The organism is Bhargavaea sp. CC-171006 (assembly GCF_009761675.1).
Classification (GTDB): domain Bacteria; phylum Bacillota; class Bacilli; order Bacillales_A; family Planococcaceae; genus Bhargavaea; species Bhargavaea changchunensis.
Genome location: NZ_QUZH01000007.1, coordinates 57,672 through 115,130, shown reverse-complemented (window position 1 = coordinate 115,130; position 57,459 = coordinate 57,672). Strand labels below are relative to the sequence as shown.

Sequence of the window (57,459 nt, the reverse complement as noted above, 5' to 3'; positions counted from 1 at the left end):
GTCCGAGAAAGGCCGGCCAATCGACATCCCGGCCGGCTACGAGGTCATGCTTGAGTTTGTCCGCATGCTGTTGCCTGAAGTAGCGGACAGGATTGAGGCCTATGAGATTGTCGGTTCCTATTGTCCGGGGTCGTACGACTTGAGCATTGGCGGCAGAAAGTTCGCCGGAATTTCCCAGCGAAGACTCAGGGGAGGCATCGCCGTCCAGATTTATCTTTGTGCGGAAGGCAGCGGCTCTGAGCGTGCACGACTGATCGGGGACATGTACGAGGCCGGTCTGAAGGGGGAAGAGACGAAGTTCGACTATCCGTCCATCCGGCCGGATGTGATGGCTTCTCTCAGCGAATTGCTTGGTCAGCCGGTCACCGTCACCGAACTGAACAGCCGCGTCCGCCGGCTGCTTCACACTCTTTCGGGAGACGTCCGCAACAGCCTTCTTGAAGGGGAGGAGATCGACCTGTACGCGATCTATCTGAAGCGGGTGGTCGAACGGAACGCCAAACTGCTCGAGGGCATCTGAAGCCTGGAAAATCAAAGAAATGGCAAGGACTCCGCCGCCTGATTCCGCAGGCGATGGTATATCCTTGCCATTTCTTTATGCTTGAACCGCGGCATCAGTGCGCCTGCTGCTCTTCGCTGTTCACGAGATTTCCGTTTTGCTCCATCCGGAAGACGGCCGAAGAATTCTCATCCTCCTCGAACGCAACCAGTTTGCGTGCACGGTTCATGATCTGCACGAACTGCTCATAGTCATCACGGATCTCGTCATTTTCCCTGGCGAGGCGTGCAACTTCGTTCTCGAGCTCACCCACGCGGCGTTCGGCCGCTTCGGCAGTATGCTTCCACTTCATCGTCTCCTGGTCCGCGAGATTCGTATGCTGAAGACGCATCAGATAGGCGATCACCACATCCAGCGAGAGATTCGACAGCCGGATCGCCGCCCGTCCTTCTCCTTCCGCCCCGTCCGGCACGACATAGAGTCCCGAATTCTTGCGGCGGAAATCTTTGCCCATCGCCTTCATGGTTGCCTTGCGTTCTTTTTTCGCTTCGGCAAGCTCTTTCTCATATTCTTTCCTGACGACTGCGTTCCATCTGAATCCGCAGGCCGCGGCCGTACGATTCATCGCATCTCCGGCTTCTTCGAACGCATTGAGCTGAGTGCTCCCTTCGCGCACATGCCGCAGCACCGTTTCCGCGAGCAGCCGATCGTTTTCTTCTACCCAGGCATCCTGTCTTACTTTCACCATTTGTGTACCTCCTGCCATCTTCATAGAATGTTTGCCTGGTGTCAGTTTGCACCGTCACTCTGCGTTTTATACCGTTTCGTTTGGAAATGTCGGAGAATGCGCATCTTTTCGGATTTGATTTTAGGAGGAAGAAGGAGGCCGGCGACCGTTCCAAACAAGAGCCGGACAGGGTATACTGGAAGGACCCACTGTTTCGGGGAGGTGCCAGATGATGGACTATGCCAGACAAAAACTTAGTGAAGAAAAAGTGTTTAAAGACCCGGTTCACCGGTATATCCACGTGAGGGACCAGGTGATCTGGGACCTGATCGCAACCAGGGAATTTCAGCGGCTCCGCCGCATCCATCAGCTCGGCACGACCTATCTCGTGTTCCACGGGGCGGAACACAGCCGTTTTAATCATTCTCTCGGCGTCTATGAGATTGTCCGGCGCATCATCGACGACAGTTTCAGCGGGCGGCCGCAATGGAATGATTCCGAGCGGCTTGTGACACTGTGCGCGGCGCTGCTCCATGACCTCGGACACGGTCCGTTTTCCCATGCGTTCGAGAAGGTGTTCGACCTGGATCATGAGCTGTTCACGCAGAAGATCCTGCTCGGGGACACCGAAGTTAATGCGGTCCTCCGGCGGGTCAGCGAGGACTTTCCGCGAAAAGTGGCGGACGTCATCGGGAAGACCTATCCGGACAAGCTGGTCGTGAGCCTGATTTCAAGCCAGATCGATGCCGACCGGATGGATTATCTTCAGCGGGACGCCTACTTCACGGGAGTCAGTTATGGCCATTTCGATATGGAGCGCATCCTTCGGGTCATGCGCCCGTCAGAAGAACAGGCCGTCATCAAGCAAAGCGGCATGCATGCGGTTGAGGACTACATCATGAGCCGGTACCAGATGTACTGGCAGGTTTATTTCCATCCGGTATCCCGCTCGGCGGAAGTAATTCTCGTGAAAATTTTGCAGAGGGCGAAAGTTTTGAGCGAAGAAGGGTATACGTTCAAGCAGGAGCCTGTCCACTTTAAGTCGTTTTTCGACAAAACTTACGATCTTACTGATTATATTGCGCTGGATGAATACATCCTCATGACTTATTTCGAAGCATGGATCCGGGAGGAAGACGAAATCCTCTCCGACCTGTGCGACCGGTTCGTGAACCGCCGGCTGTTCCAATACATCGATTTCAACCCGGCCAAGGAATATCGGAAACTCGGTGAACTGGATGCCCTGTTCCGGAAAGCCGGGATCGACCCGGATTATTATCTGGTCGTCGATTCCTCTTCCGACCTGCCGTACGACTTTTACCGGCCGGGGGAGGAAGAAGAGCGGCTGCCGATTCATCTGCTCATGAGGGACGGCGAACTGCGGGAGCTTTCCCGCGAGTCCGACATCGTCGATGCCATCTCCGGCAAACGGCGGACGGACCATAAACTCTATTTCCCGGAGGACATGCTCAGGGAAGGCAAGAAGAAAAAAGTGCTCAGGCAACAAATCCTAAGCATCTTGAACACATAGAAAATAGGGAGGGCATTTTTGATGCTTCAGGAACATGCAAAACTTGTTCAGTTCATTTCAATGGCTGATGGGGTGACCGGGCGGAAGAAGCTGCAGAAGATGATCTACATCGCCAAAAAGATGGACTTCCCGTTCCAGGAAAAATATGAACTCCATATTTATGGCCCTTACTCGGAAGAGCTGACGCTCCGTATCGAGGAGCTGTGCGAAATGGGCTTCCTGGCGGAAAATTGCGAGGACAAGGGTTCATATGTTCAATACAGCTACCGGGTAACCGGCGAAGGCAGGGATTTCATCGGTGACGCCGACGAAGTCCCGGACACACTAGGTGATTGCATCGGCCGGATGAAGGAAAGGAGTTCCCGTTTCCTGGAATTGGTCTCCACTCTGCTGTATTTTGATCACCTGCCGCGGGAAGAGCAGATTGCGAAAGTACATATCGTCAAGAACAAGCTGAATTACACAGACGCGGAGATGGACGAGGCTTTTGACTTTATCGGGGACCTCTCCGCCTGTATCCGCCAGTGAGCCTCCGCTTCCAACAGTGCGGGTGGATTGGCTATAATGCAGGGAAGGGGGTATGATCATGGCCAACGGAGAAAAACCGAAACCGAAAATGGAGTTCACGATCATCCGCGACAATCCGACTGCCGGCCATAAAGGGTTCGGCATCGGTTCGATCTCGCTTGAAAACGTATCGCCTGTCATCATCGACGTGGAAGAGGAGCTCGCACAGGTGGAAATCGGTGCGCTGCATGCCCGGAGCAAGACGGAGCGGGGCGTCAAGTTCACATCGGACCGCGAGGATTCCGCGGGAGGAAAGCCGTACTGGCTCGTCTGGGTCGCCATCGACTATAAGGAAGAGGGCCCTTACTTCGCCGGTGTCACGGCTGCCGAGATGGTCGTCAACCGCGAGAAGCGGCGTGGCTACAAGAGCCTGCCGGAACATGTGAACCTGCTGGACAAGGCTTTGAAGCGCCATGTCATCGTCGACAAGATGGATGAGCGTTCGAAAAAGGTGCTTGCGGAATTCCTGCAGGAACAGAACCCGGAACTGTGGGAACGGAGCCCTGAACTCCAGGAAGCACTCGGCGTCACCGGCTGATCTGTAATTATGAACGATCTTTGACAGTTTCGCCGGCAGCACTCCAGCCGGTTGAACCGCTCCCGAAAAGGGAGTAAACTTGGATTAACGCTTGCTGAATACAAGCTAGGACAGTGCGCCGTCTAGCTAACGGCGCACATAACCAGCCCCGCCCCCGATTTCCGGGGGGCGGGGCTGGTTTTTGGTTGCCACAAATTAATAGGACAGCAATTTTAGCAGGGTATGTCAACGTCTCACTGCAGTATGTTAACGTCTCAATCCACTATGTTGACGTCTCAACCGACTATGTCAACATCTCATCAGAATTGCCCGAGCTGCGCTTCAGTCAAAGAATGAGAACGGGAACAGCCTGATCGGCCCGCCGTCTTTCGTGTCCTTGGAGCGTTCCTGCCGAAGGGTCGGGTCAGTGCAGAGCTTCCGCGGCACATTCCGTTCTTTTACGTAAACAAGTCGTTGCTTTCCGCACCCATCAACGGCAAGCCCGCCGGTTTCGACATCGACGATGACACCCGTGATGCCTTCCGGCTGGGTGAACGGTTCCGGGGGCAAGCCGGCATGGGCATTTTCCATGAACTCAATCCACATCTTCTTCGCCGCCATCTTGTCGCTATTCTCGGTGAGACGGCGTCCCTCGTCGTAGCCGGCCCATATCCCGGCGGTGAGGGTCGTGGAGAACCCGATCAGATATTGATCAGAAAGTGTCGTTCCGGACTTTGCCGCATACGGGCGTGTTTGGCTCGGCCGCATAGACAGGCCTGTTGCCGGGGTGTAGTCGCTGAAGACAGGGTCGAACATGCCTGTCATCATCTGTGTCAGGACAAAGGCATCTGCCGGATCCAGCACTTCACGCTGTTCCTTGTCCTCTTCACCGCTCAGGTAGACGGTTTCTCCGGCGGAATCGGTGATCGACAGGATGGTCGTCGGAACCACACGCTTGCCGCCTGAGGCAATCCGGTTGTAGGCACCTGTCATCTCATAGAGGGTGACTTCGGTCGTGCCGAGTGCGGTTGCCGGTGCATCAACAAAGTTTCCGGTGATGCCGAGGCGGGCGGCCATATCCTTGAACGGCTTGTAACCGATCTCCTCAAGTGTCTTTACGGCAAAGATATTGTCGGAGATGGCAAGTGCCTGTGCAAGTGAAATCGGCCGTTCGGCAAATTTGCCGTTGACGTTCTTGGGTTCGTATTCCTGGCGACCGTCATCGAAGGTAAAGACCGTCGGCTCGCTTTTCAGGAAAGTGAGCGGTGTAAACCCCTGTTCAAGCGCTGCGGCATACAACACCGGCTTCATTGCTGAGCCGGATTGGCGCTCAGCCTGGGTGACTCGGTTAAATGGACTCGTTGCATAATCCCGACCGCCGATCAGGGAAGTGATCTGTCCACTCTCCGGCTCCATTGTGACAAATCCGAACTGGAGCCCGTTATCGGGCATCCATTTCTCCGCTGCCGATTCCGCCGTCTTTTGGTGGAAAGGGTCGAGCGTGGTCCGGATCGTCCAGCCGCCTTCAGCGATGTCGCGTCCGGCTTCGTCCAAACGTTTTTCAGCTTCCCGCCATACCTCGTCCAAGAAGTATGGGGCAACTTTTTCACCCGCGTCCCACTGGTCATGCTTAAGCGCTATCCGCTGGTTCAGGGCATGGTCCGCCTGCTCACGTGTCACGTACCCTTCGCGCACCATCGAATTGAGGATGATTTTCTGGCGTCCCGCTGCGGCCTCCGGATTAACGACCGGGGAATAGACCGACGGCCCTTTCGGAACAGCCGCAAGCAACGTTGCTTCAGCCAGGGTCAGATCCTTCGCATCCTTACCGAAAAAGAATTTGCTTGCCGCTTCGGCACCGTACATTCCATGGCCGAAATAGACCGTGTTCAGGTAGCCTTCCAGAATCGTGTCCTTGTCGTAGAACGTTTCGATCCTTCTGGCGTATACTGCCTCGTTGATCTTTCGTGTCCAGGTTTTCTGGTGGGTCAGGAACAGGTTGCGGGCATACTGCTGAGTGATTGTGCTCGCGCCTTCCGCTTTGCGGAACGATTTGACATCCTTCAGCACGGCTGATGCAATCCGGGAGTAGTCAAACCCCTTATGTTCATAAAAGTCCTTGTCCTCGACGGCGACGAACGCATCGGCAAGAAACGGGGACATGTCCTCGAGGGAAGCCCAGTAACGGCGCTCGCCCGAATGCCGGTCGCCGATCGGATCGCCATTACGGTCAAGGAACACGGTCGCGTTCGGCACTTTCAGGGAAGGGGGACCGGCCGAATGGATATAGATGAGGAGCGCGCCGTACATGACCAGCCCGGCCACGCCGAGGCTCAGGGATAGAAGCAGCAGCCGCTTCATGAGCATTTGCCGTTTCCGCTTCCGTTTGAGATGTGCCCGTTTCACCGCATTCCCGCCTTTCGTGCGCTTTTCCGCAAGTATGCACAGACAGCGGGCATTTCATCCGGCGGATTTTGGACAAGTTTCGGTTCAGGTCCGGACGATGAGTTCCAAGACGCCATTCTATTAAAAAAATAGTTGCAACGGAGACCGCTGGCCGTATAATGAAGCTTAGTTTCGTGGAGGCCGGGAATACAGGCAGTGCGGGACGTTTCCCTTTAATGAAGGAGGAATGCAGCCCATGGCAGGGTTATGGTATACGGAAAAACAGACCGAAAACTTTGGAATCACAATGAAAATCAAGCAGACGCTTCACGTCGAACAGACGGATTTCCAGCTGCTGGAGATGGCGGAGACTGAGGAGTGGGGGAACATGCTGTTCCTCGACGGAATGGTCATGACCTCGGAGCGTGACGAATTCGTTTACCACGAAATGGTCGCCCATGTGCCGCTGTTCACCCATCCTGACCCGAAGAAAGTGCTGGTCGTAGGCGGCGGTGACGGCGGCGTGATCCGTGAGGTGCTGAAACATCCTCAGGTCGAACAGGCGGTCCTGGTCGACATCGATGGCAAAGTGATCGAGTATTCGAAAAAATACTTGCCTTCAATCGCGGGCAAGCTTGAGGACCCGCGGGTGGAGGTCCGTGTCGGTGACGGATTCATGCATATCGCAGAGTCCGAAAACGAATACGATGTCATCATGGTCGATTCGACAGAGCCCGTCGGCCCTGCGGTCAACCTGTTCACAAAAGGATTCTACGCCGGCATCTCTAAGGCGCTGAAAGAGGACGGCCTGTTTGTCGCTCAAAGCGACAATCCGTGGTTCAAGGCAGATCTGATCCGCCAGGTGCAGAAGGATGTCAGGGAGATTTTCCCGGTCACACGCATGTACACCGCCAACATCCCGACGTATCCAAGCGGACTCTGGTGCTTCACGCTAGGCTCGAAAAAGCATGACCCGCTTGAAGTGAAGGAAGAGCGGTTCCATGACATCGATACGAAGTACTACACGAGCGAACTCCACAGGGCGGCTTTCGTGCTGCCGAAGTTTGTCCGTGACCTGGCGGAGGGAGAAGGCGAATGAAATTCGACGAAGCCTACTCCGGCAATGTGTTCATCAAAAGCGGGACCAGCTACAATGAGGCAGATGCGGTAATCTACGGCATGCCGATGGACTGGACGGTCAGCTGGCGTCCGGGATCCCGGTTCGGACCCGCGCGCATCCGTGAAGCTTCTGTCGGGCTTGAGGAATACAGCCCGTATCTGGATCGGGAACTGGATGACATCCGCTATTATGATGCGGGGGACATCCCGCTCCCGTTCGGCAACGCCGGAAAATCCCTGGAGCTGATCGCCGGATTTGTCCGTCAGCTAATGGCTGACGGCAAAGTGCCTGCGGGGATGGGCGGCGAGCACCTTGTGTCGCTTCCGGTCATGAAGGAAGTGGCTGCCGCGAATGAGGATCTCGCTGTGATCCACATCGACGCGCATACCGACCTCCGGACCGAGTATGAGGGGGAGGAACATTCCCACTCGACGCCGATCCGCAAGATTGCTGATATTATCGGTCCTCACAATGTCTATTCGTTCGGCATCCGATCTGGGATGAAGGAAGAGTTCGAGTGGGCCCGTGAAAACGGCATGCACATCTCGAAATTCGATGTGCTCGAGCCCCTCAAGCAAGTGCTTCCGACGCTTGCCGGGCGGCCGGTCTACGTGACGATCGACATCGATGTCCTGGACCCCGCCCATGCGCCGGGCACGGGCACGGTCGACTGCGGCGGCATCACGTCCCGCGAGCTGCTCGCGTCGATCCATGAAATTGCACAATCCCGTGTCAGGGTCGCCGGCTTCGATCTTGTCGAGGTCGCCCCTGTCTACGACCCGTCCGAACAGACTGTCAACACAGCCAGCAAGCTGTTCCGGGAGATGCTGCTCGGATTTGTAAAATAAACGAAAAGGTGATGGCAGGAAAACCTGCGCATCACCTTTTGTTTTGAGGGCATAACGGGTGCACCTATCATTGAAATCCCATTGACGGGCGGGATATAATAGGGGAATGACTATGAACGGGGGCATCCAGATGAATATACCCGAGGAAGGAAGAGCGGTCAGTATCCGCCTTGTCACGACGGTCCGCCAACCGGGCGAGAAGCCGTTCCGGAACTTCATCCGGGCGGAGGGCCAACTGATCGAGAAAGCGGGAAAAACGTATCTGAGTTTTAAGGAAACAGCAGACGGACAGGAGATCCGCACGATGGTCCGCCTGGGTCACGAAGAAGGTCTCATCATGCGGAACGGCGACGTCTCGATGCGGCTTCCCCTCGTCCCGGGCGAGCGGCGGGAGGGCCGCTACGGCAACGGGAGCATGGACCTTCCGCTGACGGTCAAAACCGATTCGGTCCGTTATGAACCGGGATCCCAAGGGCGGTTTGCGGCCGCTTATGATCTGTTGTCGGGCAGCGAGACTGTCGGCACCTATGATGTGGAATTTATTTATTCGGAGGGAAAAGCATGAGCACAGTGGAACAGATTAAACAGCAGCTAAAGGACGCGCTCGGCAGCGCGGTGGAAAAGGCGGGCTTCGCGGAAGGCGCAGACATGCCTGATGTGATGCTTGAGACGCCGAAAAACAAGGAAAACGGCGACTACGCCACCAATATCGCAATGCAGCTGACGAAACTAGCGAAAAAGCCGCCGCGTGCCATCGCGGAAGCAATCCTCTCCAATCTGGAGACCGACAACACACCGATCAAGTCCGTCGATATCGCAGGCCCGGGCTTCATCAACATCAGCGTGAAGACCGACTATCTCGGAGAAGTCGTGAAAGATGTGCTGGAGAAGGGCGAGAACTTCGGCCGCAGCGATGCAGGCGGCGGTGAGAAAGTTCAGATCGAGTTCGTTTCGGCAAACCCGACCGGCGACTTGCACCTTGGCCACGGCCGGGGCGCATCGATCGGCGATGCGCTCTCCAACGTGCTCGATTTTGCAGGCTATGACGTTTCCCGCGAATACTACATCAATGATGCCGGCAACCAGATCAACAATCTGGCACTTTCCATCGAGGCCCGTTATTTCCAGGCGCTCGGCGAGGAACGCGAAATGCCGGAGGACGGCTACCAGGGCAAGGATGTCATTGAGATCGCCAATGCGCTCGCGCAGGAACACGGCGACAAATTCGCCAAGATGCCGGAACAGGAACGCTTCGACTGGTTCCGCAAACATGGCCTCGGCATCGAGCTGGACAAGATCAAGCAGGACCTTGCCGACTTCCGTGTGAAGTTCGACAACTGGTTTTCCGAATCGACGCTTTATGAGTCCGGGAAGATCGACAAAGCACTCGATAAACTTAAAGAAAACGGCCATGTCTACGAGCAGGACGGCGCCACCTGGTTCCGCTCAACGACCTTCGGCGACGACAAGGACCGTGTCCTCATCAAGCAGGACGGCTCCTATACGTACCTGACGCCGGACATCGCCTACCACGAGGACAAGCTCCAGCGCGGCTTCGACAAGCTGATCAACATCTGGGGTGCCGACCACCATGGCTACATCCCGCGCATGAAGGCGGCAATCGAAGCACTCGGCTACGACAATGATACGCTCGAAGTGATTGTGTCCCAGATGGTCCAGCTGTACAAAGATGGAGAGAAGTTCAAGATGAGCAAGCGGACAGGCAAGGCGGTCACGCTGCGCGAGCTGGTGGAAATGGTCGGCCTGGACGCGGTCCGCTACTTCTTCATCATGCGCTCCGGCGATTCCCAGATGGACTTTGACCTGGACCTCGCAGTGTCCCAGTCCAATGAAAACCCGGTCTACTACGCACAGTACGCACATGCACGCATCTGCTCGATTCTGCGCCAGGCGGACGACGCCGGACTGTTCCGTTCCGAAGAGAATGTCGGACTGCTCCAGGACAGTGAGAAGGCGATTGATCTCATGAAGAAGATCGGCGACTTCCCTCAGGTTGTCGCGGATGCTGCGAAGCTCCGCGCACCGCACCGGATCGCAACCTATATTCAGGAACTTGCATCGGCATTCCATACGTTCTACTCGACAGACAAAGTTGTCGACCCGGACAACAAGGAACTGTCGGAGGCACGCCTTGCGCTTGTCACGGCAACCCGTACGACCGTTGCCAACGCACTGCGCCTGATCGGCGTTGCCGCACCGGAACGGATGTAAAATCATTATGACCGGCCCCTCTCAGCTTCGGCTCACGGGGCCGGTTTTCAGGTTGCGGCGGAAAACTGATGAGACATTGCTATATTTCATTGAGACGTTGCCATATCCAGGTGAGACGTTGCTATACCCCGACAGTCCCGTCTTTCCCGAAGGCTCTCGACAAATCTCGCGCCATCTGATTAAATTGAATAGGAACTGAATATCCGGCATGAGTTAGCGCCGGATAACGCTGAGGTGCCCCGAATGGGGGTAAAAGGGAAGCCGGTGAGAATCCGGCACGGTCCCGCCACTGTGAGCGGCTTGAAAGCCGCAAGTCAGGAAACCTGCCTCAGCGGAAACACCCGAATGCGCCTGCGAGGACAGGCCGGTGTGGAACGGCGCCTGCATATGCCAGGCAGCGGTCGTTTTTTCCGCATGGCCGTCCTGCCGGTATTTCTGCCCCCGCATTGCGCGGGGGTTTTTTCTGTTCCGTACATAAAGATTAGGGGGAATCGGATTTGGACAAGAAATGGTTAAAATGGCTTGCTGCACCCGCTGCTGCCCTAATGCTTGCCGCGTGCGGCAACGGAGAGGAATCGGCAGACAAGCCCGCGAAAGAACAGGAGGAAACACCGTCCCAGGAATCTTCCGAACAGGCGGAATTCCCGGTTACGATGACCGATGCGGCCGGCAATGAGATTACAATTGAGGAAGAACCGGATGCGATCGTCTCGATGATTCCGAGCAATACGGAAATCCTGTTTGCGGTTGGTGCGGGAGATGCGGTAGTCGGTGTCAGTGACTTTGACGACTATCCGGAAGAAGCCCAGGAAGTCGAAAAGATCGGCGGCCAGGAATTTAACGTCGAAAAAATCATTGGCATGCAGCCGGACGTCGTGTTTGCACATGAATCTGCACTCGGCGTCGGAGAAGAAGGACTTCAGCAGCTGCGCGATGCAGGACTTACTGTATTTGTCGTAAAGAACGCTATGGATTTTGATGAAACTTATGGAACGATTGAACAGATCGGCAAGCTGACCGGCCATTCTGCCGAAGCCGAAGAGATCGTCAGCGGTATGCAGTCCAAAGTGGAAGAGATCAAGGAAAAAGCAGCGGAAGTCACAGACAAGAAGAAAGTGTTTGTCGAAACATCTCCGGCACCTGAAATTTATACACCGGGATCCGGTACATTCATGCAGCAGTTCCTCGACATCATCAATGCGGAAAATGTCGCAGGTGACCAGGAAGGCTGGGTCATGATGGATCCGGAAGAGATCGTCAGCCGAAACCCGGATGTGCTCCTGGTCATGTATGACTACATCGATACGGCAGTGGAAGATGTGTATGCACGTGTTGGGTTTGACACCGTAACCGCCATTAAGGATAAGGCCGTGATCCAGCTTGATGAAAACATCACAAGCCGCACGGGTCCGCGTCTCGCCGATGGCCTGGAGACAGTGGCTAAAGCCGTTTATCCGGAAATCTTCGGGGAAGCAGAAGAGAATGAAGAAGATCAGGCAGCGTAAGACGAAACAGCCGGCCGCTGCATACATGGTATCGGCCGCCATGCTCCTGCTGGCACTCTGGCTGGGTGTTTCCGTCGGATCGGTGAAGATTCCGTTCCAAGTGCTCGTGAACCCGGAAGCAGATGAAGTTGCCGCCAACATCCTCTGGAACATCCGAATGCCGAGGGTTGTGCTTGCAGGGCTCGTCGGAGGGTCGCTTGCCTTGGCGGGCGCAGCGTTTCAGGGTCTCCTGAAAAACCCGCTCGCCGATCCTTATACCCTCGGAGTGTCGTCCGGTGCCTCAGTTGGCGCCGTGGCGACACTCTTTTTCGGTATCGGACTGTTCGGCGCCTATACCCTTTCGATCTTCAGCATGGCGGGCGCAATGGCGGTGCTTCTTCTGGTGATCGGCTTTGCGCGGGCGGTCGACCGGTCACTTAAGATGGAAACGATCATCCTGACGGGAGTCATTTTCGGGTCGTTTCTCGGCTCGGTGCTGTCGCTCATGATTGCCCTCACCGGGGAGGAGCTCAGGCAGATCATCAGCTGGCTGCTCGGCAGTGTATCGATGAGAGGCTGGAAGTATGTGTGGATGATCCTCCCGTTCCTTCTGATTGGCGGCCTGTTGCTCTGGCTCTGCCGTCGGGAGCTGAATGCGATGCTGTTCGGGGAGGAGCGGGCCCACCATCTCGGTGTGGACGTAAGGAAGCGCAAATGGATGATCCTCGGCGGCGGCTCAATCCTTACCGGCTCCGCTGTTGCCGTATCGGGGACAATCGGATTTGTCGGGCTTGTCGTCCCCCATATGACACGAATCTTATGGGGAAGCGACCACCGGCATCTGCTGCCGCTTTCATTCATCAATGGCGCTTCGCTTCTCGTGCTGTGCGATCTTGTGGCACGCACCATCATTTCGCCAACAGAATTGCCGGTCGGAGTGATCACATCATTTATCGGGGCACCGGTTTTTGCATTCATCTTCTACAGACAGCGGAGAAAGGGGGCAGCCCGGCATGCTTAGGGTAAAGGAGTTAACAGGCGGATACGGCGCCACGCCGGTTGTCCGGTCAGTTTCGTTTGAGGTGGAAGCCGGTACCATGCTCGGGATACTCGGACCGAACGGGAGCGGCAAGTCGACGCTCCTGAAAATGCTGAGCGGGCTTCTTCCGGCAGATTCCGGGAAGGTCGAAATCGGCGGCAGGTCCATTGCCGAGTATTCACGCAAGGCATTTGCCCGGCAAGTAGCCGTACTCCCGCAGCTCCAGGCGGATACCTTTTCGCAGACTGCATATCAGACGGTTGCGCTCGGCCGTTATCCTCACCAGACCGGCCTGTTTGCCGGATGGTCCGATGCGGATGAGCGTGCGGTTCAGAAAGCCATGGACCGGATGGGGGTCACAAAGTACCGGGATACAGAGATTGAATTCATGTCCGGAGGCGAGCGCCAGCGGGTGTTCGTCGCCCAAGCGCTGGCACAGGAAGCGCCTGTGCTGCTCCTGGATGAGCCGACCAACCATCTGGATATCGCACATCAGCAGCAATTACTGGATACTGTGCGGCGCCAGGCGACTGAAAACGGTTTGACCGTCGTCTCTGTTTTTCACGATGTCAATCTGGCCTCGCTCTACTGTGACCGCCTGCTTCTGATGGACAGAGGAGAAGTGGCTGCGATCGGAACGCCGGATGAAGTGGTGGACGAACGGAAGATGGAGAGGGTATATGCGGCGCGGGTCAGGGCGGGGATGCATCCGGAAGTTCCCAAGCCGCAGATCACGCTTCTTCCCGCCAAGGAACCGGAAGACAGGCAGGAAATCATCCGGAAAGCCAATTTTTCGGTGTCCCGGGAGTATGTCCACCTCAACAGCAGAATCCCTCTGATGGCAGTATCTTCTGCAGTGTTCGGGGCAGGTGCCGGCTGGTACCGCCACTTTGTCAACCGGAAAGTCGATGCCGACTATTCCACGGATGACGCCGGAACGGAGATGAGGGACTGGCTGGATGAAAGCGGGTTTCCTCTCACCCAGACGGTGGCGATGATGACTGCGGCGATGACTGAAGATGCTGTCATCGGTGAATACGGGCCACCGGATGCCCCCATTTTCATTTGTGTCACGGCAGGAGTCGGCAATGCAGTGGATGCCTCACTCGGAACTGATCGTGATGCATATGCAGGAACCATCAATACTTGGGTCATCGTGAACGGGCATCTTCCGGAAGAAGCCCTTATACAGGGAATGATCACTGCAACCGAAGCAAAGGCAAAAGCGATGCAGACTGAGCATGTGCTTGACCCGCTGACCGGGACCGTGGCGACCGGTACTTCGACCGACAGCCTGCTCATTGCGGCCACCCAGAGGGGGATCCGCTATCCGTATGCCGGGACCGTTACCGAACTGGGGAAGGCAATCGGCCGGGGGGTATTTGAGTGCACCGCCGAAGCCATCCGCCGGTACCGGAAGCGGAAGGCGAACTTGGAAAGGGAAAGCCGATGATCCTGAATCATCTGATCGCCTGTGTGACCGGGTTCCTGATTGACAGGTTGATTGGGGATCCGCCCGGATGGCCGCATCCCGTCCGATGGATCGGCCGGCTGATCACATTTCTGGATAACCGGCTGAATTCAGGAAGGAACCGCCGTACAAAAGGGCTGATGGCACTCCTGATCACTGCGGGACTGTCCGCGCTTACAGCGGGGGTCCTCGTCTGGCTGTTCTATAGCGTCCACCGCACGGCAGGCATCGCGGCAGAGTCTCTGCTGATTGCGGCGGGTCTTGCCCGGAAAAGTCTGGCGCAGGCTGCGATGGAGGTGTATCGGCCGCTCGTGGAAGGAAATCTCCCTGAAGCACGGGAAAAACTCGGCTGGATCGTCGGACGGGATACGGAGTCACTGCCTGAGTCCGAAGTTGTGCGCGGGGTCGTGGAGACTGTATCGGAAAATACATCCGATGGTGTGACAGCACCGCTTTTCTGGGCCTTTCTCTTCGGGGCGCCGGGCCTTTGGATCTACAAGGCGGTTAATACGCTTGATTCGATGGTGGGTTACCGGAATGAACGATACGGATCGTTCGGTTATTTCTCGGCCAAGGCCGATGATGTGCTGAATCTGATCCCAGCCAGGCTGACGGGGCTGCTCATCTTGCTCGTCGCCCCGAATCGGAGCGGGCTGCCGCTCCGGGAACGGCTGGACGGATGGCGGCGTGATGCCGGAAAGCATCCGAGTCCGAACAGCGGCTGGCTTGAGGCAGCTACCGCCTGGCAGCTCGGCGCAGAACTTGGCGGGCTCAACACCTATCAGGGGGTGCCGTCCGATCGCGCGAGGATGGGCCGTCCGGACCGTCCGCTTGAGACAGCGGATATTGCTGAGTCAGTGAACGCGATGCACTCCGCATCGTGGGCGTTTGTCATCCTATGGTTATTGATCGGAGGAATTGCTGTTGCAGTTGCCTGAACACGGGGCGAACCCGCTCCGCTTATATGAACGGCTCGGCATGGAAGTGCCGGACCGGGTGAGAGACTTTAGTGAAAATGTCAATCCGATGGGAATTCCTGAAAAGGTCAGAAAAAGTTGGCCGGAACTGCTTTCGGCGTTGCCTCATTATCCGGATCCGGAAGGTGAACCGTTCCGCTCGGCAGCCGCCGCCTATCACGGTGTGCCCGGGAATCGCGTACTGGCAGGAAACGGTGCTGCGGAGCTGTTTTCGGTCATTGCGGACAGGTACCGCGGCCGGACGGCTCTCCTGATTCATCCGACGTTTTCCGAATACAGGACCACACTGCTCTCAAAAGGTGCCAAATGCACTGATCTTGTAACGGACCCGGCCGACCCGGAATTTCCCGAGGAACGGGTTTTGGAGAAAATGTCGGATGCGGATGTGCTGTATATCTGCAACCCGAATAACCCGACCGGTGTGCGGATTCCTAGGGAGACCATACGCCGGCTGGCTGAACATGGGCTCCGGACCGGCTGCGAGCTGGTCATTGATGAAGCATTCATGGATTTTGCAGGTGAGGAACACTCGTTTATCCCTGATCTTGTGGAATTCCCCAATGCGGTCGTCGTCCGTTCAATGACGAAAATGTACGGTATTCCGGGTATCCGGCTCGGATATATGATCGGTGCCGAAGATCGGATCGCCGGCCACCGAAATGCCATTCCTCACTGGAATGTCAATGGGATTGCCGCCAGGATCGGAACGTTCTGCTTTGACGAGGACGAATTCCGCCAACGGACAGTCCGGTACTGCGGAGAACAACGACAGCAACTTGCCGTATTTCTGGAGGAGGCAGGATGCACTGTGACCGACAGCGAAACGAACTACATCAGCTTCCGGCCCGAGAAGTCTGCGGGGCTTTTTGGAGCGATGCTCAGGCAGGGGATCGTCCTCCGCCATTCGGAGAACTTTCACGGCATGGACGGGGCGTGGTTCCGGGTGGGCATCAAGGAACGGGAAAAGATGAAGATTCTGAAGGAGGCGCTTGCCGGATGGTTCGGGGAAGACTCGTATTCATAAGCGGAGGCGTCAGAAGCGGAAAGACCGCATTCGCGGAAAACTGGCTCTGTGCCCATGCAGCCGGCCGTCGCGTTTATGTCGCAACGGGACGTCCGATCGATAGGGAGATGAGAGAGCGGATCAGGCATCACCGGCAGGACCGTGCCGCCAGACCGGAATCATGGGAGACGATTGAGCGTCCTGCAGATTTTTCGGGCATCCTTCCGATGATCCGTGAAGGGGATGGGCTTTTGATTGACTGCATCACGACATGGCTGGCCAATGAAATGTATGAAGGCATTGAAAGCGGCCTGCCTTGCCACCGCCGGCAAGGGTGCCTGGAGGAAAAAGTCGAGGCGTTGCTCTGTGCGCTATCTGAAATGACCGGAAAGGCGTCTGCCGTCGTTGTGGTATCCAATGAAGTGCTGGATGAACCGCTTCCGGCCACGGCGGACATCCGGGCTTATTCAGAAATGCTCGGGCACATCCATCAACGGCTCGTGTCAATGGCGGACCTTGCGTATGAAATGGATGCGGGCATACCGCTCCGGTGGAAACCGGAAAACGGGAAATGAGGGATGGCATGAACGGAATCATGATTCAGGGAACGGCATCCCATGTCGGAAAAAGCATGACATGCACCGCAATCTGCCGGCTGCTCGCTGATGAGGGGGTCCGGACGGCGCCTTTCAAATCACAAAATATGTCGTCTTTCACGACTGAAATTGGTGACGGTCTACAGATCAGCCGGGCACAGGGAGTGCAGGCGGAAGCGGCCAGGGTCCCTCCAATGGCCGAGATGAACCCGATTGTACTAAAACCCAAGAATGACAATACTGCCGAAATCCTGCTTCTCGGCCGTCCGTCCGGCAAGATGAACGGAATGGAATACCGGGAACGCTTTTTCCGGACCGGTATGGAAGCGATCCGGACGTCGCTCCGGGCCCTGGGTGAAAGTTATGATGCCATCGTCATAGAAGGAGCGGGCAGCCCGGCAGAAGTCAATCTGAACGACCGAGAAATGGTGAACATGCGGGTCGCCAGGGAGGCAGATGTTCCGGTCTTGCTCGTCGCAGACATTGAGCGGGGCGGGGTGTTCGCCTCGGTCATCGGCACGCTTGCACTGCTGGACAGGCAGGATCGGGATCGGGTCAAGGGAATTCTCATCAACAAGTTCCGGGGCGATATCGGGCTGTTTCAGAGCGGCATCGATTTCCTGGAGACACGGACCGGTCTTCCGGTCCTGGGCGTGGTGCCCTATATGGATGGCCACGGAATTGAAGAAGAAGATACCCTTGGCAGAGCAGGAGGACCCGATCGGCCCCTGTATGACGAGTGGGCAGCACATTTCCGAAACTATGCGGACTGGCCGCGCATCCGGCAGCTGATTTTCGGAGAAGACGGCCGATGATCCGGGGATTTCTTCTTGCAGTCCAGTTTTTTACGGCGGTGCCTGTGCGCAAAAACCTGCCGATCGGCAGGAAAGAGGCAATCTGGATGTTTACACTCAATCCGGTTGTCGGCGCACTGATCGGGGCGGTGTCTTGGTCAGCAGCGGCACTGGTTGCCGGCCCCGGAGGAACGGGGCCATTCCTTACGGCTTTTGTTTTGGTATTGGTGCTTGCAGTCATGTCAGGCGGGCTCCATCTGGACGGCTGGGCGGATATGGGGGATGCGTACTTTTCTTACCGAGACCCCCAAAAGCGTCTGGAAATATTGGGGGATCCGCGGATCGGAGCGTTCGGCACAATGGCGCTGCTTTTTCTTCTACTCGGGAAGCTCGCGGTCCTGACAGAATTGATTGGCCGGGCAGGACTGATGCCTGCTTTTGCAGTATTCGTGCCGTTCGCTGCACGGGCAGGACTTGCCATCTATCTGTCGATTACTGCACAGGCAAAACGTTCGGGTGTGCTTGTGTTTTTCATCGGGAAACTGGAAGGGTTCCGTATTGGCATCCCCGCCGCGGCCATGCTCGTTCTGGGTGGAGCCGCTGTCGCTGCTTGGTCGGAGAGCCTGTTGTTTCCGGCAGTGGGGACCGCGGCGGTTCTCGCGGCGGTGCTGTTCTTCAGAAACTGGACCGCCCGAAATTTTGGGGGTGCCACCGGTGATCTGGCCGGTGCATTTGTCGAAGGATGTGAGCTGTTTTTATGGACGATTCTTTTGTTCTGTATGTAATCAGGCATCTTGAAACAGCAGCGAACCGGGAGCGCCGGTATGTCGGGTGGAGCGAAGTGCCTGTATGCACAGATGCCGGCCCGGCCGGATTCGTGCCGGATTATCTGGCAGGTAGTGATCTTCTTCGCTGCAGACAGACTGCAGAATTTTTATTTCCGGCCATACCGTACGAGCCCCTCCCTGAATTCAGGGAGGCGGACTTCGGCGCCTGGGAAATGAAAACGTATGATGACCTGAAAGCGGATGTCCGCTACCGCAGCTGGATTAATGACCCGGCTGTCGAGCATCCGCCCGGAGGTGAGCGGTTTGCCTGCCTGGAGGACCGTGTGCTTCTGGGGATTGACCAACTCAGGAAACAGAAGGTCCGATCGGCGGCCATCGTCACGCATGGAGGCCCGGCGAGGATCCTGCTGAGTCATCTTGCGCCGGAGCCCCGGCCTTTTTTCGGCTGGAGTGTCCCGCCGGGAGGTTTGTACAGGCTGGAATGGTCCAGCCGCAGGTCATGGGAGGAGGGAAACCGGTGCACGTTTATATCGGAGGTGCCCATAACGGGAAGCGCGAGTACGTAAGAACAGCGCTTGCCGATGAAAAAGTGCAATGGGTCGAGGCGGGAGATCTTTCCCGGCTGCCGAAACCTGAGTCCGGCCGGGTGGTGCTGGCCGGACTGGAAGCGTACCTGTCATCCAACCATCGTGACGAGGAGTCCGCTTTGAAAGACGTGTTCCGATTTATTGAAGCTGCGGACCAAGACCGGCTGGTCGTCATCGTGACGGACATCGGCAGGGGGATCGTACCCGCCGATCCGCACAGCCGCTGGCTTCGGGACACATGCGGCCGTCTGAATCAGCGGCTGTTCAGGGAAGCCGGCCGTGTCACGCGGATCTGGTACGGACTTGCGAAAGAACTGAAGTGAAACTGCAGATAGGAGGAAGAAGGATGGGGATCTACACACGAACGGGAGACAAAGGGATGACAGGGCTCATCGGTGCGAGAGTATCCAAGGACCATCTCCGTGTTGAAGCTTACGGCACGACGGATGAACTCAATTCATTTATCGGCAAGGCGATGTCTGAGCTCCCGGCAGAATTATTTGGTGACTTGCTTGAAGACCTTGAGGAAATTCAGCATGAGTTGTTTGACTGCGGGGGAGATCTGGCAAATGTAACCGAAAAACGCGAGAACAAGCTCAGCCCGATTTCCATAGAACGGCTCGAAAAGAGGATTGATGAACTGACGGAAGAAGCACCTGAACTTGAACGGTTCATCCTTCCTGGCGGGACGGATCCTGCCGCGACGCTTCAAATTGCCCGGACAGTGGCAAGAAGGGCGGAGCGTCAGGTGGTCCGGCTGATGAATGCGGGGGAGGAGGTTCCGGAGACCGCACTTCAATACATCAACCGGCTTTCGGACTATCTGTTTGCTGCCGCAAGGATCGCCAATTTCCGGCTGGGACGGACGGATGTCGAATATGCAAGGAGCGCCAAGGTGTTCCGGAATACCAAGAGAAAAAAACAGAAGGATGAAACCGATTGAACAGAACGCGTCTTCTTGTGATGACGGCGCTGGTCTCGGCAATGTGCGCGATCGGAGCACTGGTGAAGATTCCGATGGGCATCGGGTCGGCGGCACTTGATTCGGCACCGGCACTATTATCGGCCGCTTTTCTTCCCCCCGCAGCGGCAGGAACGGCAGCGATGATCGGACACCTGCTATCGGCCATCACTGGAGGAAGCCCGCTCGGACCGCTTCATCTGCTGATCGCTGCTGAAATGTTTGTTGTGGTCGGCGGCTTTGCCTGGCTGCACCATCGGGGAAGGAACCTTCTCAAATGGGGATTCTTCCTGGTCGGCAACGGTGTGGTTGCTGTCCTGCCTTTTTATTGGCTCGTTTCACCTGCGTTCTTTTGGACGGCGATCATCGCAGTTCCGGCAGCTTCCATCGTTAATGCTATGGTAGCGGGGGCGACCATGCCCATTGTACGAAAAGTCGCGGTCCGGAAAGAGGTGGCCCGGTGAGAAATGCACTGGACCTGGGCGGAGGATTGGTCATTACAACTGATAACTCGGGCGGTATCGGCAAGAAAGCGGCGGATGCCGTTCAGGTGCCGGATGAACTTGTAGGCTATTTCTCTGCACGGGTCACTCTTCTTGAGCAGTGGGCGGCAGGAGCAGAGCCGATCGCCGTCCTCCTCCACAACTTCAGCGGGAATACCAGTTGGGATGAGTACACTTACGGAATCCGGCGGGCATTCAAGGAAAGTTCACTAATGCCTCCGCCGATTTCAGGAAGCACCGAGACGAACATGGACATGCTCCAGTCCGCAATGAGTATGACGATGATCGGGAGAAGGTCACATGATATTACGGAATCAGGTGGTAAATGGTTCCTTTATGGCCGTCCGCTTGTCGGCGAAGCCGTCATCCGGGAGGCGGAAAAGTGCGCGGAACTCGGAAAGGTGAGGACCGGTCTTGATGAAGGGATCATCGATACCGTTTGGCCGGCGGGCTCAGGCGGAATTGGTGCGGAATGGGAGCGGCTTACCGGACAGCCGCCTGCATGGCTGCCATCCGAAGTGGATCCTGCAGCTTCCGCCGGTCCGGCCACTGCTATCTTTGTCCGCACTATACCGGGGAAAGAATCGGATGCCCAGTTGCACTTCGGGGAATTCTTCCATGAAATGGGCTGAAACAGAAACCGGCACGGCGACCGCCGGGCCACTCACAGAGTTCAGTGGCTCAGTCGTGAGTGAGCGGAAGAAGCAGCAGGTACAGGACATACCGGGGAATATAACAGAAATCGTTCGTAATACCAATAAAAAATCACATTGCAGAGGCATCCGTGTTCCCGTAAAATCGGGAACACGGATGCCTCACTTTTGTCATTCGGGACAAAATTCAAAAATATTGTTGACTGAATGCTCATTCATTATTAAACTGGAGTCATAAAGAGATGCCGGAGCCGGATTGAACTGCACGAAGTGAAAGCGGATTCAACGCCGGCCGGTACCGGAAAGGGAGGGACCAATGTGAACCCATTGCTTATTGCCAACTGGATTCTGTTCCTGGCCGTCACTGCGTACGCGCTCGGATTGTTCACATACGTGGTCAAAACACGCATTGATTTTATCAGACTCGGAAAGAAAGAGGAGTTTGACGCAAAGATCGATGAACGGCTGCGTGCAATCTGGACAAACGTCTTCGGACAGAAAAAACTGCTGAAGGATAAGAAGAGCGGGACAATCCACGTCATGTTCTTCTACGGATTCCTGCTTGTCCAGTTCGGGGCGATCGATCTGATCTGGAAAGGGCTGAAACCGGATTCCCACCTGCCGTTCGGGCCGGTCTATCCGTTCTTCACGTTCTTCCAGGAGATTGTCGTCTTCACGATCCTGGTCGCGGTCGTCTGGGCATTTTATCGCCGCTACGTGGAAAAGCTCGTCCGGCTCCGCCGAGGTTGGAAAGCCGGCCTCGTCCTCATTTTCATCGGGACACTGATGCTGTCGACACTTGTCGCTAACGGCATGAATATGATCTGGCATGGACACGGGACGACCTGGACGGAGCCGATGGCATCGGCGATTGCGTCCGCATTCAGCTGGATGCCGCCGACCGCAGCGGCCGCAGTGTTCTTTGTTGCCTGGTGGGTGCATCTGCTGACGCTTCTCGCTTTCCTCGTGTATGTGCCTCAGTCGAAGCACGCCCACCTGATCGCGGGTCCAGCCAACACGTACCTGATGCGATTTGACCGTCGAGGCAAACTCGCGCCGATCGACTTCACCGCACTTGAGGAAGACGATGCGGAAGAAGATTGCGGCGAAGAAGAGATGCCGTCGATCGGAGTCGGCAAGATACAGGACTTCACGCAGCTCCAGATGCTCGATTTCTATGCGTGTGTGGAGTGCGGCCGATGCACGAACATGTGCCCGGCAACCGGCACGGGCAAGATGCTGTCGCCGATGGACCTGATCACGAAACTGCGCGACCATCTGACCAACACGGGTGCTGTTACTACCAAGCAGAAGCCTTGGGTGCCGCCGTTCATGTTCAACGACACGCGCGGCAACCAGCTCGCGATGGCGGCAGGCGCTGAAGGCGCGGTCATCGGTGATATCTACAGCCCTTCCCTGATCGGGGACGTCATCACGGAAGAAGAGATCTGGGCGTGCACGACCTGCCGGAACTGTGAAGACCAGTGCCCGGTCATGAACGAACACGTCGACAAGATCATCGACCTCCGCCGCTACCTCGTCATGACGGAAGGCCGCATGGATGCGGATGCACAGCGCGCGATGACGAACATCGAGCGTCAGGGCAACCCTTGGGGCCTCAACCGGAAGGAAAAGGAAAACTGGCGCGAAGCGCGTCCGGACCTCCATATTCCGACGGTCAAAGAAGCCAAGAAATCGGGTGAAGACTTCGAGTATCTGCTCTGGGTCGGCTCGATGGGCGCATTCGACAACCGCTCCCAGAAAATTGCGCTGTCGTTTGCTCATCTCCTGAACGAAGCCGGCGTCAAATTCGCCATTCTTGGAAACAAAGAAAAGAACTCCGGTGACACGCCTCGCCGTCTCGGAAACGAGTTCCTGTTCCAGGAGCTTGCCGAAGCGAACATCAAGGAGTTTGAAAAGAACGGTGTAAGGAAGATCATCACGATTGACCCGCATGCCTACAACATTTTCAAAAACGAGTATCCGGACTTCGGCTATCAGGCCATCGTCTACCACCATACCGAGTTCCTGTATAAACTTCTGATGGAGGGCAAGCTGAAACCTAAGTATGCGGTGAACGAAAAGATCACCTTCCATGACTCTTGCTACCTCGGACGGTACAACGACGTGTATGATGCACCGCGTGAGATCTTGAAGTCCATCCCGGGCGTAGAACTTGTCGAGATGGTCCGGAACCGCCAGGATGCCATGTGCTGCGGCGCGGGCGGAGGACTCATGTGGATGGAGGAAGACAAGGGCCACCGAATCAACGTCGCTCGGACCGAACAAGCGCTGGAAGTCAATCCGTCCGTCATTTCGTCCGCCTGCCCTTACTGCCTGACGATGATTTCGGACGGCACAAAAGCGGTGGAAGTGGAAGACAAGGTCGGCACCTACGACGTTGCGGAACTTCTTGAGCTCTCCATCTTCGGGGACAATATGGAGCCGGCAGTCGAGGAAGAGGAAGAACCGATTCTTCAGTAAGCCGTTGCGGATTCTTTGAAAATTCGATACAATGAAACAAATGGAAGAGGGAGTGCCTGTCACTCCCTTTTTCTCGGGATTTTTGCCGAGCGAGCGTTCAGTCAATCAATTGAAAAAGCGCCGCCCGGCATTTACTGAATTCAATATGAAAACGCTCTCACATTCAAAAGGGGGAAATCGATCATGGCAAGAACGGCGATTCTTGGCGGGGCACGCACACCATTCGGCAAATTCGGCGGGCTGCTTGCATCTCAGACGGCAAGCGATCTCGGAGGGGTGGCGATCCGCGCGGCTTTGGAACGGACCGGAACATCCCCGGAAGAAGTGGATGAAGTGATCATGGGGACTGTCCTGCAGGGTGGACAGGGTCAGATTCCTTCCCGGCAGGCTGCGAACAAAGCGGGCATTCCATGGAAAGTGAAAACCGAGACGATCAATAAAGTATGCGCATCCGGCATGCGCGCGGTGACGCTCGGCGATCAGCTGATCCGCCTCGGTGAGGAGCAGGTGATTGTGGCTGGGGGCATGGAGTCGATGTCGAACGCACCGTATTACATGCCAAAGGGCCGCTTCGGCCTGAAGATGGGGGATGCCCCGCTGATTGACGGCATGATCCATGACGGGCTTTCCTGCTCGTTCCACCCGGATCGGGTTCATATGGGCACGTACGGAAACAGCACCGCGGAAAAGATGGAGCTTACACGCGTTGCCCAGGACGAATGGGCGCTCCGCAGCCATGAGCGCGCCGTGAAGGCGATCGATGAAGCGCTGTTTGTCGAAGAGATCGTGCCGGTCGAAGTGCCTGCACGAAAAGGTCAGACAATCCATGTCGGGGAAGACGAGGCGCCGCGCCGCGACACCTCTTCCGAATCGCTCGCGAAACTGAAGCCGGCATTCGGCAAAGAAGGCACGATCACGGCCGGCAACGCACCGGGAGTGAACGACGGGGCCTGCGCCCTTGTTCTCATGGATGCGGACCGTGCCAAGCAGGAAGGAAAAGACGTCCTGGCAGAAATCATCGCCCACGCGGAAGTCGCAGTAGAGCCGGAAAACTTCCCTCAGACACCGGGGCTTGTCATCAACGAGATCCTTGAAAAGACAGGCAAGCCGCTTGAGGAGATCGACCTGTTCGAGATCAATGAAGCGTTCGCTGCCGTCTCGCTCGCCAGCGCGAAAATCGCCGGCCTTGATCCCGAGAAAGTAAACGTCAACGGAGGGGCGGTCGCACTCGGCCACCCGATCGGCGCAAGCGGCGCACGGATCATCCTGACACTCGCACATGAACTCAAACGCCGCGGCGGCGGTGTCGGCATCGCGGCAATCTGCTCGGGCGGCGGCCAGGGGGATGCCGTCATGATCGAAGTACCGAAGCAGGGACAGGGGGAGTAAGCATGGACATCAAACACGTGATGGTCATCGGAGCCGGACAGATGGGCGGCGGCATTGCACAGGTGTGCGCCCAGGCCGGATTCGACGTGACCCTGAACGATATCAGTGAAGAATCCTATGAAAAAGGACTAGGCGTCATCAAGAAAAACCTTTCCCGAGGAGTGGAGAAGGGCCGGATCACAGAAGAAGAAAAAAATGCGGCGCTCGGACGCATCAGGAAATCGACGGACCTTTCCGATGCAAAGGATGCCGACCTGATCATCGAGGCGGCAGTCGAGAAAATGGAAATCAAGCAGTCCATCTTCAGGCAGCTTGACGAGCATGCGAAAGAGCACGCGATTTTGTCGACGAACACCTCCGCGCTGCCGATCACGGAAATCGCAGCGGTAACCAAGCGTCCGGGGCAAGTGATCGGGATGCACTTCATGAACCCGGTACCGGTCATGAAGCTTGTTGAGATCATCCGCGGGCTTGCGACCACCGACGAGACCTACCAGGCGGTCGAGGACATGACGAGGAAGCTGTCCAAGACACCGGTCGAGGTCAATGACTACCCCGGATTCGTCTCGAACCGTGTGCTCATGCCGATGATCAACGAAGCGATTTTCACATTGTATGAAGGCGTCGCATCGAAAGAAGCGATCGACGACGTCATGAAACTTGGCATGAACCACCCGATGGGACCACTCCAGCTTGCGGACTTCATCGGTCTGGATACCTGCCTGTACATCATGGAAGTGCTGCATGAAGGTTTCGGCGATCCGAAATACCGTCCGTGCCCGCTTCTCCGCAAATATGTAAACGCCGGCTGGCTCGGGAAAAAGTCCGGCCGCGGATTTTATGTCTATGAATAAACCTGTCCTAAACGGCTTTTATTAAATGGGGTGCACACCATGAATTTCACATTCAACGAAGAACAGAATATGATGCGCCGGATGGTGCGCGACTTTGCGAAAAACGAGGTGGAGCCGTTCACTCCGAGGATGGAGGCGGGCGAGTTCCCCCGTCCTTTGCTCGAAAAGATGGGTGATCTCGGCCTCATGGGCATTATGGTGCCCGAAGAGTACGGCGGCTCCGGGATGGATTACACGAGCTACATCATCGCCATCCATGAACTGTCGAAAGCTAGCGCCGTCATGGGGGTCATCCTGAGCGTCCATACATCGGTCGGCATCAACCCGATCCTGAAGTTCGGAACGGAAGACCAGAAGCAGAAGTACATTCCGAAGATGGCTTCGGGTGAATACCTCGGCGCATTTTGCCTTACCGAGCCGTCCTCCGGATCCGATGCCGGCGCGATGAAGACCCGGGGTGTAAAAAAAGATGGCCATTACGTCCTGAACGGTTCAAAAGTGTTCATTACAAATGGCGGTGAGGCGGATGTTTACATTGTTTTCGCGAACACCAATCCGGAAGCGGGAAGCCGCGGTGTCACAGCATTCATCGTCGAAAAGGGCACGCCGGGACTTGTCATCGGCAAAGACGAGGAGAAGATGGGTCTCCACGGCTCACGCACGGTCCAGTTGACATTCGAAGACATGGAAGTGCCGGTGGAAAATATGCTCGGCCAGGAAGGCGAAGGATTCAAGATTGCCCTAGCCAACCTTGATGCCGGCCGGATCGGCATCGCCGCCCAGTCGCTCGGCATTGCCGAGGCTGCAACTGAAGCGGCTGTCAGCTATGCCAAGGAGCGGGTTCAATTCGGCAAGCCGATCGCGGCAAATCAGGGAATCGGATTCAAACTGGCCGACATGGCGACATCCGTAGAAGCGGCACGTCTCCTCGTTTACCAGGCAGCCGATCTTTACGGCCGCGGCCTGCCAGCCGGCAAGGAAGCCTCGATGGCGAAACTGTTCGCCTCCCAGGCGGCCATGGACTGCGCAATCGAAGCCGTCCAGGTGTTCGGCGGCTACGGCTACACCGAGGACTACCCGGTCGAGCGCTACTTCCGCGACGCGAAAGTGACCCAGATCTATGAAGGCACAAGCGAGATCCAGAGGATTGTCATCGGCAAACACCTCACAAAGTGAGGTGTTCTGCGCCCAAAAGCGCAGCGTTGGGTGCAAACTCCTCAAAAAGGGATGGCGGGGAACTGCAAGATTACACATATCAGCTTTGAGATTGCACGATCACTGAACGAGATTGCACGTTCGCCGAACGAGACTGCACATTCGAGTACACAAACGCCCCAAAATGCTATGCACAAATGACGGCCCGGCCGATTACTGAAAGGTGGAAGACAAAGTGAACTTTAAACTGTCCGAAGAACATGAAATGATCCGAAAGATGGTACATGATTTTGCTGAGAAGGAAGTTGCACCGACTGCGGCAGAGCGCGATGAGGAAGAGCGCTTCGACGTGGAGCTTTTCCACAAGATGGCCGAACTCGGCCTCACAGGCATTCCGTGGCCGGAAGAGTACGGCGGCATCGGTTCGGATTTCCTTGCGTATGTCATCGCGGTAGAGGAGCTTTCCCGCGTGGATGCATCCGCGGGCGTCGTCCTTTCCGCGCACACATCGCTGGCCGGCTGGCCGGTCTACAAATATGGAACGGAAGAACAGAAGCAGAAGTACCTCCGCCCGATGGCGGAAGGCTCGAAAATCGGCGCTTACTGCCTGACTGAAGCAGGGTCCGGGTCCGATGCGGGCGGCATGAAGACGACCGCCAAAAAGGACGGCGACCACTACATCCTGAACGGCTCGAAGATGTTCATCACGAACGGCGGCATCGCCGATACCTACATCGTGTTCGCGGTCACCGATCCGTCGTCCAAGCACAAGGGCACGAGCGCGTTCATCGTGGAAAAGGACTTCGAGGGCTTCTCCGTAGGCAAGAAAGAGAAAAAACTAGGAATCCGTTCGTCTCCGACAACGGAAGTCATCTTCGACAACTGCAAAGTCCCAGCCGAAAACCTCCTCGGTGAAGAGGGGCAGGGCTTCATCATCGCGATGAAGACGCTGGATGGCGGCCGCAATGGCATCGCGGCACAGGCGGTCGGCATCGCGCAGGGCGCGCTTGACCACTCTGTTTCTTACGCAAAAGAGCGTGAGCAGTTCGGCAAGCCGATCGCTGCAAACCAGGGCATCGGCTTCAAACTCGCCGACATGGCGACTTCGATCGAGGCTTCCCGTCTCCTCACATATCAGGCGGCATGGCTGGAGTCGAACGGTCTTCCGTACGGCAAGGAGTCCGCGATGGCGAAACTGATGGCCGGCGATACGGCGATGAAGGTCACGGTTGAGGCGGTTCAGGTATACGGCGGATACGGCTACACCAAGGATTATCCGGTCGAGCGATTTATGCGTGATGCGAAGATCACTCAGATCTACGAGGGCACGCAGGAGATCCAGCGGCTCGTCATCTCCCGCATGCTGACGAAATGACCGAAAAGAAAACGTCGGTGCGCCATGAGGTGAAGTCGTCGGTCAAGGACGAGTCACTGATCGAAAAGCGCCGCGACCAGATGATCCGCGGAGCGGTGAAACTGTTCAGGGAGAAAGGGTTCCACCGCACAACCACACGGGAAATCGCAAAGGAAGCGGGCTTCAGTATCGGCACGCTCTATGAATATATCCGGACAAAGGAAGATGTCCTGTACTTGGTATGCGACAGGATCTATGAGGAAGTGCATGACCGCCTGGCACCGCTTGCGGAACAGCAGGGGACAGTCGGCGGCCTGAAAAACGCCATCCGGCTTTACATCGAAACGATCGATGCTATGGATGACGAATTCACGGTCATGTACCAGGAGACGAAGTCGCTCCCGAAGACGGCACTCAGCTACGTATTGGAGAAGGAACTCGAAATGGCCGGTCTTTTCGAACGGATGCTGGCAGGGTGCTCGGAAGCGGGCGAGATCAAGCTTTCTGCCAAGGAAGCCAAGCTCGGCGCACACCATATCATCGTCCAGGGTCAGATGTGGGCGTTCCGCCGCTGGACACTCCAAAAACAGTTCGCATTAGGGGAATTCATCGATATGCTGACAGACCAGCTGCTCTACGGGGTGGCCGGCCTTCAGCGGAAGGGGGAAGCAAAATGACAACGGCACCAGTCGAAGTCTACAAGCCGGTCAACCATGTCCGGTTCGTAACGGCATCGAGCCTGTTCGACGGCCACGATGCCTCGATCAACATCATGCGCCGCATCCTGCAGTCTAGCGGGGCGGAAGTGATCCATCTCGGCCATAACCGTTCGGTCGAGGAAGTCGTCAATGCGGCTATCCAGGAAGACGTGCAGGGGATTGCGATTTCTTCCTACCAGGGCGGCCACGTCGAATATTTCAAGTACATGCATGATCTTCTAAAGGAAAAGGGCGCGCCGCATATCCGCATCTACGGCGGCGGGGGAGGCGTCATCATCCCGAAGGAAATCAAGGAGCTGCATGACTACGGCATCTCGGGCATCTTTTCACCGGAAGACGGGCGCCGGCTCGGCCTCCAGGGCATGATCAACGAAATGCTGAAGCAGTGCGATTTCAAGACATCCGAGAAAAAGGACCTCGGCCACCCGGAAGAACTGACCACGGACAATGTGCCGCTCTTGTCAGGGCTGATCACACTGGCTGAAGACGCCTATCAGAACCAGACTGAAGAGGCGCAGAAGATGCTGGAAGCCGTTCGGCAGAAGTCGAAGAACACACCGGTCTTTGGCATCACGGGCACGGGCGGCGCGGGGAAAAGCTCACTCACCGACGAATTGATCCGCCGGTTCCTTCACGAGCTGCCGGATAAGAAGGTTGCCATCCTGTCGATCGATCCGACCAAGCAGAAAACGGGCGGTGCGCTTCTAGGCGACCGGATCCGCATGAACGCAATCTTCAGCGACCGTGTCTATATGCGGAGCCTCGCGACACGCGGCTCCCGTTCCGAATTGTCCGGAGCCATCCGGGACGTGCTGGATGTGACCCGCGCGGCGGGCTTTGACCTGGTCATCGTCGAGACGAGCGGGATCGGGCAGGGGGACGCCGAAGTCGCGGAGATCGCAGACGCCTCGATGTACGTGATGACGAGTGAATTCGGTGCGCCTACTCAGCTTGAGAAGATCGACATGATCGATTTTGCAGACCTGATCGCGATCAACAAGTTCGAACGCAAAGGGTCCGAGGACGCATTGCGCCAGGTGCAGAAGCAGTACCAGCGGAGCCGCCAGTTGTGGGACCGCCAGCTTGACGAAATGCCGGTGTACGGCACGATCGCAAGCCAGTTCAATGACAAGGGCACAAACTCGCTGTTTGCGGCAATCGTCGATGTCCTGAATGACAAGTTCAGTCTCGGATGGGAAACGTCCTATAAGCATTCTGTGAAAACACAGAAACAGAATGTCATCATCCCGAATGACCGCCGCTATTACCTTCGGGAAATCACGGATACGGTCCGCGACTACCACAAACGTGCGGAACAGCAGGCAGAACTTGGCCGCCGCCTGTTCCAGCTGGAAGGAGCGCTTGCGATCATACGCGAAAAGGGCGGGGATGAGGCGCTTGAAGCATCCCTTCAGTCGCTGATCGACGGGGTGAACACTGAGCTGTCGACCGAGTCAAAGCGTATCCTCGAAAACTGGGAAAGCCTTAAGGAAGCCTACTCCGGCGAAGAATTTGTCACGAAGATCCGGGATAAGGAAATCCGCACGATTCTGCGGACAGAAAGCCTGTCCGGCCTGAAAATCCCGAAAGTTTCTCTCCCGAAGTTCAAGGATTACGGCGAAATCCTGCGCTGGGTATATGCGGAAAATGTGCCGGGGTCGTTCCCCTACACGGCTGGAGTATTCCCGTTCAAACGCCAGGGCGAAGACCCGAAACGCCAGTTTGCCGGAGAAGGGACGCCGGAGCGGACCAACCGCCGTTTCCACTATCTTTCGAAGGATGACGATGCAAAACGGCTGTCCACGGCATTCGACTCGGTGACGCTCTACGGTGAAGACCCGGCATACCGCCCGGACATCTACGGCAAGGTCGGCGAGTCCGGCGTATCGGTCTGCACGCTCGATGACATGAAGAAGCTTTACGACGGCTTTGATCTTTGTGCGCCGTCTACCTCGGTCTCCATGACGATCAACGGCCCGGCACCGATCATCCTCGCGATGTTCATGAACACCGCGATCGACCAGCAGGTAAAGGCGAAAGAAGAAGAACTCGGCCGCACGCTGAACGTGGAGGAGTTCACGGAAGTTCGTGAGAAGACGCTCCAAACGGTCCGCGGAACGGTACAGGCCGACATCCTGAAGGAAGATCAGGGACAGAACACGTGCATCTTCTCGACCGAGTTCGCGCTCCGTATGATGGGGGATATCCAGCAGTACTTTATCGACCATCAGGTCCGCAACTACTACTCGGTATCGATTTCCGGTTATCATATTGCGGAGGCGGGGGCCAACCCGATTTCCCAGCTTGCGTTCACGCTGGCGAACGGCTTCACGTACGTCGAGTACTACCTGAGCCGCGGCATGAACATTGATGACTTTGCGCCGAATCTATCATTCTTCTTCTCTAACGGCCTCGATCCGGAATACACGGTCATCGGCCGGGTTGCCCGACGTATCTGGGCGGTCGCGATGCGCGAGAAGTACGGTGCGAACGACCGCAGCCAGAAGCTGAAGTACCACGTCCAGACATCAGGCCGGAGCCTGCATGCACAGGAAATCGACTTCAATGACATCCGGACGACGCTCCAGGCGCTCATGGCGCTGCAGGACAACTGCAACTCGCTTCATACGAACGCCTATGATGAAGCGATCACGACACCGACGGAGGAATCGGTCCGCCGCGCGATGGCGATCCAGATGATCATCACGAAAGAGCACGGGCTCTCGAAAAACGAAAATCCGCTCCAGGGCTCGTTCATCATCGAAGAACTGACCGACCTCGTCGAGCAGGCCGTCCTTGCCGAATTCGACCGGCTGAATGACCGCGGCGGCGTACTGGGTGCGATGGAGACCCAGTATCAGCGGGGGAAAATCCAGGAAGAGTCGATGTATTATGAACACCTCAAGCATTCGGGTGAACTGCCGATTGTCGGCGTGAATACGTATCTGAACCCGAATCCGCCGTCCGAGGAAGACATCGACAACATGGAGCTTGCCCGTGCGACGAAGGAAGAAAAAGAGACCCAGATCCACAACCTGAAGGCGTTCCAGACACATCACGGCGACCGTACGCAGGAAGCGCTTGACCGCCTGAAGCAAGCGGCCGTCTCAGGAGGCAACATCTTCGAGGCACTCATGGATACGGTCAGGGTGGCGAGCCTCGGCCAGATTACGGCAGCCCTCTATGAAGTCGGCGGACAATACCGCAGGAACATGTAAACAAAAGGACCGCTTTGCAAGAAAAAAATTTCCGATGTCCCGCCCTCTGCGGGACATCTATTTTTTCTTCTGTTGTATAATGTAGGAAGAAGCGCAGAGGAGGGCCTCCCGTTGAAAACGTCCCATCACGTAATCATAATGGTGATCCTGATCGTCCTGTCCGTCGTCCTGTATAACCGTGGCCTGGCCGCCGCGCCGCTTATCCTGCTGTCCGCTCAGCTGTTTTATCTGTTCTTCAGCGGGTGGCGGACACTGAAAAACAAAAGTTGATGGTGGCATAGCAGGAACCGCATTGTATATAATGGTGATTATGCCAACGCATGCAGAAAGGACGTGCTCCTGATGAACCTTCAAGATCTAACACAGGAACAATTAAAAGAAGAAGCCCTGATCGACCTCGCCTTCGCCCTGCTCGAGGAGCGCCGGGAGCCGATGGAGTTCCCCGCTCTAATGGCAGAACTCGGCCGGATGGTCGGACTTTCCGAGGAAGAGACAAAGGAACGCCTTGTCCGCTTCTATACAGATATGAACATTGACGGGCGGTTCCTCGCGCTTGGAGACGGGCGCTGGGCGCTGCGTGAGTGGTACCCGGTCGATAAGATCGAGGAAGAGACCGCGCCGTCGGTCAAGCCGCGCAAGCGTAAGGCGAAAGCAAAAGCCGTCGCGGACGATGACGATGAGATCATCGAGGATGACGAGGATGTCGATTTTGATGAGGACTTCGATGAATTTGCTGACGACGATGATGAGGAAGACTTCGAAATCGAAGACGAAGAAGAAGAAGAGGACGTCGAGGAACTTGATGAAGAAGAGGACGATGACCTCCTCGATGGCGAAATAGATCTGGCCGATGAAGATGACGATGAGGAAGAAGAAGAAGAAGTTTAACCTTGACGAATTCTCCTCTCGGGTTTATGATTTAGTTCGGGCTCCTCAGTTTGAGGAGATTAAAATGTGCGTATGCGCTCCCCTGCAGAACGGTTTGCAGGGGGGCTTTTTTGTTTTTGGAATGACAGGAGGAGATTTTGAAGTGACCAAGTATATCTTTGTAACCGGCGGTGTCGTATCTTCACTCGGGAAAGGGATTGTGGCAGCATCCCTCGGCCGCCTGCTGAAAAACCGCGGTCTTGAAGTGACCATCCAGAAGTTCGATCCGTATATCAACGTGGACCCGGGGACGATGAGCCCATACCAGCACGGTGAGGTATTCGTGACGAAAGATGGTGCGGAAACCGACCTTGACCTCGGCCACTACGAACGATTCATCGACATCAATCTGACGAAGTACTCCGCGGTGACCACGGGGAAGGTTTATTCCACCGTCCTGAAAAAAGAGCGCCGAGGCGATTATAATGGCGCAACAGTCCAAGTCATTCCGCACATTACGAATGAGATCAAGCAGCGTGTGCTGCGCGCCGGCAAGGAAACGAATGCGGATGTCGTCATCACGGAAATCGGCGGTACCGTAGGCGATATCGAGTCTCTGCCTTATCTTGAAGCGATCCGCCAGCTCCGTTCCGACCTGGGCCGCAATGAGGTCATGTACATCCACTGCACGCTCATTCCGTTTATCCATGCAGCAGGCGAGATGAAGACCAAGCCGACCCAGCACAGTGTTAAGGAACTGCGCGGACTCGGTATCCAGCCGAATCTCATCGTCGTCCGTACCGAGCAGCCGGTCCCTCAGGACATGAAGGACAAGATCGCCCTCTTCTGCGACATCCGTCCGGAAGAAGTCATCGAATCCCGTGATGCTGAAACACTCTATGAAATCCCGCTCAGGCTTCATGCGCAGGGAATGGACGAACTTGTCCTCGATCACCTCCGTCTGGAAGCGTCGAAGCCGGAACTTGATGATTGGCAAGCGCTTGTCCAAAAGGTCAAGTCGCTTTCGAAAACCGTCAAAATCGGCCTTGTCGGCAAATACGTGGAGCTTCAGGACGCCTACATATCGGTTGTTGAAGCCCTCCGCCATGCCGGATTCGCTTTTGATGCAGAAATCGACGTGAAGTGGATTAATGCTGAAGATATCTCAAGCGAAAACGCTGCAGAAATCCTTTCTGATGTTGACGGCGTGCTTGTTCCGGGAGGATTCGGAGACCGGGGCATTGACGGCAAGATTGCGGCTGTCGAATATGCCCGCGAAAACAATGTACCGTTCTTTGGCATCTGCCTCGGCATGCAGCTTGCTTCAGTCGAATATGCTCAGCATGTCATGAAGATGGATGGCGCGCACTCCTCGGAACTCGACCCGTCGACTGCATTCCCGATCATCGACATCATGCCGGACAAAAAAGACCTTGAAGATCTCGGCGGCACCCTGCGTCTCGGCATTTATCCGTGCAAGCTGAAGCCGGGGACGAAAGCACGCGAAGCTTATGGGGAAGACCTCGTTTATGAACGCCACCGCCACCGCTTCGAGTTCAACAACGAATACCGTGAGACATTCGAAAAAGCGGGATTTGTATTTTCCGGCCTAAGCCCGGACGGACGCCTTGTAGAAATAGTCGAGCTGCCTGAACACAAATGGTTCGTCGCATGCCAATTCCATCCGGAATTCGTTTCACGACCGAACCGTCCGCAGCCGCTTTTCCGCGAATTCATCCGTGCATCAATCGGCGAAAATTGAACAACAACAAGCCAGGCGTCCGCTTGAACAGCGGACGCCTGGCTTTTGTTTTCTTAACAAACCGCACAATGAATAGGGTCTTCCGATGTCCGACTTCTATCAGAATCACCATAAGTTTACAAATAGAGGTATTAAACATATCGGTTTTGTTTTATCATAGATTACATAACAGCTTATACATAGAAAACGCCCTGTCTGATAACAGGGCGGTCGGTTCAACCGAATTCGGCCAGCAATTCCTCGTAGTCCATTCGGACGGCTTCATAGACAAAAAGTGCGGCAAGAGCATGGGGGAAGACGGTGCGCCCGCCATCATCAGACGGAAGCAGGCCGCGTTTTACACCGAGCGATACATATGCGGTCGCCAGGCTGGCGAGTTCATTGCCCACGGCGTCTTCCGGCTCGTCGGCCAGCGCGGCAAATGGAATGAATTCCTCAGACAGCCGTCGTGCAAGTTGCAATGCCTCCTGATCAGAAGCACTGCGTGTCAGGATCCATACCCGATCGGTGCCGTCGATTTCCTCCCCGTTATAATGTACGGCTCCTCCGAGCGGTTCCTGTCCGAGAAGGGCGTTGGCACTCACAGCGCCAAGTTCACCGAACGCCGCGATAAAGACCCGTCCTTCTCCGGCGGTTGCCTGGGCGAGAAGCCGGGCAGTCATGCCGATCATTTCTTCTTCGCGCCCGGCGATGCGCTGCAGCAGTCCGGACATTTGTGTAGTCAGCATTTTCATTTAGTATCCCTCCGGATTCATTATAAAGGATGACCTGGCAGCAGCCAAAAAGGAATACGGATGACAGAATAATTTGCAGGGGCAAAAGAATTTGAGCAGTCAAGACAGGAAAGAGAGGAATTAAGGAGAATAGAAGAAAAATAAAGAATCTTTGGAAAGCAGGGACTTTTCTATGAAACGGATTTTAATCGTTGACGACCAGAATGGCATACGCCTTCTGTTGGAAGAAGTGTTCAAGCGTGACGGATTTGAAACATGCGTCGCAAAAAACGGATACGAAGCGATTGAACGGTTCAAAGAGACGCCGCCGGACTGTGTATTACTCGATATGAAGATGCCGGGTATGGACGGTATTGAAGTTCTGAGGGAATTCAAGTCACAAAGGCCCGATGTTCCGGTATTCATGATGACGGCCTACGGCGAGCAGGAGCAGATCGATGCGGCTAAGGCTCTCGGCGCGGAGAAGTATTTTACGAAGCCGTTTGATATCCACGAACTCCGCAGCGAGGTCGGAGGGATACTGGCATGACTGGCGGGCAGTGGCGGACACTGCCTGTTTTTGTTATGATGGGAGGGTGTAAAAACGAAAGATTGACTTCCCATTTTCGAAGGAGGAATCGAGTATGGCACTTGTCTCCATGACGGACATGCTGAATAAAGCAAGAAAAGAAGGCTATGCGGTCGGCCAGTTCAACATCAACAACCTGGAGTTCACACAGGCAATCCTGCAGGCCGCGGAAGAAGAAAAATCCCCGGTCATCCTGGGCGTTTCAGAAGGGGCAGGCAAGTACATGGGCGGCTTCAAGGCAGTCGTTCCGATGGTGAAAGGCCTAATGGAATCCTATGGTACGACCGTTCCGGTCGCCATCCACCTGGACCACGGCTCTTCCTTTGATAAATGCAAAGAAGCGGTGGACGCGGGCTTCACATCGGTCATGATCGATGCTTCTTCGAAACCGCTTGAGGAAAATATAAAAATCACGGCTGAAGTCGTCGATTACGCCCATAAAAACGGCGCATCCGTGGAAGCGGAACTTGGTGTCGTAGGAGGCCAGGAAGACGACGTGATCGCGGACGGTGTCATCTACGCGGACCCGAAAGAGTGTGAAGAGCTTGTGAAGAAGACAGACATCGACTGCCTCGCGCCTGCACTCGGATCGGTTCACGGCCCGTACAAAGGCGAACCAAATCTTGGGTTCAAAGAGATGGAGGAGATTTCCAAACAGTCGGATCTCCCGCTTGTCCTTCACGGCGGCACAGGCATCCCTACAAAAGACATCCAGCGCGCCATTTCCCTCGGAACGGCGAAAATCAACGTCAACACCGAGAACCAGATTGCGTCGACCAAAGCGATCCGCGATATCCTGGACAATGACAAAGAGGTCTACGACCCTCGTAAATACCTCGGACCTGCGCGCGAAGCCATCAAAGAAACAGTCCAAGGCAAGATGCGTGAATTCGGCAGTTCCGGGAAAGCTTAAAAACAGGGAAGGTAGCGGGAGAGGTGCAAGGCATCATCTCCTTCTTTCCATTCATCGAGAGAAACTCCAGGGAGGAAACAGAAAATGAAATTCTTCATCGATACAGCCAATTTTGACGAAATCAAGGAAGCCAATGAATGGGGCATCCTGTCCGGCGTCACGACGAACCCATCGCTCGTCGCCAAGGAAAACGTGCCATTCCATGACCGCCTGAAAGAGATTGCGGAACTGGTTCCGGGTTCGGTCAGTGCAGAAGTCATCGCGACAGAAGCGGAAGAGATGATCCGGGAAGGACGCGAACTTGCTGCAATCGCTCCGAACATCACGGTCAAGCTTCCGATGACACCGGAAGGCCTGAAGGCATGCTCCACATTCGCCAAAGAGGGCATCAAGACAAACGTCACCCTCATCTTCAGCGCAAACCAGGCGCTGCTCGCGGCTCGCGCTGGCGCAACGTATGTCTCGCCGTTCCTTGGCCGCCTGGATGACATCGGCCACAACGGGATGGACCTGATTGCGACCATCTCCGAAATATTTATCCAGCATGGCATCGAAACGGAAATCATTGCGGCTTCAATCCGCCACCCGCAACATATCACGGATGCAGCGCTTAACGGTGCGCATATCTCGACGACTCCGCTTAAAGTGCTTAAGCAGATGTTCAACCACCCGCTGACGGACAAGGGCCTTGAAGCGTTTCTCGCAGACTGGAACAAGCGGACTGCCGAGTGACGGAACTTTTTCGGAACGAGGGAAATGAAATGGACGTTTTCAAAATCAATGGCGGACGGGAACTTAAAGGCACCATCAAGGTGAGCGGGGCCAAAAATAGCGCGGTCGCACTTATACCCGCATCCATTTTGGCCGGCTCGGAAGTCTTGATCGAAGGCCTGCCTGAAATCGCCGATGTGTTCACATTAAAATCGTTGCTTGAGGAAATCGGTGGTGTGGTTACATTCCGTGACGGGACAATGACGATCGACCCTTCGGAAATGATCGCCATGCCGCTCCCGAATGGCAATGTCAAGAAATTGCGTGCCTCCTACTATCTGATGGGGGCAATGCTCGGCCGTTTCGGCAAGGCTGTGATCGGCTTGCCGGGCGGCTGTCATCTCGGCCCGCGCCCAATCGACCAGCACATCAAGGGATTCGAGGCGCTGGGTGCCAAAGTGACGAATGAACACGGCTCCATCTATCTCCGTGCCGAGAAACTTCGGGGTGCGAAGATCTATCTCGACGTGGCAAGCGTGGGGGCGACGATTAACATTATGCTCGCAGCCGTCCTCGCGGAAGGCCGAACGACCATTGAAAATGCGGCGAAAGAGCCGGAGATCATTGATGTCGCGACCCTGCTGTCGAACATGGGAGCCAACATTAAAGGGGCCGGAACCAATGTCATCCGGATCGACGGCGTTGAATCTTTGTCGGGCACGGCACATACGATCATCCCCGACCGGATTGAAGCGGGGACATTCATGATCATGGCCGCGGCGATGGGTGCCGGAGTCACGGTTGATAACGTCATTCCGTTCCACGTTGAAGCCCTGACGGCGAAGCTGCGCGAAATGGGCGTTGATCTGATTGAAGAGGAAGAGCGGATCATCATTCCGAAGCCGAAACGTCCGCTAAAGGCGATCGATGTAAAGACGCTGGTCTATCCCGGTTTTGCTACCGACCTGCAGCAGCCGATGTCCGTCCTTCTCACACAGGCGGAAGGGACTTCGGTTATTACAGACACGATCTATTCAGCACGATTCAAACATATCGACGAACTTCGTCGCATGAATGCAAATGCGCGCGTAGAGGGAAGCTCTGCCATCATCACAGGTCCTCTGCAGCTCCAAGGTGCATCCGTGAGAGCGACTGACCTGAGAGCGGGGGCCGCGCTCGTGCTTGCCGGACTGATCGCTGAAGGCGAGACGGAAGTGCAGGCGATTCACCATATCGAGCGCGGGTACTCTGACCTGATCGGCAAACTGGGCGGACTCGGTGCTGACATCCGAAAAGTGCGCTTGCCGGAAGGCGCGACATCCGGCAAGGATGGCGGCAATCATTGACCTGATCCTGAAAATACGAAACAGCGGCCGGCGGCAGGTTTCCTGCCGGGCGGGCCGTAAATTGATTTTGCTTTCCCCGCCAGGCGGGGAGAAAGGAAGTGCACGATGGAACGCAGCTTATCGATGGAACTTGTCCGTGTAACGGAGGCAGCGGCACTCAATTCCGCCCGCTGGATGGGACGGGGACTCAAGAACGAAGCGGACGACGCAGCGACAAGCGCGATGCGAACCGTTTTTGATACGATCCCGATGCAGGGTGTTGTCGTGATCGGTGAAGGCGAGATGGACGAAGCGCCAATGCTCTACATAGGAGAAGAACTCGGCACCGGCACAGGCCCTGCTGTCGACGTTGCAGTCGATCCGCTTGAAGGGACGAACATCGTCGCGTCCGGTGGCTGGAATGCACTCGCGGTCCTTGCTGTGGCTGACCGGGGAAACCTTCTCCACGCGCCGGACATGTACATGGAAAAAATCGCAGTCGGACCGGAGGCTGTCGGTCAGGTCGATATCGATGCCCCGATCATCGATAACCTCCGCGCAGTCGCCAAGGCGAAAAACAAAGATATCGAAGACGTTGTCGCAACTGTACTGCACCGTGACCGCCACGCAAGGATTATCCAGGAAATCCGGGATGCCGGTGCACGCATCAAGCTGATCAATGACGGTGATGTCGCCGGTGCGATCAACACCGCGTTCGATGACACAGGGGTGGATATCCTGTTCGGTTCCGGCGGCGCACCGGAAGGGGTCATCTCCGCGGTCGGACTGAAATGTCTTGGCGGCGAGATCCAGGGCCGTCTCGTTCCGTCCAATGACGCTGAAATCGAACGCTGCAACAAGATGGGCCTTGAAATCGACAAAGTGCTCCGGATGGAAGACCTCGTCAAAGGGGACGATGCCATTTTCGCGGCGACCGGCGTGACGGACGGCGAGCTCCTGAAAGGCGTCCAGTTCAAAGGTGCTTACGGTTCGACACACTCCCTTGTCATGCGTGCCAAGTCAGGTACGGTTCGCTTTGTAGAAGGCCGTCACAGCCTTCAGAAAAAGCCGCACTATGTCATGGAATATTGATCATCTGTGCCCGGCGGAAACGCCGGGCATCTCCTTCTTCATCACTTCGCAACGCCTGCGGGCGGCTGCCATCCCCCAACTGAACGAAAAGAGGTGACCGCCCCATGGCGGAAGAACTCACACTGGCTGGCATGCAGGAAAAGACCCTCAAGGAACTTTACGGGCTTGCCCGTAAATTGAACATCTCCTACTACAGCAAACTGACGAAAAAAGAACTGATTTTTGCAATCCTGAAGTCTCGGGCCGAGCAGGAAGGCTATTTCTTCATGGAAGGCGTGCTTGAAATCATCCCGACGGAGGGCTACGGCTTCCTCAGGCCGATCAACTACTCGCCGAGCATGGAAGATATCTATATTTCGGCATCCCAGATCCGCCGATTCGACCTGCGAAACGGCGACAGGGTCAGCGGCAAGGTCCGTCCGCCCAAGGAAAATGAGCGCTACTATGGGCTCCTCCAGGTCGGAGCAGTCAACGGCGAAGACCCTGAAGTGGCCAAAGAGCGTGTCCACTTCCCGGCGCTGACCCCGCTTTATCCGGAACGGCAGATCAAACTCGAGACAACGCCGGACAAGCTGTCGACCCGTATCATGGACATCGTCTCGCCGGTCGGCTTCGGCCAGCGCGGCCTCATCGTCGCACAGCCGAAGGCAGGGAAAACCCAGCTCCTCAAAGAGATTGCCAATGCCATTACGGAAAACCATCCGGAGGCGGAACTGATTGTCCTCCTTGTCGATGAGCGCCCGGAAGAAGTCACTGACATCGAACGCTCCGTTGACGCGGATGTCGTCAGCTCGACGTTCGACGAGCTTCCTGACCACCATGTGCGCGTTGCAGAGCTTGTGCTCGAGCGTGCGATGCGACTGGTCGAGCACAAGCGGGACGTCATCATCCTGATGGACTCGATCACACGTCTCGCCCGTGCTTACAACCTCGTCATTCCGCCAAGCGGCAGAACGCTTTCCGGGGGAATCGACCCGGCTGCTCTCCACCGGCCGAAGCGCTTCTTCGGCGCCGCGCGCAACCTCGAGGAAGGCGGAAGCCTGACCATTCTCGCGACTGCCCTCGTGGAGACGGGCTCACGGATGGATGATGTGATTTATGAGGAATTCAAGGGGACGGGCAATATGGAACTCCATCTGGACCGCCATCTTGCCGAACGCCGGATCTTCCCGGCACTGGACATCCGCCGCTCCGGCACCAGGAAAGAGGAACTTCTTCTGCCGAAAGGGCGCCTCGACAAGCTATGGGCCATCCGACGGACATTCTCCGACACACCGGACTTTGCAGAGCGCTTCCTGAAAAAACTCCGCGGCACGAAAAGCAACGAAGAATTCTTCGAGCTGCTGAACCGGGAGATGAAGGAAAAGCGGGGCGGCAAGGGACTGCTTTGATGTCGGTTCAACCAGGAATTTATTGATTGACATCAGCCGACAGACCTTTTATTATAGGGAGCGTCCTGATCAAAGGGCCCAAATTTATCATTTGCAATGCGCCGGATTAGGTGCTATACTGTGAAGTGTAAGTTTGTGACTATCTGACAGCATATACGGCTCGCCTGTATGGTCGTGTAAGGCTGCAGTACGATAATTTAACTCTGTTCCAGATGGTTCAGGGCGAGAGGAGAAGAATTTCATGAAAACAGCCATTCATCCGGAATACAAAACAGCGAAAGTCACTTGCTCTTGCGGCAACTCTTTCGAAACTGGTTCCGTGAAAGAAGACATCAAAGTTGAAGTCTGCTCCGAGTGCCACCCATTCTACACGGGTCGCCAGAAGTTCGCTGCAGCCGACGGCCGTATCGACCGCTTCAACAAAAAATATGGCCTCAAAGAAGAAGGCCAGGAGTAATTCCTGCATCAAACCCGTCCACCGCACCTGCGGCGGGCGGGTTTTTGCTTGTCTGGATGGATTTTGACGGAGACATGCTATAACACATCGATCACCAAAAATAAAGACGGGAAATACTTCTGGAAATCGGTTAAGATGAGAAACTGGAATGCCAGGATCGGGGGATTGCCCCTGAGGTTGAAAGGGGAAAACCGGATGTTCGTTTCAATGCAGGGAGGCTGGGCAGAGGTGATTTGCGGCAGCATGTTTTCGGGAAAGTCCGAAGAGCTGATCCGCCGTGTCCGCCGCGCCCAGTTTGCCAAACAATCAATAGCGGTATTTAAGCCGGCGGTCGACGACCGGTACAGCGAGACGGCCGTCGTCAGCCATAACGGGAATGAGATTGTCGCGCTCCCGGTCGCCAAATCGGCAGATATATGGAGACATATCAATGACAATGTGGACGTGGTCGGAATCGATGAGGCCCAATTTTTTGATGAGGGGATCGTGGATACGGTTGCAGAACTTGCAAATCACGGCTACCGTGTCATCATCGCGGGACTTGACCAGGATTTCCGCGGTGAGCCGTTCGGCCCGATGCCGGAGCTGATGTCCACTGCAGAGCTTGTCACAAAATTGCAGGCAGTCTGTGCGGTCTGCGGATCACCCGCCAGCCGTACTCAGCGGCTGATCGACGGAAAGCCGGCGCATTACAATGACCCGGTCATTCTCGTCGGTGCGGAGGAGGCCTACGAGCCCCGTTGCCGTCTGCACCATGAAGTGCCGAACGGAATTTCAGTAAAAAGCCGATCCGACGCAGAAAACTGAATCGATGATGCTTGACCGATACACCCGGCCGATGACGGCCGGGTGCTTTTTGGGTTATAATGTTTGGATGAATGTAACTGGGAAAACATCAAGGGGACCCTATCAGGGTCCTGCAGATAATCTGATGATGCGGGAGGACGGATTCCCTTATGTATGAACGCCTTCAGGCGGTGGAAGACCGCTACGAGAAACTGAATGAACTGCTGAGCGACCCGGAAGTCGTTACGGACACCGATCTGCTGAGGAAATATTCCAAGGAGCAGTCGGAGATCGCCGAGACGGTCGAGGTTTACCGTGCCTACAAAAAAGCATCGGATGAGCTTTCGGATGCGAAGGAAATGCTTGAAGATAAACTGGACAACGACATGAAGGAACTGGTGAAAGAAGAAGTCTCGGGGCTGGAAACTGACATCGGAGAGATGGAGGAGAAACTGAAGCTGTTGCTCCTCCCGAAAGACCCGAACGATTCGAAGAATGTCATCATGGAAATCCGCGGAGCTGCTGGAGGAGATGAGGCCGCCTTGTTCGCCGGGGACCTGTTCCGCATGTACAGCCGATACGCAGAGTCCAGGGGATGGAAGACCGATGTGATCGACGCATCGCCGACAGGTCTCGGCGGCTTTAAGGAAATCATCTTCATGATCAGCGGAAGCGGAGCCTATTCCCGGCTGAAATTCGAGAACGGGGCACACCGCGTCCAGCGTGTGCCCGAGACAGAATCCGGGGGGCGAATCCATACATCGACCGCGACGGTTGCCTGCCTGCCCGAGGCCGAGGAAGTCGAGATCGACATCCATGACAAGGATATCCGAACCGACACATTCGCTTCCAGCGGACCGGGCGGACAGTCGGTGAATACGACCATGTCCGCGGTGCGCCTGACACACCTGCCGACCGGAATCGTTGTCTCCTGCCAGGACGAGAAATCGCAGATCAAGAACAAGGAAAAGGCCATGAAGGTCCTGCGTGCCCGGGTATATGATAAGTTCCACCGTGAAGCACAGGCGGAGTATGACGCGATACGCAAATCCGCGGTAGGGTCCGGAGACCGCTCCGAGAGGATCCGGACCTACAACTTCCCGCAAAATCGCGTGACGGACCACCGAATCGGCCTGACAATCCAAAAGCTGGACCAGATCATAAGCGGGAAGCTCGACGAAGTGATCGATGCTCTCATCATGGAAGAACAGGCCGCACGGCTGGAGTCGCTTGATGCAACGGAGTGAAACGGCATCCGCGATCCTCGCGGAAGGAAAATTGAGGTTATCAGCGGCCGGACGTGAAGCGCATGCCGCGGAGCTGCTGCTGATGCACGTGCTGGGGCTGAGCCGTACGGAACTCCTGATCAGCCTGCGCGATGAAGTCGGAGAAGATGAGCGGAAACGGTTCTTTTCCGGGATTGAAGAAGTGGCAGCGGGCGTGCCGCTCCAGTACGTGACCGGAAGGGAAATGTTTTATGGCCGCTCATTCACGGTCACACCGGATGTCCTCATTCCCCGTCCGGAGACGGAAGAGCTGGTTTCAGGCGCATTGGTCCGTGCAGCACGTCTCTGGCCCCAAGAAGGCGCTATAAGCATGGCTGACATCGGTACGGGGAGCGGCGCAATCGCCGTGACATTCAAACTGGAGCGTCCGGGTACAGAGGTTACCGCAACCGATATTTCCCCTGCTGCGCTCCGTGTCGCAATGCGTAACGCGGAGCGGTTGGGGGCAGAAGTGGCTTTCCTTGAAGGGGATATGGCAGAGCCGCTCTCAGGCAGGAAGTGGGACATCATCCTTTCCAATCCGCCGTATATCAATCCCCGGGATCGCAGGGAAATGTCCGATACGGTGACGGGCCATGAGCCGCACAGCGCGCTGTTCGCGGAGGAAAAGGGCCTTGCCCATTACAGGACGCTTGCCGCCTCGCTTCCGGCCCTGATGTCTGCCCCGGGGCTGATAGGCCTCGAAATCGGCCATGACCAGGGGCCGGCCGTCCGCGAAATGTTCCGTGCCGCTTTCCCGTATGCAACAGTTGAAGTGGTCCGGGATATCAACGGCAAGGAACGGATGGTATTCTGCCAGATTCCCGGGAAAGTCTATGGACAATAAATATTCTGGTTCGATTGAATAGATTTACGGCCTCCTGTCCACAATGCGGTCAAGGAGGTCGTTCAAAATGCTGACAGATTACAATATTAAGAGGAAAGGCAGCCGAAGGGAAATCTGGCTTGCCATCCTTCCGTTCATACAATTCATGCTCCTGCTGATTGCACTCCAATGCGCACTGATCCTGCTATCAGGAACGGCAGGTGAAGAAGCGAAGGAAGCGTTCCGTGTCAGGGTCATCGCAGACAGCAATACCGCTCAGGCCCAGCAGGTGAAGGCAGGCGTGGCGGAAGAGGTCAATCGTGTGCTCGGCCGGGCCGGACTGACGGACCCGTCCGGTATCGAAGCACTCATCCCGGAAATGACACTTGCAGCAGAAGCAGTTTCCGGCGGCGCACCTGTCCGTGTAACGGTCGGGGCTGCTTTCTTCCCTCCGAAAGTGTTGGATGGGGGAATGATCCCGCAGGCAAGGACAGATTCCCTTGTTGTGACGGTCGGCAGCGGCCGCGGAGACAATTGGTGGTGCGCACTTTTTTCGGATGTATGCGAGCCGGGAGAAGTTGCTGCCGAAGAAGAGGAAACAGAGGAGGAGCCGGTCACCTTTTTCATCGTCGAATGGCTGAAGTCGCTGTTCGGATAACGCCGGCGGAAAGGAAGAGATACCGAATGGATACGGTCATTTCACAAATCAGGGAAGAAGACGGCGAAACGCGGTTCAGTGACGCCGCTGAAATCCTGAAAAAGGGAGGACTTGTCGCATTTCCGACGGAGACCGTCTACGGGCTTGGTGCGGATGCGACCAACGAAGAGGCGGTCACGGATATTTACCGTGCCAAAGGCCGTCCTTCCGACAATCCGCTGATTGTTCACATCGGCACGGCTGCGGAAATGGAACGTTTCGCGGTGGATGTACCCGAAACGGCATGGAAATGTGCGGAGGCATTTTGGCCGGGGCCTCTTACGCTCATAGTCCGCGCAAAGCCCGGCGTTTTCGCGCCTTCCGTCACTGCGGGTCTGGATACGGTAGGCCTCCGGATGCCTGCACACCCCGTCGCATTGGGGCTGCTCAAAACGTCAGGTTTGCCGGTCGCCGCACCTAGCGCAAACACGAGCGGAAAACCGAGCCCTACCCGGGCAGAACATGTCGCGGCGGACATGGGCGGCAAAATCCCCTACATATTGGACGGCGGCCCGACAGGCATCGGCATTGAGTCGACCGTCCTCGATCTCACGTCAGAGCCGCCGGCAATCCTGCGCCCCGGCGCCGTCACGGCGGACATGCTCCGTCCAGTCATCGGTGAAGTCAATCATTCCGCAGAAGCAGCCGATGCCGGGGAAGAGGCGCCGCGCGCACCCGGCATGAAGTACACCCATTACTCACCGGACGCTCCGGTCTGGCTGATCGAACCGGAACATGAGCAGATCCGGACCGCCGTAAGCCTGCTGAAGGAGGAGGGCAAGAAAATTGCCCTTGTTGCCCCAGAGGGCTTTGGGGAAACGGGGGCAGACTGGTTCTTCCCGACAGGACGGCAAGATGATCCGGCTTCCGTTTCGGGCGAATTGTACGCATCACTCCGCGCCTGCGACGGGACCGATGCCGATATCGTCCTTGCAGCGACAGTCGATGATGCCGGAATCGGCGGTGCCGTCATGAACCGCCTGAACAAGGCAGCCGGAGGGCGCATGTTCCGCGGCTGAGCCCGTACATACACCCCTATTGTTCCGCATAAGCTGGACAGAGTCGGAACGGGGGGAATAACGGATGTGGCAGGAACCGGTTGCGGGTCTTTTGACGGCGATGGACGTGGCGGCAGTCTATACGGTCCTGCCGCTCCGCCGCAAGCGTCTGCTGCTTGCCGTATGGACAGGGCTGCTCCATATGGCTTTTCCGGTTGCGGGATTTGTGGTAGGCGGAGCTGCGGCAGAACTTATGGCAGGTCTCGGAATCTATCTGTCGGCACTGATGCTGATCTTTCTCGGTATCCACATGATGCTGAGTGAGGAAGGGGCGGATGTAAGGATGCCGCCCTATCTGCTTGCAGCGCTGCTCAGTATCGATTCCTTTTCGGTCAGCTTATCGTTTGGTATGCTTCAATTAGATATGGTCCGTTTCATTCTCAGCGCCGGCCTCAGCGCGTTTTTCCTGTCCTGTGCAGCGCTCTATGTCCGCGGGTCAGTTGCTCTTCTCGGAGGAAGGAAACTCCGGGTAGCGGGAGGCATCGGTCTTGCCGTGATGGGGATTATTCCCCTGATCGGTTGAGCGGGGAATGGACGGGCGCCAATGGCGGTGATGAGATTGAATATTCTTTTTGTATGCACAGGCAACACATGCAGGAGCCCGATGGCTGAAGCGATACTGAAAGCGGAACAGATTTCGGGCGTTTCCGTCCGCTCGGCCGGCATCTCTGCTTTTCCGGGTTCACCAGTTTCAGGTCATTCGGCAACGCTGATCCGGGAGGCGGGCTTAGAGGAGCCGGCTCCCTCCTCTCCGGCCGACCGGGAAGCTGTCGAGTGGGCGGATCTCATCCTCACGATGACGGATGCCCACAAGCGCATGCTCGAACGCTCTGTCCGGGAAGCGGCGGGCAAGACTTTCCCTCTCAATGCCTACACGGGCATGGGAGACGGGGATATTGCGGACCCTTTCGGAGGAAGCATGGAAGATTACAGGCAGACATACGAAGAGCTGCGGAAGGCGATTTCGCTTCTGGCGGATTCGCTGAGGCGTAATATGTGATGCAGTCCATTGTTGCAATGGGCTGTATTTTTATTTGTCAAATAATGATATGATGGTGTTGAAATATATCGGAAACGAGGGAAGCGGATGAAAGTAGCGATTTCTTCCGATCACGGCGGCAACCGGCTGCGCGCCGAGATCATCGATCTGATGGATGAAATGGGTATTAAATACGAAGACTTCGGACCGAAAGACGACGGGTCCGTTGATTATCCCGATTACGCGAAGCCAGTTGCGCAGCGAGTGGCGAACGGTGAATTCGACCGCGGCATCGTGATTTGCGGGACAGGCATCGGCATGTCGATCGCAGCAAACAAGGTCAAGGGCATCCGCTGTGCGCTCTGCCATGACGTGTTCAGCGCGAAGGCGACCCGGGGCCACAACGATTCCAACGTGCTTGCAATGGGCGAACGCGTGATCGGTCCGGGGCTGGCTAGGGAAATTGCCCGTACCTGGCTGGAAGGCGAATTCGAGGGCGGCCGTCACGAGCGCCGAATCGAAAAGCTGAAAGAGTTGGAGCAGTAATTCCGGTCTGAAGGGAGTTGGTCTTCTTGGATGCGCGACAATTATGGAAGCTGCAGCTGGAGGAGATCCTGGGCCAGCTGGAGGAGCAGGCGGAATTCCGGAGGGGCCGGATGTTTGTCGTCGGCTGCTCCACGTCCGAAGTGGCGGGAAGCCGGATCGGAACATCTGGTGCGATGGATATTGCGGAAATCCTCTACAGCCCGCTCCGCGAGTTTGCAGACCGGAACGGCCTCTGGCTTGCTTTTCAGGGATGTGAGCACATCAATCGCGCCGTGACACTTGAGCGTGAAGCGGCAGAAAAGTACGGGCTGGATGAAGTTTCGGTGGTTCCGGTCCAGAAGGCAGGCGGCTCGATGGCGGCCCATGCCTATCGTCAGATGGAAGACCCTGTCGTCGTTGAGGGCGTCCGGGCGCACGCGGGGATCGATATCGGCCAGACGCTCATCGGCATGCAGTTGCGCCCGGTCGCGGTCCCGCTCCGCACGACGGTGGAAAAAATCGGGGACGCGATCGTCACGGCAGCCACGACAAGGCCGAAACTGATCGGCGGAGTACGTGCCGTCTATAAGCTTGAAGAGGAAGAAATGGATGATTTCGAATTCGAATCATCACAAACAGAAGAGATGGAAGGGGAATGAAGAATGAAACTCGAACACGTGAAGTCCCAGGACCAGGCAGTATATGAAGCGATCATGGCAGAGAAAAAGCGCCAGCAAGACAACATCGAACTGATTGCCTCCGAAAACTTTGTATCCGAAGCAGTCATGGAAGCCCAGGGCTCCGTCCTGACCAACAAATACGCGGAAGGCTACCCCGGCAAGCGCTACTACGGCGGCTGCGAACATGTCGACGTCGTCGAAAACATCGCCCGTGACCGCCTGAAAGAAATCTTCGGGGCAGAGCATGCCAACGTCCAGCCGCACTCCGGCGCCCAGGCGAACATGGCTGTTTACTTCACAGTGCTCGAGCACGGCGATACGGTTCTCGGCATGAACCTGAGCCACGGCGGCCACCTCACACACGGCAGCCCGGTCAACTTCTCCGGCGTCCAGTACAACTTCGTCGAGTACGGTGTCAGCGAAGGCGACGAGACGATCGACTATGAAGATGTCCGCCAGAAAGCGCTGGAGCACAAGCCAAAGCTGATCGTGGCAGGTGCAAGTGCGTATCCGCGCGAAATCGATTTCAAGAAGTTCCGCGAAATCGCGGACGAAGTCGGTGCTTACTTCATGGTCGACATGGCGCACATCGCAGGACTTGTTGCGGCGGGCCTTCACCCGAACCCTGTGCCGCACGCACACTTCGTTACATCGACAACCCACAAAACGCTCCGCGGGCCTCGCGGCGGCATCATCCTGACGACTGAAGAGTTCGCGAAGAAGATTGACAAATCCATCTTCCCGGGACTCCAGGGCGGCCCGCTCATGCACGTCATTTCCGCAAAGGCGGTTGCATTCGGCGAAGCACTGAAGCCAGAGTTTAAGGAATACATCGGGCAGGTCGTCAAGAACGCGAAGGCGCTCGGCGAATCACTGACTGCTGAAGGCATCGACCTCGTGTCGGGCGGCACGGACAACCACCTGCTTCTTCTTAACCTCCGTTCCGTTGGTATCACGGGCAAGGTTGCCGAGCATGTGCTTGACGAAGTCGGCATCACCGTCAACAAAAACACGATTCCGTTCGACACCGAAAAGCCGTTCGTCACATCCGGCATCCGCATTGGTACTCCGGCCGTCACTTCCCGCGGCTTCAAGGAAGAAGAAATGAAGGAAATTGGCGCCATCATGGCCAAGCTCCTGAAAAACCACGAAGACGAATCCGTTAAGCAGGAAGCCAAAGAGCGCGTCGCAGCGCTCACTTCGAAATTCCCGCTTTACGAAACTAAAGAAGAAGCCGCTGCAGCAGAGCGCTGATCAGATTTGGAGCCATTTCCCGGATTCGGGGAATGGCTTTTTTTCATAGAGTCAGAGGCGTCAGGAAGGAATATGTCAACGTCTCATTCGAGTATGTAAACGTTTCGGGTTCGAGTACGAATTGCGGAAGTTCACGCACAAAAAGTTCTACGCCACCGAGTTTGCGTACGAATCCAAATAGTTCACGTGCGAAATATGTTGGGCTACGCCGTCGACTGTTTCCACCTTCACTGTGCATGAGCCCGTGCGACTGTTATAATGAACGAGGTTGAAACAGACAGCCGGGCCATCACCCGGCTTGAACAAACAGGCCGGTTTTGCCGGCACTGAACAGGAGAGTGAAACGATGGGAAAAGTGCATGTGTTCGACCACCCGCTCATCCAGCATAAGCTGACGTTCATCCGCGACGTCAATACGGGAACCAAGGAGTTCCGGGAGCTGGTCGATGAGGTCGCCACATTGATGGCTTATGAGATCACGAGGGATATGCCACTCCGGAAGACGGAAGTGGATACGCCAGTCATGAAGGCGGAATCCTATGTCCTTGCCGGCAAAAAAATCGGGATCGTACCGATTCTGCGCGCGGGACTCGGAATGGTGGAAGGGATCCTGGAACTGATTCCCACTGCAAAAGTCGGCCATATCGGGCTGTACCGCGACCCGGAAACGCTCAAGCCGGTGGAGTATTACGCCAAGCTGCCGTCCGACGTCGGCGAACGGGAATTCATTGTCGTCGACCCGATGCTTGCGACGGGCGGTTCTGCTGTTGCCGCAATCGACTCCCTGAAGTCGCGCGGCGCGACGAACATCAAATTCATGTGCCTGATCGCAGCTCCGGAAGGGGTCGAGGTGTTGGCCGATGCTCATCCCGATGTGGACATCTACATCGCGGCTCTCGATGAAAAGCTGAACGAACACGGCTATATCGTACCGGGCCTCGGAGATGCCGGTGACCGTCTGTTCGGAACGAAATAAGGTGTGTGACTGAATTGGAAAAACGGTGGAAAGTGATGACGATCTTCGGAACACGCCCGGAGGCCATCAAAATGGCGCCGCTTGTCCTTGAACTGGAAAAGCATCCCGACACGATTGAATCGATTGTCACCGTTACTGCCCAGCACCGCGAAATGCTGGATCAGGTCCTGAAAGCGTTCGACATCACGCCGGACCATGACTTGGATATCATGAAGGCACGACAGACACTCACCGATGTCGCGGCCCGGGGCCTCGAGGGTCTCGACCGCGTCATGAAGGAAGCGGATCCCGATATTGTCCTTGTCCACGGGGATACGTCGACGACCTTCATCGCGGGGCTTGCAGCGTTCTACAACCATGTCGCGGTCGGCCATGTGGAGGCAGGACTCCGCACATGGGACAAGTATTCGCCGTATCCGGAAGAAATGAACCGGCAACTGACGGGCGTCTTGGCAGACCTCCATTTTGCGCCGACTGAAAAGTCCGCCGCCAACCTCATAGCGGAAGGGAAGCCGGAAGAACGTATTGTCATCACAGGGAACACGGCGATCGATGCACTCCGGACGACGGTGCGTGACGACTACGAACATCCGCTCCTCGAATGGGCAACCGAAGGTCGCCTGATCTCATGACGGCGCACCGCAGGGAAAATCTTGGCGAGCCGATGCGTCACATGTTCCGGGCGATCCGCCGGCTGCTGGACCAGCATGAAGACACCCGGGTGATTTATCCGGTCCACCTGAACCCCGCGGTCAGGGAAGTGGCCGATGAAATCCTGGCGGGCCATCCGCGCGTCCGCCTGATCGAACCGCTCGAAGTGGTGGACTTCCACAATTTCGCGGCCCGATCCCACCTCATCCTGACCGATTCCGGCGGCATCCAGGAAGAAGCCCCGTCGCTAGGCAAGCCGGTGCTTGTCCTGCGGGATACAACGGAGCGTCCGGAAGGGATCGAGGCGGGCACGCTGAAGCTGGCAGGTACGGACGAGGAGACAATCTTCGGCCTGGCGCATGAACTCCTCAGCGACAGGGAAGCCTACAATCGCATGGCGCAGGCGTCGAACCCATATGGTGATGGTCATGCATCGGAGAGGATTGTCGATGCCCTGAAGGATTTTCTTAAGCAAAATGGCTAATAAAAACATCCGCAAAAGGCTCAATGGGCCACTTGCGGATGCCTGTCATGAATTTGTCGAATCTTTGACAAACGTAGTCGCTTGTGAATAATTTCACGGGAATCAATTGACATCAAAATACCCCTATTGTATGCTTTTTAAGGGTAAGAATGACAAGGGTTTCAGGCGTTTTGTGCGCTTGTCCACTTGCTTTGACTGCATTCTATCATACTCGCTCCGACAGTCAGAAACCGTCCGGAATACATGATGCGGAGGACCTCGAAAAATGGAGAATTTACGGCAAATCCATAATAGGCAGAAGAGGGCTCTCTTTTTTTTGCTTGCATTACTTGCCCTCGCTTGGGGATTCTCCCCATGGCCGACTGTATTTGCCGGGTTGATCCTCGGGGTCCTTTTCGGTCTGTATAACTTCTGGATCCTCACGAGGAGGATGGAACGGTTCGATCGCGCCCTGGCGCAAGGGGAGAAGGCGCCCTCATTGGGCTCCGGACTCCGCTTCGCCTCGGGCATCGCTGCCGCGGCCATCGCGGTTTCGCTGCCGGAGACATTCAATCTGATCGCTACGGTGATCGGCCTGATGATCCCGTATCTGTTCCTTTTGGCGGAGCGGATCATCTCGCAACTGAAACACCCGGATCCTGGGGGGAAAGAGAGGTGAACATTTAATGAACCACGTAAACCCCAAGTGGGAATTTCTTGGGCTGACGTTCAACCCGTCGAACATCCTCATGTTGGCGGTGACATGCCTCATAGTCTTCCTCATTGCGTTCATCTCGACCCGGAACATGAAAATGAAGCCGACAGGCATGCAGAACTTCATGGAATGGGTCATGGATTTCGTCAAGGGGATCATCAAGAGCAACATGGACTGGAAAACAGGCGGGCGGTTCCACCTGCTTGCCCTGACACTCATCATGTTCATCTTTGTAGCGAACATGCTCGGTCTTCCATTCGCCATCGCGTACGACCACGTGCTCTGGTGGAAATCTCCGACCGCGGATCCTACCATCACGATGACCCTGGCGGTCATGGTGCTCGTCCTGACGCATTACTATGGCGTCAAGATGACCGGCGTGAAGAACTATCTCCTCGGATTCACAAAGCCGCTCGCTTTCATGACGCCGCTTAAAATCATCGAGGAATTCGCGAACACGCTGACACTCGGTCTCCGTCTTTACGGAAACATCTATGCGGGTGAGATCCTCATCGGACTCCTCGCCGGCCTCGCAACTGCAGGCGTCGGCGGCTTCCTGGGTGCGATTCTCCCGGCAATGGCCTGGCAGGGCTTCTCGATCTTCATCGGGACGATCCAGGCGTTCATCTTCGTTATGTTGTCGATGGTCTACATGTCCCACAAAGTACAGACAGATCATTGATCATATAATTCCCGCTTAGCGGGCGACAAAACAAAAACAACTATTTAGGAGGAAATTATAAAATGGGTCTTCTTGCAGCAGCACTCGCAGTAGGATTGGGCGCACTTGGCGCCGGTATCGGTAACGGTCTCATCGTTTCCAAGACAGTAGAAGGTATTGCACGTCAGCCAGAGGCGCGCGGCGTCCTTCAGACGACCATGTTCATCGGGGTCGCACTCGTCGAGGCCCTTCCGATCATCGCTGTCGTTATCGCGTTCATCGTAATGAACAGATAATCATAGGGCAAAGCAAAAATGGCGAAGAGCATCTATTGAATCCCTTCGCCATTCCTTTATGTACGGATATTGAAGGCAACACCATCTGACGGGAGCCGGTCCGCCGGCTTCCCTAGTTTCCGAAGGGAGTGAGACAATCGTGTCTTTGGACCAGTTCGTATTGGCGGCATCAGCCGGCGATGGAATTTTGGATAAACTGAACACCGGTGATATCCTCGCCACGCTCTTCTTCTTCACGTTGCTCATGATTCTCCTCAAGAAATTCGCATGGGGCCCGCTTATGGGCATCATGGACCAGCGCGCCGAACTGATCGCTTCCGAAATCAACGAAGCTGAAAAGAGCCGCGCCGAATCCGCCAAGCTGCTGGAAGAGCAGCGCGCGCTCCTCAAAGAAGCGCGTACTGAAGCACAGGCGATTGTGGAGAACGCAAAGCAGCAGGGTGACGCCCAGCGTGCGGAGATCATGGAAACCGCCCGCGCGGAAGCATCCCGCCTGAAAGAAAATGCAGCGGCAGAAATCGCCAACGAAAAAGAAAAGGCCATCCAGGCCGTACGCGAAGAATTCGTCTCGATGTCCATCTTGGCCGCAGAGAAGGTTCTTGGCAAGGAAGTCTCTGAAGAGGACAACCGTGCCCTCATCGAGGAGACAATCCAGAAGGCAGGGGAAAGCCGATGAGCGAGTCCACTGTAGCCAAGCGCTATGCGCTCGCGCTGTTTGAAGTGGCCCGCGAAAAAGGGAAGACGGAAGTGATCAGCACCGAAATGGGCGAGATCCGCAAGGTATTCGCCGGGACGCGTGAGCTCCGTACGCTCCTGACTTCCCCAAAACTTTCGAACCGGGAGAAAAAGGCGCTTCTGGCCAAGCTGTTCAACGGCGCGGACCAGCTGACGCTCAATACACTGTACGTTCTCTCCGATGCAGGCCGCCTCAACGAGACGGTGAATGTCGCAAACGACTTCATCTCCCTTGTGGACGAGGCAGCCGGCATCGCGGAAGCGAAAGTGTACTCCACCCGGCCGCTCTCCGATACGGAACAGCAGGAGCTTTCCGCTGCATTCGCCGTTAAGGTCGGCAAGCAGTCGCTCCGCATTGTGAACATCGTGGATCCGTCGCTGATCGGCGGACTTCGCATCCGCATCGGTAACCGGATCTACGACAACAGCCTCAGAACAAAACTGGATCACCTCAAGCGTGATCTCGTGAATGCATAATCTTTTGAAATGAAGGGGTGACATGCATGAGCATCAAAGCTGAAGAAATCAGCGCTCTCATCAAACAGCAGATTGCGGACTACCAATCTGAGTTGGAAGTCAGCGATGTCGGCACCGTTATCACCATCGGTGACGGAATCGCACGCGCGCATGGCCTCGATAACGTCATGGCCGGTGAACTACTGGAGTTCTCCAATGGTGTCATGGGCATGGCGCAGAACCTCGAGGAAAACAACGTCGGTATCGTCATCCTTGGACCTTACACGGACATCAAGGAAGGCGACGAAGTCCGCCGCACGGGCCGGATCATGGAAGTTCCGGTCGGTGAAGAACTGATCGGCCGCGTCGTGAACCCGCTCGGCATGCCGATCGACGGACTCGGCCCGATCAACACAACAAAAACCCGCCCGATTGAAAGCCCGGCGCAAGGCGTCATGGCTCGTAAATCGGTCGATGAGCCGCTCCAGACCGGTATCAAGGCGATTGACGCACTTGTTCCGATCGGCCGCGGACAGCGTGAACTGATCATCGGTGACCGCCAGACCGGTAAAACGACTGTTGCGGTCGATACGATCATCAACCAGGCCGACCAGGACATGATCTGTGTCTACGTCGCGATCGGACAAAAAGAGTCCACGGTCCGTGCCCTTGTGGAAACTCTCCGCAAAAACGGTGCGCTCGACTACTCGATCGTCGTCTCCGCAGGCGCATCCGACCCTGCACCGCTTCTTTACCTCGCACCATACGCAGGGGTAACGATGGCTGAAGAATTCATGTTCCAGGGCAAGCACGCCCTCATCGTCTACGATGACCTGTCCAAGCAGGCTGCTGCCTACCGTGAACTTTCCCTCTTGCTCCGCCGTCCTCCGGGCCGCGAAGCTTATCCGGGTGATGTCTTCTACCTTCACTCGCGCCTTCTTGAGCGTGCAGCGAAGCTGAACGACGACCTCGGCGGCGGTTCCATCACGGCACTGCCATTCGTTGAGACACAGGCAGGGGACATCTCCGCCTACATCCCGACGAACGTGATCTCGATCACGGACGGACAGATCTTCCTTCAGTCCGACCTGTTCTTCTCGGGTGTCCGCCCGGCGATCAACGCGGGTCTTTCCGTATCGCGTGTCGGCGGTTCCGCTCAGATCAAGGCGATGAAGAAGGTTGCCGGTACGCTCCGTCTTGACCTTGCTGCCTACCGTGAACTCGAAGCGTTCGCACAGTTCGGCTCGGACCTTGACGCTGCAACAAAAGCGAAGCTCGACCGCGGTGCGCGTACGGTTGAAGTCCTGAAGCAGGACCTCAACAAGCCGATCAAAGTCGAAAAGCAGGTTGCGATCCTTTATGCGCTGACCCGCGGTCATCTCGACGACGTTCCGGTTCAGGACATCCGCCGTTTCGAAGCGGAATTCCTGAGCTGGCTCGACAGCAACCACACGAACGTTCTGGATCACATCCGCACAACTAAGGCTCTTCCTGCTGATGAAGACATGACAGCTGCGCTTGACGCATTCAAGAAGACATTCGTCCGCTCCGAAGACTGAGTTCCGGCAGATCCAATAACGAGAAGGTGGTGAACAACCGATGGCATCATTACGCGAAATCCAGAGCCGGATCAACTCCACGAAAAAGACAAGCCAGATCACGAAGGCGATGCACATGGTATCGGCTTCCAAACTGAGCAAGGCCGAGCTGAACGCCAAGTCGTTCAACCCGTATATGGAGAAGATCCAGGATGTGATCGGGGCAATCGCGGCCGGCGCACCGGACGCGACTCACCCGATGCTCGAGAGCCGGCCGGTCAAAAAGACCGCCTATCTCGTCATCACATCCGACCGGGGACTTGTCGGAGCCTATAACTCCCATGTCCTGAAGGCGGCTCTCGGCAAAATCCGTGAACGGCACACATCCAAAGATGAAGTCGTCATCCTTTCCATCGGACGCAACGGCGTTGATTTCTTTAATAAGCTTGGATACAACGTGATCCAAAGCGTCATCGGCGTTTCGGATCACCCGACCTTTGCCGAGATCAAAGACATCACGCGTGAAGCGATCGGCAAATTCATCGACGGTGAGTACGATGAGCTGTACATGTACTACAACCACTTTGTGAGTGCGATCAGCCAGGAAGTGACCGAGAAAAAGG

The 57,459-nt window shown here is 56.1% G+C and carries 59 protein-coding genes, 1 pseudogene and 1 riboswitch (2 of these 61 running past the window's edge); of the genes and pseudogenes, 57 read left to right on the top strand and 3 right to left on the bottom strand.

All coding sequences use genetic code 11. The annotated features are described in order from the left end of the window. Positions 1–520, top strand: partial view of an octanoyl-[GcvH]:protein N-octanoyltransferase gene (lipL, locus tag DZC51_RS03980; protein ID WP_157294077.1) — the 3' portion only. Its footprint begins 323 nt before the window's first position; 520 of the gene's 843 nt are visible here — the last part of the coding sequence; the start codon falls outside the window, past its left edge; the stop codon is at positions 518–520. Between the two features lie 94 nt (positions 521–614). Here the strand turns inward: lipL and DZC51_RS03975 are convergent, their stop codons facing one another. Further along, positions 615–1,247 carry an RsfA family transcriptional regulator gene (locus DZC51_RS03975; protein ID WP_157294076.1) on the bottom strand — a complete coding sequence of 211 codons (633 nt, stop codon included), beginning with the start codon at positions 1,245–1,247 and terminating at the stop codon, positions 615–617. A 211-nt stretch (positions 1,248–1,458) separates the two neighbouring features. Between DZC51_RS03975 and DZC51_RS03970 the strand changes: the two genes are divergently transcribed. The 3 genes from DZC51_RS03970 to DZC51_RS03960 are packed head-to-tail and all read left to right on the top strand — an operon-like array spanning position 1,459 to position 3,862. Then, a complete protein-coding gene (locus tag DZC51_RS03970) occupies positions 1,459–2,757 on the top strand; it encodes an HD domain-containing protein (protein ID WP_157294075.1) in 1,299 nt (432 codons plus the stop codon). 21 nt (positions 2,758–2,778) lie between these two features. Next, positions 2,779–3,285, top strand: coding sequence for a YwgA family protein (locus tag DZC51_RS03965; protein ID WP_157294074.1), 507 nt, complete (start codon positions 2,779–2,781; stop codon positions 3,283–3,285). Positions 3,286–3,343: 58 nt separating this feature from the next. Then, positions 3,344–3,862 (top strand): YwhD family protein, encoded by a 519-nt coding sequence (locus DZC51_RS03960; RefSeq protein WP_157294073.1) that lies wholly within the window; start codon positions 3,344–3,346, stop codon positions 3,860–3,862. Between the two features lie 321 nt (positions 3,863–4,183). On the opposite strand, the gene DZC51_RS03955 is transcribed toward DZC51_RS03960, so the two are convergent. Continuing rightward, positions 4,184–6,247, bottom strand: a complete 2,064-nt coding sequence (locus DZC51_RS03955; RefSeq protein WP_157294072.1) for a transglycosylase domain-containing protein — start codon at positions 6,245–6,247, stop codon at positions 4,184–4,186. A 235-nt stretch (positions 6,248–6,482) separates the two neighbouring features. Between DZC51_RS03955 and speE the strand changes: the two genes are divergently transcribed. The 27 genes from speE (at position 6,483) to DZC51_RS03820 (ending at position 35,084) form a co-directional block, all read left to right on the top strand. After that, positions 6,483–7,325, top strand: a complete 843-nt coding sequence (gene speE, locus DZC51_RS03950; RefSeq protein ID WP_157294071.1) for a polyamine aminopropyltransferase — start codon at positions 6,483–6,485, stop codon at positions 7,323–7,325. Beyond that, on the top strand, positions 7,322–8,194 hold the full coding sequence (speB, locus tag DZC51_RS03945) for an agmatinase (protein ID WP_157294070.1): 873 nt from the start codon (positions 7,322–7,324) through the stop codon (positions 8,192–8,194). The genes speE and speB overlap by 4 nt, the downstream gene beginning before the upstream one ends. A gap of 112 nt (positions 8,195–8,306) precedes the next feature. Beyond that, positions 8,307–8,759, top strand: a complete 453-nt coding sequence (locus tag DZC51_RS03940) for a YwiB family protein (protein WP_157294069.1) — start codon at positions 8,307–8,309, stop codon at positions 8,757–8,759. Continuing rightward, the gene (gene argS / locus DZC51_RS03935; RefSeq protein WP_157294068.1) at positions 8,756–10,426 is read left to right on the top strand and encodes an arginine--tRNA ligase; all 1,671 of its coding nucleotides are present in this window, start codon (positions 8,756–8,758) and stop codon (positions 10,424–10,426) included. The genes DZC51_RS03940 and argS overlap by 4 nt, the downstream gene beginning before the upstream one ends. Before the next feature lie 215 nt (positions 10,427–10,641). Further along, positions 10,642–10,771: riboswitch (cobalamin riboswitch) on the top strand. Between the two features lie 152 nt (positions 10,772–10,923). Then, the gene (locus DZC51_RS03930; protein WP_232524051.1) at positions 10,924–11,931 is read left to right on the top strand and encodes an ABC transporter substrate-binding protein; all 1,008 of its coding nucleotides are present in this window, start codon (positions 10,924–10,926) and stop codon (positions 11,929–11,931) included. A gap of 25 nt (positions 11,932–11,956) precedes the next feature. Beyond that, positions 11,957–12,931, top strand: a complete 975-nt coding sequence (locus tag DZC51_RS03925) for a FecCD family ABC transporter permease (protein WP_370513671.1) — start codon at positions 11,957–11,959, stop codon at positions 12,929–12,931. Next, the gene (locus tag DZC51_RS03920) at positions 12,924–14,402 is read left to right on the top strand and encodes an adenosylcobinamide amidohydrolase (RefSeq protein WP_157294066.1); all 1,479 of its coding nucleotides are present in this window, start codon (positions 12,924–12,926) and stop codon (positions 14,400–14,402) included. Before DZC51_RS03925 ends, DZC51_RS03920 begins: the two co-directional genes overlap by 8 nt. Next, a complete protein-coding gene (cbiB, locus tag DZC51_RS03915; RefSeq protein ID WP_157294094.1) occupies positions 14,402–15,358 on the top strand; it encodes an adenosylcobinamide-phosphate synthase CbiB in 957 nt (318 codons plus the stop codon). Before DZC51_RS03920 ends, cbiB begins: the two co-directional genes overlap by 1 nt. After that, entirely contained in the window at positions 15,345–16,421 is a 1,077-nt protein-coding gene (gene cobD, locus DZC51_RS03910; protein WP_157294065.1) for a threonine-phosphate decarboxylase CobD, read from the top strand. Before cbiB ends, cobD begins: the two co-directional genes overlap by 14 nt. Continuing rightward, positions 16,394–16,975: a bifunctional adenosylcobinamide kinase/adenosylcobinamide-phosphate guanylyltransferase gene (locus DZC51_RS03905; protein WP_157294064.1), complete on the top strand. Its 582-nt coding sequence runs from the start codon at positions 16,394–16,396 to the stop codon at positions 16,973–16,975. Before cobD ends, DZC51_RS03905 begins: the two co-directional genes overlap by 28 nt. Before the next feature lie 8 nt (positions 16,976–16,983). Beyond that, entirely contained in the window at positions 16,984–17,811 is an 828-nt protein-coding gene (locus DZC51_RS03900) for a cobyric acid synthase (protein WP_157294063.1), read from the top strand. Then, complete coding sequence (locus DZC51_RS03895) at positions 17,808–18,575, top strand: adenosylcobinamide-GDP ribazoletransferase (protein ID WP_157294062.1); 768 nt, start codon at positions 17,808–17,810, stop codon at positions 18,573–18,575. The genes DZC51_RS03900 and DZC51_RS03895 overlap by 4 nt, the downstream gene beginning before the upstream one ends. Further along, positions 18,548–19,144, top strand: a complete 597-nt coding sequence (locus DZC51_RS03890) for a histidine phosphatase family protein (protein WP_157294061.1) — start codon at positions 18,548–18,550, stop codon at positions 19,142–19,144. The genes DZC51_RS03895 and DZC51_RS03890 overlap by 28 nt, the downstream gene beginning before the upstream one ends. After that, a complete protein-coding gene (locus tag DZC51_RS03885) occupies positions 19,096–19,488 on the top strand; it encodes a bifunctional adenosylcobinamide kinase/adenosylcobinamide-phosphate guanylyltransferase (protein ID WP_157294060.1) in 393 nt (130 codons plus the stop codon). Before DZC51_RS03890 ends, DZC51_RS03885 begins: the two co-directional genes overlap by 49 nt. 23 nt (positions 19,489–19,511) lie before the next feature. Further along, positions 19,512–20,108 carry a cob(I)yrinic acid a,c-diamide adenosyltransferase gene (locus DZC51_RS03880; RefSeq protein ID WP_157294059.1) on the top strand — a complete coding sequence of 199 codons (597 nt, stop codon included), beginning with the start codon at positions 19,512–19,514 and terminating at the stop codon, positions 20,106–20,108. Beyond that, positions 20,105–20,590 carry an ECF transporter S component gene (locus tag DZC51_RS03875; protein WP_157294058.1) on the top strand — a complete coding sequence of 162 codons (486 nt, stop codon included), beginning with the start codon at positions 20,105–20,107 and terminating at the stop codon, positions 20,588–20,590. Before DZC51_RS03880 ends, DZC51_RS03875 begins: the two co-directional genes overlap by 4 nt. Continuing rightward, a complete protein-coding gene (locus DZC51_RS03870) occupies positions 20,587–21,261 on the top strand; it encodes a hypothetical protein (protein ID WP_157294057.1) in 675 nt (224 codons plus the stop codon). The genes DZC51_RS03875 and DZC51_RS03870 overlap by 4 nt, the downstream gene beginning before the upstream one ends. A 339-nt stretch (positions 21,262–21,600) precedes the next feature. Continuing rightward, positions 21,601–23,766, top strand: coding sequence for a (Fe-S)-binding protein (locus DZC51_RS03865; protein WP_157294056.1), 2,166 nt, complete (start codon positions 21,601–21,603; stop codon positions 23,764–23,766). Between the two features lie 183 nt (positions 23,767–23,949). Then, a complete protein-coding gene (locus tag DZC51_RS03860) occupies positions 23,950–25,155 on the top strand; it encodes an acetyl-CoA C-acetyltransferase (protein ID WP_157294055.1) in 1,206 nt (401 codons plus the stop codon). Positions 25,156–25,157: 2 nt separating this feature from the next. Beyond that, on the top strand, positions 25,158–26,009 hold the full coding sequence (locus DZC51_RS03855; protein WP_157294054.1) for a 3-hydroxybutyryl-CoA dehydrogenase: 852 nt from the start codon (positions 25,158–25,160) through the stop codon (positions 26,007–26,009). A 39-nt stretch (positions 26,010–26,048) separates the two neighbouring features. Beyond that, positions 26,049–27,185, top strand: a complete 1,137-nt coding sequence (locus tag DZC51_RS03850) for an acyl-CoA dehydrogenase (protein ID WP_157294053.1) — start codon at positions 26,049–26,051, stop codon at positions 27,183–27,185. 214 nt (positions 27,186–27,399) lie between these two features. After that, positions 27,400–28,539 carry an acyl-CoA dehydrogenase gene (locus DZC51_RS03845; protein ID WP_157294052.1) on the top strand — a complete coding sequence of 380 codons (1,140 nt, stop codon included), beginning with the start codon at positions 27,400–27,402 and terminating at the stop codon, positions 28,537–28,539. Beyond that, positions 28,536–29,195, top strand: a complete 660-nt coding sequence (locus tag DZC51_RS03840) for a TetR/AcrR family transcriptional regulator (RefSeq protein WP_157294051.1) — start codon at positions 28,536–28,538, stop codon at positions 29,193–29,195. The genes DZC51_RS03845 and DZC51_RS03840 overlap by 4 nt, the downstream gene beginning before the upstream one ends. Continuing rightward, on the top strand, positions 29,192–32,455 hold the full coding sequence (gene icmF / locus DZC51_RS03835; RefSeq protein ID WP_157294050.1) for a fused isobutyryl-CoA mutase/GTPase IcmF: 3,264 nt from the start codon (positions 29,192–29,194) through the stop codon (positions 32,453–32,455). Before DZC51_RS03840 ends, icmF begins: the two co-directional genes overlap by 4 nt. Before the next feature lie 111 nt (positions 32,456–32,566). Further along, entirely contained in the window at positions 32,567–32,725 is a 159-nt protein-coding gene (locus tag DZC51_RS03830) for a hypothetical protein (RefSeq protein ID WP_157294049.1), read from the top strand. A 72-nt stretch (positions 32,726–32,797) separates the two neighbouring features. Continuing rightward, a complete protein-coding gene (rpoE, locus tag DZC51_RS03825) occupies positions 32,798–33,343 on the top strand; it encodes a DNA-directed RNA polymerase subunit delta (protein ID WP_157294048.1) in 546 nt (181 codons plus the stop codon). A 142-nt stretch (positions 33,344–33,485) separates the two neighbouring features. Continuing rightward, the gene (locus tag DZC51_RS03820; protein ID WP_157294047.1) at positions 33,486–35,084 is read left to right on the top strand and encodes a CTP synthase; all 1,599 of its coding nucleotides are present in this window, start codon (positions 33,486–33,488) and stop codon (positions 35,082–35,084) included. A gap of 215 nt (positions 35,085–35,299) precedes the next feature. Here the strand turns inward: DZC51_RS03820 and DZC51_RS03815 are convergent, their stop codons facing one another. Then, complete coding sequence (locus tag DZC51_RS03815) at positions 35,300–35,818, bottom strand: DUF2529 family protein (RefSeq protein WP_157294046.1); 519 nt, start codon at positions 35,816–35,818, stop codon at positions 35,300–35,302. Between the two features lie 172 nt (positions 35,819–35,990). Here DZC51_RS03815 and DZC51_RS03810 point away from each other — a divergent pair, with 172 nt between their 5' ends. From DZC51_RS03810 to atpG, 26 genes and pseudogenes are all read left to right on the top strand, one after another. Then, entirely contained in the window at positions 35,991–36,347 is a 357-nt protein-coding gene (locus DZC51_RS03810; RefSeq protein WP_157294045.1) for a response regulator, read from the top strand. A gap of 94 nt (positions 36,348–36,441) precedes the next feature. Further along, a complete protein-coding gene (locus DZC51_RS03805; protein WP_157294044.1) occupies positions 36,442–37,299 on the top strand; it encodes a class II fructose-bisphosphate aldolase in 858 nt (285 codons plus the stop codon). An 84-nt stretch (positions 37,300–37,383) separates the two neighbouring features. Further along, the gene (gene fsa / locus DZC51_RS03800) at positions 37,384–38,031 is read left to right on the top strand and encodes a fructose-6-phosphate aldolase (protein ID WP_157294043.1); all 648 of its coding nucleotides are present in this window, start codon (positions 37,384–37,386) and stop codon (positions 38,029–38,031) included. A 29-nt stretch (positions 38,032–38,060) separates the two neighbouring features. Further along, positions 38,061–39,356, top strand: a complete 1,296-nt coding sequence (locus tag DZC51_RS03795; protein ID WP_157294042.1) for a UDP-N-acetylglucosamine 1-carboxyvinyltransferase — start codon at positions 38,061–38,063, stop codon at positions 39,354–39,356. A gap of 105 nt (positions 39,357–39,461) precedes the next feature. Next, positions 39,462–40,427 carry a class II fructose-bisphosphatase gene (glpX, locus tag DZC51_RS03790; RefSeq protein ID WP_063179936.1) on the top strand — a complete coding sequence of 322 codons (966 nt, stop codon included), beginning with the start codon at positions 39,462–39,464 and terminating at the stop codon, positions 40,425–40,427. 104 nt (positions 40,428–40,531) lie between these two features. Further along, positions 40,532–41,818 carry a transcription termination factor Rho gene (rho, locus tag DZC51_RS03785; protein WP_157294041.1) on the top strand — a complete coding sequence of 429 codons (1,287 nt, stop codon included), beginning with the start codon at positions 40,532–40,534 and terminating at the stop codon, positions 41,816–41,818. 241 nt (positions 41,819–42,059) lie between these two features. Further along, positions 42,060–42,275, top strand: a complete 216-nt coding sequence (gene rpmE, locus DZC51_RS03780) for a 50S ribosomal protein L31 (RefSeq protein WP_063179932.1) — start codon at positions 42,060–42,062, stop codon at positions 42,273–42,275. Positions 42,276–42,470: 195 nt separating this feature from the next. Further along, positions 42,471–43,082 carry a thymidine kinase gene (locus DZC51_RS03775; RefSeq protein WP_157294040.1) on the top strand — a complete coding sequence of 204 codons (612 nt, stop codon included), beginning with the start codon at positions 42,471–42,473 and terminating at the stop codon, positions 43,080–43,082. A 149-nt stretch (positions 43,083–43,231) separates the two neighbouring features. After that, positions 43,232–44,308 (top strand): peptide chain release factor 1, encoded by a 1,077-nt coding sequence (gene prfA / locus DZC51_RS03770; protein WP_157294039.1) that lies wholly within the window; start codon positions 43,232–43,234, stop codon positions 44,306–44,308. Continuing rightward, a complete protein-coding gene (gene prmC / locus DZC51_RS03765; RefSeq protein ID WP_157294038.1) occupies positions 44,295–45,173 on the top strand; it encodes a peptide chain release factor N(5)-glutamine methyltransferase in 879 nt (292 codons plus the stop codon). The genes prfA and prmC overlap by 14 nt, the downstream gene beginning before the upstream one ends. Positions 45,174–45,240: 67 nt before the next feature. Then, a complete protein-coding gene (locus tag DZC51_RS03760) occupies positions 45,241–45,810 on the top strand; it encodes a stage II sporulation protein R (protein ID WP_157294037.1) in 570 nt (189 codons plus the stop codon). Between the two features lie 26 nt (positions 45,811–45,836). Beyond that, positions 45,837–46,868 carry an L-threonylcarbamoyladenylate synthase gene (locus DZC51_RS03755; RefSeq protein WP_157294036.1) on the top strand — a complete coding sequence of 344 codons (1,032 nt, stop codon included), beginning with the start codon at positions 45,837–45,839 and terminating at the stop codon, positions 46,866–46,868. 64 nt (positions 46,869–46,932) lie between these two features. After that, complete coding sequence (locus tag DZC51_RS03750) at positions 46,933–47,430, top strand: manganese efflux pump (protein ID WP_157294035.1); 498 nt, start codon at positions 46,933–46,935, stop codon at positions 47,428–47,430. Positions 47,431–47,451: 21 nt separating this feature from the next. Then, positions 47,452–47,907 carry a low molecular weight protein arginine phosphatase gene (locus DZC51_RS03745; protein WP_198304050.1) on the top strand — a complete coding sequence of 152 codons (456 nt, stop codon included), beginning with the start codon at positions 47,452–47,454 and terminating at the stop codon, positions 47,905–47,907. Positions 47,908–47,994: 87 nt separating this feature from the next. Beyond that, a complete protein-coding gene (gene rpiB, locus DZC51_RS03740; RefSeq protein WP_157294034.1) occupies positions 47,995–48,432 on the top strand; it encodes a ribose 5-phosphate isomerase B in 438 nt (145 codons plus the stop codon). A gap of 26 nt (positions 48,433–48,458) precedes the next feature. Further along, positions 48,459–49,070, top strand: coding sequence for a TIGR01440 family protein (locus DZC51_RS03735; protein ID WP_157294033.1), 612 nt, complete (start codon positions 48,459–48,461; stop codon positions 49,068–49,070). 3 nt (positions 49,071–49,073) lie between these two features. Then, entirely contained in the window at positions 49,074–50,345 is a 1,272-nt protein-coding gene (locus DZC51_RS03730) for a serine hydroxymethyltransferase (protein ID WP_157294032.1), read from the top strand. Between the two features lie 346 nt (positions 50,346–50,691). After that, positions 50,692–51,321: a uracil phosphoribosyltransferase gene (upp, locus tag DZC51_RS03725; protein WP_157294031.1), complete on the top strand. Its 630-nt coding sequence runs from the start codon at positions 50,692–50,694 to the stop codon at positions 51,319–51,321. A gap of 14 nt (positions 51,322–51,335) precedes the next feature. Further along, a pseudogene (gene wecB / locus DZC51_RS03720) lies at positions 51,336–52,456 on the top strand (non-hydrolyzing UDP-N-acetylglucosamine 2-epimerase). 265 nt (positions 52,457–52,721) lie between these two features. Then, entirely contained in the window at positions 52,722–53,114 is a 393-nt protein-coding gene (locus DZC51_RS03715; protein ID WP_157294030.1) for an ATP synthase subunit I, read from the top strand. Positions 53,115–53,121: 7 nt separating this feature from the next. Continuing rightward, positions 53,122–53,832: a F0F1 ATP synthase subunit A gene (gene atpB / locus DZC51_RS03710; RefSeq protein WP_157294029.1), complete on the top strand. Its 711-nt coding sequence runs from the start codon at positions 53,122–53,124 to the stop codon at positions 53,830–53,832. A gap of 62 nt (positions 53,833–53,894) precedes the next feature. Continuing rightward, positions 53,895–54,107 carry a F0F1 ATP synthase subunit C gene (atpE, locus tag DZC51_RS03705; RefSeq protein ID WP_008296656.1) on the top strand — a complete coding sequence of 71 codons (213 nt, stop codon included), beginning with the start codon at positions 53,895–53,897 and terminating at the stop codon, positions 54,105–54,107. A 139-nt stretch (positions 54,108–54,246) separates the two neighbouring features. After that, positions 54,247–54,783, top strand: coding sequence for a F0F1 ATP synthase subunit B (gene atpF, locus DZC51_RS03700; protein ID WP_198304049.1), 537 nt, complete (start codon positions 54,247–54,249; stop codon positions 54,781–54,783). Beyond that, positions 54,780–55,319: a F0F1 ATP synthase subunit delta gene (locus DZC51_RS03695; RefSeq protein ID WP_157294028.1), complete on the top strand. Its 540-nt coding sequence runs from the start codon at positions 54,780–54,782 to the stop codon at positions 55,317–55,319. The genes atpF and DZC51_RS03695 overlap by 4 nt, the downstream gene beginning before the upstream one ends. A gap of 26 nt (positions 55,320–55,345) precedes the next feature. Further along, a complete protein-coding gene (atpA, locus tag DZC51_RS03690) occupies positions 55,346–56,857 on the top strand; it encodes a F0F1 ATP synthase subunit alpha (RefSeq protein WP_092054498.1) in 1,512 nt (503 codons plus the stop codon). 40 nt (positions 56,858–56,897) lie between these two features. Further along, positions 56,898–57,459, top strand: the 5' portion of a protein-coding gene (gene atpG / locus DZC51_RS03685; RefSeq protein ID WP_157294027.1) for an ATP synthase F1 subunit gamma. 296 nt of this gene lie beyond the right edge of the window; the window shows 562 of its 858 coding nt (coding positions 1–562); it begins with the start codon at positions 56,898–56,900; its stop codon lies off the right edge, out of view.

Excerpts from the sequence above, each read along its gene's own strand:
- DZC51_RS03730 (WP_157294032.1), top strand. The coding sequence starts at position 49,074 with ATGAAACTCGAACACGTGAAGTCCCAGGACCAGGCAGTATATGAAGCG.
- DZC51_RS03920 (WP_157294066.1), top strand. The coding sequence starts at position 12,924 with ATGCTTAGGGTAAAGGAGTTAACAGGCGGATACGGCGCCACGCCGGTT.
- DZC51_RS03810 (WP_157294045.1), top strand. The coding sequence starts at position 35,991 with ATGAAACGGATTTTAATCGTTGACGACCAGAATGGCATACGCCTTCTG.
- DZC51_RS03900 (WP_157294063.1), top strand. The coding sequence starts at position 16,984 with ATGAACGGAATCATGATTCAGGGAACGGCATCCCATGTCGGAAAAAGC.
- DZC51_RS03895 (WP_157294062.1), top strand. The coding sequence starts at position 17,808 with ATGATCCGGGGATTTCTTCTTGCAGTCCAGTTTTTTACGGCGGTGCCT.
- DZC51_RS03850 (WP_157294053.1), top strand. The coding sequence starts at position 26,049 with ATGAATTTCACATTCAACGAAGAACAGAATATGATGCGCCGGATGGTG.
- prmC (WP_157294038.1), top strand. The coding sequence starts at position 44,295 with ATGCAACGGAGTGAAACGGCATCCGCGATCCTCGCGGAAGGAAAATTG.
- DZC51_RS03805 (WP_157294044.1), top strand. The coding sequence starts at position 36,442 with ATGGCACTTGTCTCCATGACGGACATGCTGAATAAAGCAAGAAAAGAA.
- DZC51_RS03715 (WP_157294030.1), top strand. The coding sequence starts at position 52,722 with ATGGAGAATTTACGGCAAATCCATAATAGGCAGAAGAGGGCTCTCTTT.
- DZC51_RS03775 (WP_157294040.1), top strand. The coding sequence starts at position 42,471 with ATGTTCGTTTCAATGCAGGGAGGCTGGGCAGAGGTGATTTGCGGCAGC.
- DZC51_RS03760 (WP_157294037.1), top strand. The coding sequence starts at position 45,241 with ATGCTGACAGATTACAATATTAAGAGGAAAGGCAGCCGAAGGGAAATC.
- DZC51_RS03925 (WP_370513671.1), top strand. The coding sequence starts at position 11,957 with ATGGTATCGGCCGCCATGCTCCTGCTGGCACTCTGGCTGGGTGTTTCC.
- speB (WP_157294070.1), top strand. The coding sequence starts at position 7,322 with ATGAAATTCGACGAAGCCTACTCCGGCAATGTGTTCATCAAAAGCGGG.
- DZC51_RS03970 (WP_157294075.1), top strand. The coding sequence starts at position 1,459 with ATGGACTATGCCAGACAAAAACTTAGTGAAGAAAAAGTGTTTAAAGAC.
- icmF (WP_157294050.1), top strand. The coding sequence starts at position 29,192 with ATGACAACGGCACCAGTCGAAGTCTACAAGCCGGTCAACCATGTCCGG.
- DZC51_RS03840 (WP_157294051.1), top strand. The coding sequence starts at position 28,536 with ATGACCGAAAAGAAAACGTCGGTGCGCCATGAGGTGAAGTCGTCGGTC.
- DZC51_RS03905 (WP_157294064.1), top strand. The coding sequence starts at position 16,394 with ATGGTTCGGGGAAGACTCGTATTCATAAGCGGAGGCGTCAGAAGCGGA.
- speE (WP_157294071.1), top strand. The coding sequence starts at position 6,483 with ATGGCAGGGTTATGGTATACGGAAAAACAGACCGAAAACTTTGGAATC.
- rpoE (WP_157294048.1), top strand. The coding sequence starts at position 32,798 with ATGAACCTTCAAGATCTAACACAGGAACAATTAAAAGAAGAAGCCCTG.
- DZC51_RS03815 (WP_157294046.1), bottom strand. The coding sequence starts at position 35,818 with ATGAAAATGCTGACTACACAAATGTCCGGACTGCTGCAGCGCATCGCC.
- DZC51_RS03750 (WP_157294035.1), top strand. The coding sequence starts at position 46,933 with ATGTGGCAGGAACCGGTTGCGGGTCTTTTGACGGCGATGGACGTGGCG.
- DZC51_RS03695 (WP_157294028.1), top strand. The coding sequence starts at position 54,780 with ATGAGCGAGTCCACTGTAGCCAAGCGCTATGCGCTCGCGCTGTTTGAA.
- DZC51_RS03890 (WP_157294061.1), top strand. The coding sequence starts at position 18,548 with ATGGACGATTCTTTTGTTCTGTATGTAATCAGGCATCTTGAAACAGCA.
- DZC51_RS03965 (WP_157294074.1), top strand. The coding sequence starts at position 2,779 with ATGCTTCAGGAACATGCAAAACTTGTTCAGTTCATTTCAATGGCTGAT.
- DZC51_RS03960 (WP_157294073.1), top strand. The coding sequence starts at position 3,344 with ATGGCCAACGGAGAAAAACCGAAACCGAAAATGGAGTTCACGATCATC.
- DZC51_RS03975 (WP_157294076.1), bottom strand. The coding sequence starts at position 1,247 with ATGGTGAAAGTAAGACAGGATGCCTGGGTAGAAGAAAACGATCGGCTG.
- DZC51_RS03940 (WP_157294069.1), top strand. The coding sequence starts at position 8,307 with ATGAACGGGGGCATCCAGATGAATATACCCGAGGAAGGAAGAGCGGTC.
- DZC51_RS03795 (WP_157294042.1), top strand. The coding sequence starts at position 38,061 with ATGGACGTTTTCAAAATCAATGGCGGACGGGAACTTAAAGGCACCATC.
- atpB (WP_157294029.1), top strand. The coding sequence starts at position 53,122 with ATGAACCACGTAAACCCCAAGTGGGAATTTCTTGGGCTGACGTTCAAC.
- DZC51_RS03860 (WP_157294055.1), top strand. The coding sequence starts at position 23,950 with ATGGCAAGAACGGCGATTCTTGGCGGGGCACGCACACCATTCGGCAAA.
- DZC51_RS03745 (WP_198304050.1), top strand. The coding sequence starts at position 47,452 with ATGGCGGTGATGAGATTGAATATTCTTTTTGTATGCACAGGCAACACA.
- DZC51_RS03855 (WP_157294054.1), top strand. The coding sequence starts at position 25,158 with ATGGACATCAAACACGTGATGGTCATCGGAGCCGGACAGATGGGCGGC.
- fsa (WP_157294043.1), top strand. The coding sequence starts at position 37,384 with ATGAAATTCTTCATCGATACAGCCAATTTTGACGAAATCAAGGAAGCC.
- atpE (WP_008296656.1), top strand. The coding sequence starts at position 53,895 with ATGGGTCTTCTTGCAGCAGCACTCGCAGTAGGATTGGGCGCACTTGGC.
- DZC51_RS03880 (WP_157294059.1), top strand. The coding sequence starts at position 19,512 with ATGGGGATCTACACACGAACGGGAGACAAAGGGATGACAGGGCTCATC.
- rpmE (WP_063179932.1), top strand. The coding sequence starts at position 42,060 with ATGAAAACAGCCATTCATCCGGAATACAAAACAGCGAAAGTCACTTGC.
- prfA (WP_157294039.1), top strand. The coding sequence starts at position 43,232 with ATGTATGAACGCCTTCAGGCGGTGGAAGACCGCTACGAGAAACTGAAT.
- upp (WP_157294031.1), top strand. The coding sequence starts at position 50,692 with ATGGGAAAAGTGCATGTGTTCGACCACCCGCTCATCCAGCATAAGCTG.
- glpX (WP_063179936.1), top strand. The coding sequence starts at position 39,462 with ATGGAACGCAGCTTATCGATGGAACTTGTCCGTGTAACGGAGGCAGCG.
- argS (WP_157294068.1), top strand. The coding sequence starts at position 8,756 with ATGAGCACAGTGGAACAGATTAAACAGCAGCTAAAGGACGCGCTCGGC.
- rho (WP_157294041.1), top strand. The coding sequence starts at position 40,532 with ATGGCGGAAGAACTCACACTGGCTGGCATGCAGGAAAAGACCCTCAAG.
- DZC51_RS03755 (WP_157294036.1), top strand. The coding sequence starts at position 45,837 with ATGGATACGGTCATTTCACAAATCAGGGAAGAAGACGGCGAAACGCGG.
- rpiB (WP_157294034.1), top strand. The coding sequence starts at position 47,995 with ATGAAAGTAGCGATTTCTTCCGATCACGGCGGCAACCGGCTGCGCGCC.
- atpA (WP_092054498.1), top strand. The coding sequence starts at position 55,346 with ATGAGCATCAAAGCTGAAGAAATCAGCGCTCTCATCAAACAGCAGATT.